The sequence below is a fragment of the Shewanella sp. 5_MG-2023 genome (genome assembly GCF_030547465.1).
Taxonomy (GTDB): domain Bacteria; phylum Pseudomonadota; class Gammaproteobacteria; order Enterobacterales; family Shewanellaceae; genus Shewanella.
This window is the reverse complement of sequence record NZ_JAUORC010000033.1, coordinates 1-53005: the sequence shown is the minus strand read 5'-3', so window position 1 is coordinate 53005 and position 53005 is coordinate 1. Positions and strand designations below refer to the sequence as shown.

The window sequence follows — 53005 nt, the reverse complement described above, 5'->3', positions numbered from 1 at the left end:
GTAAGCAATTTACTAAAGGAGCGGTAGTTCAGTTGGTTAGAATACCGGCCTGTCACGCCGGGGGTCGCGGGTTCGAGCCCCGTCCGCTCCGCCAACACAAAGACGAAAGCCTCTACAGCAATGTAGAGGCTTTTTTCGTTTTAGAAATGAATGAATTGTCAGCGAGAAAGCGAAAGCCCAGCTGTAGCTGTATGAACCAGATAATGTGGTTTTTATTAGAGACTGTCGACTCGTCACACGCTGAGATGCACTGGTTTAACTTTTGATAGGGTAAGTCAGCTCCGCCAACATAAAGAATAAAGCTCAAAGCCTCTACTGCAATTTTTAGTGCACCGTAGAGGCTTTTTTAGTTTTGGAGTTTAATTACAGCTAACAACCGTAACACTGTAAGCCAAATGTTAAATTGAGCTGATATTTATCTATATTTTATAAAATCATACAAATATTTAAGTGGTTTTTTATCAGTTAAATGATCTAGCTAGCAGATCCGCGGTTTACTGATTTATTAACTTTCTGTGTGGCTATATAATCAAATGTATATATAAGTGTAAAGTCCAATAAGTAGGTTCTTTTTAGCAATGCATACAACTCAAAATATCAAAGCTTATTGGCAAAAAACCTTAGATATAACGGCAAAAGCACTGAGTACTGATGTGTGTGCCTTTTTGTTAGATGCTCAGCAGATGATGCGTTATGTGGCATGTAATGAAGAAATCATCGATAGAGATTTACGCGAATTACAGCAAATTACCACTCCAGTCATCAATAATATTCCTTTATCGGAATTAGCCACTAATCAAGTCATATCAATAACCCATAAACAAAAACAATATAGTATCCATCTGCAACCTCTTGTTGATGATTACGGTAAACAACTGGGCTGCTTTTGTGCGATTTATTCTAAATTGTTATCTAAAGATTTTAACTTAGCTTTAATTAATCTCACTGTTGATAGCCTGGAACACTCTTTATCTATGCTTCACTCCCAACAGGAACAATATCAATCCATTAACTTACAGAATTTCATTGATGCTTTTAGTGAACATATTTGGGTAAAGGATCTTGACGGTAAGTATATTGTTTGTAATCAGAGTATAGAAAAAGCTTGGAATAAAAAGACGGGTCAAATAGTCGGTAAAATGGACCATGATCTATTTGATGTTGAAACAACAAAGCTTTTTATCGAGACCGATAACAGTGCGATTTTGGCAAGAAAACCGATTGTAGTGTCTGAGTGTGAAGGCACAGATCCAAACAATAACCGTCACTGGTTAGAAACGGTTAAAGCGCCATTAATCGATAATACAAATACTATCCAAGGCGTTATCGGTATTACCCGAAATATTGGTCGGCATAGACAAAATGAAAAACAATTGTTACTGGCCGAAAGTGTGGTTGAGAACACGATTGATGGTGTATTAGTTACCGACAGAGATGGCAATATAACTGAAGTTAATAGTGCATTTTCCAATATTACCGGCTTTGAACGTGAAGAGGTTATAGGTCAAAATCCACGTATTTTAAATTCCGGCAAACATGATACTGAGTTTTTTGCCAAAATGTGGAATACCTTGCTAGTAAAAGGTAAGTGGCGTGGCGAAATTTGGAATAAAAGAAAAAACGGTAACATATTCCTCCAAGGAGCTACCATTAATGCGGTTTATGGCCAAGATGATACTATTAATTTTTTCGTAGCTGTATTTTCAGATATATCAAAGCAGAAAATTAACGAAGAAAAGCTCGAGAATTTAGCTTATTACGACAACTTAACCCAATTACCTAATCGAATTTTATTACGGTCTAATTTACAAGTTCAAGTTGAGCATGCGGCAACTAAACAATCTCAACTTGCTGTTATCATGTTCGATATTGATTTTTTCAAACATATTAACGACAGTTTAGGTCACGAGGTGGGTGATAAACTATTAGTTGAAGTCGGCCGCAGACTATCTAATATCAGTCATGATTATTGTAATGTTGGCCGCCTAAGCAGTGACGAGTTTGTGCTTGTTTTAAATGATATTACTCAGGGCGATATGGTGGCATCCCGTGTAAATCATATTAAGTCTCTAATAGAGCAGCCATTTAGATTTGATGATAGTTCTTTAATTCGAATTACCGTGAGTATGGGCGTTTCAGTTTTCCCCCATGATTCTGTAAATAGCGAAAACTTATTACAAAATGCCGATACAGCATTACATATAGCAAAACAAAGTGGTCGTAATACCGTGACCTTCTACGATTCAGCTATGACAATGAACTCAGTAGCGCATTTGAAAATCCAAAATGCGTTACACGAAGCAATTCAAGAGCAGCATTTTTATTTAGTTTATCAGCCAAAATTATCATTGAGTAGTTGTCAATTGATGGGACTAGAGGCGTTGATCCGATGGGAGCATCGGGAGTATGGTTTTATTTCACCAGCTGAGTTTATTCCTATTGCTGAAAAAACCGGTTTAATTCACGAAATTGGTTTAGTAGTACTTCGAATGGCTTGTCTTCAAGGCAAGCAATGGCTTGATAATGGCTATCATTTTGGTCGGATTGCCGTTAACGTTGCCAGTATACAATTTCAGCGCAGTAATTTTATCGACAATGTCGCAATGATTTTGCAAGAAACTGGAATGCCTGCTAGTTGTCTTGAGTTAGAGATGACTGAAAGCTGCATGATGTATGAACCTGAAAAAGTGATCAGTGATTTAAAACGCTTGGGGGACATGGGAGTTCAATTATCTGTTGATGATTTTGGAACCGGTTATTCATCGTTAAGTTACCTTAAAAAGTTACCTATTAATGTGCTTAAAATCGATCAGTCTTTTGTCTGCGATATTCCATTTGATAGTCATAATACCGCAATAGCCAAAGCTATTATTGTGTTAGGTCATGCACTTAATCTCGACATCATTGCTGAAGGGGTAGAAACTAAAGAGCAAGCGGTTTTTTTATTGGAAAATGGCTGCGATCAAGCACAAGGTTATTATTTTAGTCGTCCGCAATTAGCATCAACACTCACGCCTCTCTTAACAAACAGTAAATAAAAGTCCTTAAATTTTGTTTATAGGCGATTATTTAAGGACTTTACTGTAATAGAAAAGTCCACTTTTAAACTGATTTATGCGTATATATCTATTGTGTTGCTGATATCATTTTCGGTTGAAGTGTTTGCTATTTCAGTTAACGTTGTTAGAAATACGTCTCCCATATCATCTTTTGATAAGGTTTCAGCCATAGGTTTTAGCTCATCTAACGCTAATTTCAAAGACTCATGCTGCTCTGGGGTTAATGCACTTAACATTGATGAAATATCAGCTTGTTGTTCTTCAGTTAAGGTCGATACTGCTTTTTCTAGTCCTGGTGGAGTGCTTCCAGGTGGCGGTGGACCTTGTGGTCTTTCAGGCTTGCTGCTTGATTGCATGTTTAGCTGACTTTGTTGTGCCGAGATGTTATTGCTCATTAAGACTTGCATATCAGGCTCCTATTTATTGACCACGTTTTTGTTTATGTTCTGGCGGTGTGTGGTTATTAGGTACAGCAACGAGTTCTTCATCGATTAAAATACAGGTGGCTTCGATTTCATCGCCTTTTGGCGTCGTGAAGCTAACTTGATCTTCAGCGTTTTTATTTTCACAGATTGCATAAGCTTCTTGTGGTGGTTTACGCATTTGACGGTTTTTTTCTTGTGCGATGATATTGGCTGACATCAATGTCAGTAAAGGAATAAGGGCAAGTAAAGAGGCTATTCTTTTCATTTTTAATCCATCCTAGTGATAACGATATGACTTTTTATTAAAGCCTTTGTTTGATTCATCATTAGGTTAGCAATTAAATATGCAGTAATTGTGCAGATTTCATGGAGATTACAGCCAAGTCATTGTTGTTGCTAGTTTGCAGCCTTGTAGGTCTATATACTTAGTTTATGAAAATATCAAAGAAATTATTTTTAGCCTTTGTGGGCTTAACTAGCATAGTGTTACTTGCGACGTTATCGTTAGCAAGGTGGAGCTTTGATCAAGGCTTTCTAAATTATATTAATACCCTAGAACAAGAACGTTTAGCTCGTTTATCAACTGCAGTGGCTGATTTGTATCAGCAGTCAGCTTTTAATTGGAGTAACATTAGCTCAGACCAATATAAGCAATTACTCAGACTACATTCACCAGGGCCGGCTCCAAGGCATTTGGGGCGAAATGATTCATTGTCGAATAGGCAAGGTATACCACACCCAGATCGAAGACCGCCACACTTATCTGAACATCGAAAACCCGCTAAAGGCTTTGAGCCAGAACACCGCCAACCGCCGCCTCATAAAAGACCCGACAGCAAAAGAAGGGATAGAGAGGTGAAGCCTCAGGTGCGCTTTGGACCTCCTACAGCAATTTACAACTTAGAGAATAAGTTACTTGCCGGCGTGGCTATCGATGACCGTAATAAGGCAACTTATGTTCCTGTTACCTATAAAGGAGAGCTTATTGCTAAGTTATATAGCTCACCAATCGTTAAGGTTAATAGTGAATCTGCAGCTATTTTTTCGCAACAACAGCTTTGGACCACACTCTGGATAGGTTTGGGCTGCTTGTTATTGGCAAGTATTATTTCATGGCTGTTAGCTCGATTTTTATTAGTACCTGTGAAAGAGGTGGTTAAAGGTATTTCCTTTCTTTCAAAGGGCAATTATAGCGAACGTTTTACTCAGCAACGTCAAGATGAATTAGGTCAATTGATGAATGACATTGACCATTTAGCGATGATTTTAGATAAAAACCGTACTGCAAAAAATAGATGGTTTGCCGATATATCACATGAGCTTCGAACCCCCTTAAGTATTTTGTGTGGTGAAATTGACGCCATCAAAGCGGGAATTCGTCAATTTGATCAACAACAACTTGAGTCACTAGAGCAAGAAGTCATGCGCATCAAACATCTAGTCGATGATTTGTATCAGCTGTCTTTATCTGATGTCGGTGGACTTAAATACAATATCCAACCGATGGATCTCACTGAGTGCATTTCAGAAACAATAGCCTCATTAGGCAATAAAATTTCTGCTAAAGGGTTAGGCTACCGTTTTAACCATATTGAGCCGGTATTAATCAATGCTGATAAAATGAGAATTCAGCAACTAATTTCTAATGTTTTATTAAATTCAGTCGCTTATACAGACTCTCCAGGTAGTATTGATGTCGATTTAATTCAGCAAAATACCAAGGTGCTGATATTAATTAATGATACTAAACCTTCAGTAGCGACAGACGATTGCGAGCTACTATTTGAGGCGCTTCATCGACAAGATAGCTCTCGGGTGCGCCGTAGTAATGGCGCAGGCCTTGGACTCACGATTTGCCGAAATATTGTAGAAGCCCATAAAGGGACAATTACCGCAAGGCCTTCTAATCTTGGCGGTTTATGTATTGAGATTGTATTGCCATTGGCCTAGCTACTTGGCTGTTGTTACAAGTAACGGAGTATTCATAGATCATGAATAATCATTATCAAAATAAACGCGTATTGATTGTAGAGGATGAGCCCAAAATAGCCCAAGTGCTTGTGGATTTTTTAACCCTTGAAGGCTTTGTCACTGCGGTTTTACACGATGGGCTTGATGCTGTCGCAAGGATCCAAAATGACGCTATTGATTTTGTCATTTTAGATTTAATGTTACCGCACAAAGATGGCTTGACTATCTGTAAAGAAGTGCGGTCATTTTCAAACGTGCCGATTTTGATGTTAACTGCGCGCGTTGAAGAGATTGATCGTTTAATTGGCTTAGAAATTGGCGCTGATGATTATGTCTGTAAACCTTTTTCAGCAAGGGAAGTGGTAGCAAGGGTTAAAGCAATTATTAGACGAATGGAGCCTAGCGCTCAACTTGCTGAAGATGAAATAGCCTATAAGCATCTAGTGATAAATCTTGAGCGTTTTAAATGCCACGCTGCTAGCGTAGAGGTCGATTTAACCCCCGTTGAGTTTAGGCTTTTGCATACTATGCTTAAAAGACCGGGCGTGGTGCATTCCCGTGATAGTTTAATGCAAGTTTGCTATGTCGATGACCGCGTTGTGAGCTCTCGCACCATTGACAGTCATATCAAAAACTTACGTTCAAAATTATTACTCAATAATAAACAAGCTGATTTACTGCACTCTATTTACGGTGTGGGTTATAAAATTGAGTAGTTTTCCTTTTACCCCTATTAATTGTGCTTATGAGTTTTTTACTATATTTGCTGATGTTTCTCGCGCCTTGGTCTGCTTTTGTTTAGAATAGCTTTAATTTTAGGATCCCCTTAGCCATCGCTATTTGGGACACTTTTAAACTGAGACGGACTGTTTTTCTGTCTAGGAGCTTGAATGCAACTGTTTGTAAAAGATTTAACCGTAATCGACTTTTCTTATTTATGTCCAATTCGGGGCATGGTGGGCGAAAGCTGGATTGTTGATGTATTGCTTGATGGTGGTTTAGATGAGCAAAATATGGTGCTCGATTTTTCTAAAGTCAAAAAGACCATCAAAAGCACCATTGATGATGTAGCAGATCACCGACTATTAATACCTACCGCATGCAGTGACGTTCGTTGGCAGCAGCAGGGCGACAGAGTATGGATGGATTTCACCAGTCAGCAAGGTGATATTCATCTGGCATGCCCATCACAAGCCTTTGCGCTTATACCTACTGAAGTTATCGATTTTGAAAGCGTTAATGCCTTTTTAATTAAAGCATTACGTCAGGCACTGCCTGATAATGTTCAAGGCATTAGCTTAACTTTGCGCACCGAAGTGCTTGAAAGCCCTTATTACCACTACACCCATGGTTTACGAAAGCATGACGGTAACTGCCAGCGTATTGCTCACGGTCACCGTAGCCCTATAACTGTGTTTGAAAACGGCATTGCTGCGCCTAAATGGGATAAATACTGGGCCGATCGCTGGCAAGATATTTACTTAGGCAGTGAAGAAGATGTTGTCTCTGTGCACGCCTTAGCATTATCACCGCAAACCCGTATCTCTGATGACAGCCATTTGGGCTTTCATTATCAAGCCCCACAAGGTGACTTTCAATTGGCAATGCCAAAAGCGAATTGTGACATCATTCCCCACGACACCACCGTTGAGTTGTTAGCACAATTTATTGCTGACACTATGGCTGCTAAATCTCCAGATTCTGTGTTCAAAGTCATTGCCTTTGAAGGTGTGGGTAAAGGCGCCATCGCCGTTAAGTAAACTTAGCATTTTGAGTGTGAGCTGAATTAGCAAGGATTAAGGTTATTTATATGTTTTTGAAGGGATTAAAACTATCTTCATTGGTTATGGTTACGCTGTTTTCTGTTGCCAGTTATGGCAGTATTAATTTACAAGGCAAGTTAGAGCAAGGCGCGTTAGTGCGTGGCACTGTTCCTGCTGGTAGCGCAGTCAAGCTTAATGGCGAAGTGGTAAAAGTGACTCCAAAAGGCCAATTTGCTATTGGTTTTGAGCGCAAAGCAAAAACAGAGCAGCTGCTAGAAGTGACTTATCCTGATGGGTTAACACAACTTAAACCACTGACAATTGCGAGCCGTGAATATAAAATTGATCGCTTAACCGGCATTAGTAAAAAAATCATGCAGCCAGATCCTGTGGCGCAAGCTAGAGCTGCAAAGGACTCAAAGCAAACTCGCGCCGCACGTAATGTTTTCAGTGAGCAAGATGCCTTTATGCAAGCGTTTATCTGGCCGGTAACTGGCAGGATTTCAGGGGTTTATGGTAGTCAGCGAGTTTACAATGGTAAGCCGGGTAACCCGCATTATGGTGTAGATGTTGCCCGTCCTACGGGAACGGTTGTCGTGTCTCCGGCTGATGGGGTTATTACCTTATCAGTGCCAGATATGTTCTATTCAGGTGGCACGTTAATCATTGACCATGGATATGGTATTAACTCGACTTTTTTACATCTGAGTAAGTTATATGCCAAAGAAGGTGATGTGGTCACTCAAGGCCAACCACTAGCTGAAATTGGTGCGACAGGGCGGGTGACTGGACCGCATCTCGATTGGCGTTTGAACTGGTTCCAAAAGCGTCTGGATCCCGTGTCAATTGTGCCGTCAATGGAGAGTGTGCTTGCGGCTGAAAACAAGGCTAAAACCGCAGAAAAGCAATAAGCCAATATTACGACAAATAACCCTTCTTAAACAGGGCTGGTACTTAAAGCCGTTATGTTAATAACGGCTTTTTTATGCCGTTTTAATTTAGCTCGCTCGCAATAATGGCTTCGATCCCTAATGGATGCACTTTGACGCAAATGCCCTCGGCTTTAAAGGCAATTGTGGGATTGGCTAAGCGTTCATTATCCCCTTTAGGCGAGCTTTGCTTAACTTTAATGGCTGTTTCACCAGCGATGATAGGGGCGAGTGTCGGTACTTTTTCAACTAACTCGGTAACTAATTGCTCGCAGGTTTGTGCAGTAGAAGGCATGACTAGCTCAACATGTTCCCAGCCTTCAACGGGATAGCTTTTATCTGATGGGTAGGGCAGCTCAACACAAGTAACGTTTTTATCTGCCAGTGTCAGTGGCTGGGTCAGTTTAATGATCAATATCGGTCGGCCGTTAATCATATTATTCGAAATCACTTCACCGTGCTCACTGAATTGCTCTGTGAGTAATTTTGCTTTATCTGCGTCATTGACTCTTAAAGCGCAGTGATCACATTCAAGAGACAGTTTATCTAAACCAAGTTGGCTAATGAAGGCCTCAATGCGTGCGCTAAATTCTGGCCAAATTTCTATTAAATAAGGGTAATTCATCGGTAGTATCCGTTTGTATAGGCTGGAGTATTAGTCGCACTCAACCGCTATCACGATATTGTTAATATTATTAAGCTGTGAAGGTTAAGGCCAAATTTCGATTGGGGTGCCTTCTTCGATGACTCGCCACAACTCATCCATTTCTTTATTAGTCACCGCAATACAGCCGTTAGTCCAATTGTATTGCTGAGCTTGTTCAGGGGGTAATTCTGAGTTGGGGTTTTGACCGTGGATCATAATCATGCCGCCAGGACTAACACCTAGGGCATTGGCACGTAATTTATCTTCTTCATTAGGGTAAGAAATATGAATTGATTTATAAAATGCACTGTCTGACTTTTTATAGTCTAAAACATAGCGGCCTTGGGGAGTGCGTTGATCGCCTTCTTTAAATTTATGGCCTTGTGGGGCATCGCCCATGGCAATTTGATAGGTTTTTAATACCTTGCCTTGCTGGTAGATAGACATTTTAGCTTCTGACTTGTTCACAACAACTAAATCAACTTTTGCTTGAGTTAATTTATCAACAGACGCAAGAACCGTACTAGACTGTAAAATGACGATAAAAATAAGGGATTTAACCAAGCGCATGCAGACTCCAAAAAAGCAGGATTTTCTAATTTGTTTTATGTTAATAATGTTAACATGAGTATCAGTTCAAAATATGCTTCGCATAAAAATGATTAGAGCAGATATCGTTAGTGATAATACCTTACTTTTTCCTTAGGGCGGTATTAAATTTCAGTGGATTGTAGAGTAACCCATGACGTTAGAAGATAAACACGATAACCATTATAAAAAGCAAATCCGAACCATTATATTTGGTACCGATACCCCTTTGGGTAAAGGCTTTGATATAACACTGATTATTTGTATTTTACTCAGTGTAACGCTGATTGTCTTAGACACGATAGATAGCGTTCATGCTCAGTATGGCCAAGCGATTTATTACGCTGAATGGGGGTTTACTTGGTTATTTACCTTTGAGTATTTGCTGAGAATATACGGCTCACTTAATCGCTGGTCCTATATGCGTAGCTTTTATGGCATTGTGGATTTAATGTCAATTCTGCCAAGCTTTTTAGCGCTGATTATCCCAGGAGCCAATATTTCATTGGCCTTTAGAGTATTACGGTTATTCAGAATTTTCAGAGTGTTAAAGTTATTACGCTATTTAAGTGAAGGCAATATTTTACTTAAGGCGATGATCCACGCTAGACGCAAAGTCTTCATCTTCTTCTTTTCAGTGAGTCTGATTATTATGGCGCTGAGTGTGGTGATGTATGTGGTTGAGGGGCCAAGTAACGGGTTTACTTCGATCCCTAAGTCCATGTATTGGACTATCGTTACCATAACCACGGTTGGATATGGTGATATCACTCCGCAAACCAATTTAGGCCAAGCCATTGCATCGCTGACCATGTTGATAGGTTATTCTATTATTGCGATACCAACGGGAATATTAACTGCTGAAATTTCCCATGAAATGGGCGCAGAAAGAGAACTGAATAAAGATTTAAGAAAATGCAGTAACTGCGGCGCTCGTGGTCATCAATTACATGCATTGTTTTGCCATCACTGTGGCAGTGAGTTAGAAATCAGCAACCTTGAAGGGGAGTCATGACCGAAGCTAAATTTGTTCAAGGGCCAATATTTCGTCATATATTGGTTATGAGCTCCACCGCCGCAGTGGGAATTTCTGCGCTGTTTGTGGTGGATTTATTAGATATCCTTTTCCTCAGTTTGCTCGGTGAGTTGGAATTAGCTGCCGCCGTGGGTTATGCCGGGGCGATTTCTTTTTTTACGACTTCAATTGGGATTGGTTTATCCATTGCGCTTGGGGCGCTTGTCTCCCGTGCTGTTGGCGCTAAAAATATGGTGCTAGCTAAAAGAATGTTGCTTAACAGCGCGTTGATCTCTCTGCTAACCAGTATTTTTGTTGCGATTGTGGTGTTTATATTTATTCCCGAGTTACTGGCTCTCATTGGCGCAACGGGGAAAACTGCGGTGTTGGCGCAAAGTTATCTGCAAATTTTGGTGCCTTCTTTACCTTTTATTTGTTTAGCTATGGCGTTAGGTGGCGCTTTAAGAGCCATTGGCGATGCGAAATTGTCCATGTTGTCTACCTTAGCGGGTGGCGGTGTAAATCTGGTACTAGATCCGATATTCATTTTTGCCTTAGGGATGGGCATTGAAGGCGCAGCAATTGCCTCAGTTATTGCCCGAATTGCGGTATTTGTGGTCTCTGCCAGAGGGGTCATTGTGAAGCATAAGATGTTAGGTCAGTTTAACCGTCAGCATTTTGTTGAAGATATTAGCATTGTTTATTCCATTGCTCTGCCTGCGATGATTACCAATGTGGCGACACCAATTGGTAACGCGGTGGTCACTAAAGCGGTTGCTGATTTTGGTGACAGTTATGTTGCTGGTTGGGCGGTGCTTGGTAGGTTAATCCCCGTAAGCTTTGGGATGATTTTTGCTTTAAGCGGCGCAGTAGGGCCTATTATCGGGCAAAACTATGGCGCGCAAGAATTTGAACGAGTAAAAGAAAGCTTAACTAAGGCGATTCAATTTTGTTTTGTTTACGTGTTAGTGGTGTCGTTATTGCTGTTTTTATCCAGAAATGTGATTGTGTCAGCCTTTGATATGAAAGGTGACGCGGCAGATATTATTTTGTTTTTCTGTAAATACATTGCAATATTTTTCGTGTTTTCAGGGGTGTTATTTGTCGCTAATGCCGCATTTAATAATCTTGGTAAACCCAAATACTCAACTTTTTTTAATGTAGGTAAAGCGACCTTAGGCACCATTCCTTTTGTTTATTTTGGCGCGCAAATGGGCGGCGTATACGGCGTATTAATTGGTCAAGCGATTGGGTCTATTTTATTTGGTGTTGGCGGAGTGTGGTTGGGTTATCGTTTGGTTGATAAGCTTCAAGCGGCTTCACAACGGCCTCAGCAGCTAATTAAGCCACAGACCATTGATGATGAGATTGAATTAGAAATGAGCCCGACCAGCTCACCTCAGTCGTCATCATATATTCAGTTAGCGCAATTAAACGAAGAGCCATTGTGTGAAGAGATTGTCCGTGATGGGGATTTAGATAACCCGCGAACGCCGAAAAGCTAGTGCATCACAGATTGACTCAAGTCGCTGTCTGAATGCTGCCTTGTAAAACTCAATGGGCAACAAGATGTAAAAAGCCCTCAACATAGTATGTTGAGGGCTTTTTTAATAATCTTTTTATAAAGGTCTTTTTATAAAAACCTTTGTGGCGATTAAGCTTGGGTATTTTCCTTGGCTTCAAGCACTTCAGCTGCAGAGTTGTTGTCTGCTGCTAACAATTGTTGCTCTTCTTCTAAAGCAATTCGCGCTCGCTCAGCTTTTGAAATATAGCCAACCTTTGGATTTTTTTGCGGATTATCCGGCGTAATTTTATTTTTTTTGGCTTTAGCCCGCTTGGCGGTCTTTTTTATCATTAGCTGTTTTCTGTTCATGATACTTGGTAACTCTTTTAAAAAGTGCCAGCAGGGCACGATTTGGAAAATAAAATTAGCTAGTGGTGCGCTAAGCTAAATGTCTTGAATAGCGCTAAGTTTAGCGCAATCTACTATGGGTATACAGTATAACTGCGTTATTTATTGATCTTGTGCTAATTAGCCAGTTTGAATGTTAATGGAATTAACATTTAGGCACCAAAGGTTAATACTTACGGCTAAATTTCTGAATGTCGGCTGCAGTTGCACCATCATTGCATTCGCCTCGAATCTCACCTCTGCCTTCACTGACATTGCGATGAAGTACAATATAGCCTTCTTTACAGTAGCCATTCATATCGAGGGTTTTCTCTAGACCTAAATCCACCTGAGCACTCCATAGCGCCAAAAAGTCGGCTCGACGCTCCTGTTCTCTTGCATAACTGCGGGCATCTTGCTTACGGCGATCAATACGCTGCTGATGTGGCAGTGGATCTTCTATACCGCGGTCTGTTGCATTAGCGACCTTAGCTTTATAAGTAAATAGTTTGATGCCTTCGCCTTTTATTGATGAGCTAAAGGTATCTCTATATTTACCTGCGAATAATTTGGGATCGGGTGCTTGGGTTGCACATGCACTGAGGAGTAATGTACTGGTAAGCGTAAATAAAAACTTGAACACTAAATTAATCCTTCTGGATTTTATCTGTAAAAAATAGCTGTCAGATATTGGCGATGGATGATTGGGGGCTTGAGGCTGCTTGTTATCAAGGGCGTAAAACAAATGTACTGGCTTAAATCAATTCAAGCCAGCAGTTATCTCAATAAAAGCGCTTAAGCGTATTGTTTCGATAAATAAGCAATAATGTCCTTAGACTCATACATCCACTGAGTTTGACCATCTTGTTGTATTTTTAAACATGGCACTTTTAAGTGACCGCCTTCATTAACCAGTTGCTGTTTATGAACGTCTTGTTTGGCATCAACTGTAGCAATATTAAGGCCTTGGCGGCGAATTGAACGGCGCACCTTAACGCAAAAAGGACAAGCGGCATATTGATAAAGGGCTAACGACTTTGTTTGCTCATCAATTTTAGCTTGTTCAATGATAGGTCGCTGACGCTTTTTAGGAGGGAAAACAAAGTTAAGTAATAAGATGATACGGCCAAGGATCCAACGAATGACAAACATACTGCTTCCTTAAATATTCAGTTTTAATAATTGATCTTGTTATTTTATGTAATGGATTAAACAGCTTTTGCGATAATCCATTTTTACCGCAATCCATTTTGCCACAGTTTACGTGATGTTTATCACAGAGAACAGCACTGTATCTATTACAGTGCTGTTCTAAAATGTTAGTGACGCTCTGTTTTGAATCGAATTTTACTTAGTTAGCATCCAGACTTAAGGTCGCTAAGGCCGCATTTTTGTCGGTATTGACTCTGCTTTCTAAAATAAACACTCGACTTGGGTCGATTTGAGCCTGCTCTACCAAAAAGGTTTTAACCGCGTTAGCACGTTGCTGAGCTAATTCGCCGAGTTCGTCTTCTGAGATATCTTGCTGATTAAGAGTAAAGTTATATAAAGCGATGTGCCAGCGAGTTTGAAGCTCGACACTGTCAATTTGTGGGTGCTCTTCACTAATGGCTTGTTTAATTAACTGCGGATCTAGTTGTAAATCTGATTGATATAAAGCTATTAATGCGTCAGTTAATGGCCCTTGCTGAGGGTATTGGCTAGCAGATAAATCCGCCGGTAATTCCTCTGCGGGTATTTGTGCTAATTGCGCCAGCTTTTGATGTAACTGCTGTACTTGCAAGGCTTGTTGGTCGTTAACTAAATCAACGTCACCTCTAACATTAAGCTTCAGTAGCGGTCTATCGTTAAGGGCCTTTGCCAGTGATGTTAATGTGCTTTGCTGCTTATCAGTAATATCAAATTGACCATAATCAAATGCAATTTTATCCATCTCGTCATCATCACCGCCAACTAAACCTGCCAACAGTGAAAACGGCGCTGTGATGGCTTTGGTAATGACGTTAGTGATAGCGGTCATCACAATGCCGCCAATACTGAAACTTGGCGAGTCTAAATCACCATCAACATCAACCCCGAGGTCTATCACACCATGTCGGTCTTGTAATAGGGCAATGGCTAAGGTGATAGGCAAAGAAGTGGCGAGGGAGCTATCCGTGGGTTTACCCAGTTGTAATTGATCAATAACCAAATGATTACTACCCACTAATTGATTATTTTCTAGCTGATAATTAAGCGCTAGCGACAATTGGCCCTTGTCGATGTAATAGCCCGCGTAGGTACCAGAATAGGGGTTAACTGAAGTGAGCTCCACCTTATTAAAGGCTAAGTTTAAATCAAGGTATGGGTTAGTTAATAGCGGGTTTACATCGCCTTTTAACGTCACAGGGGCATATTTATCGATTTTACCGGCTAAATCAACTGAAGCTCTAGTGTCTGGATTGGAAGATAATTGGGTGATCTCACCATTAAGTTGCTCAATTCCTGAGGCAAAGTTTGGTGTTAATGAATTATCGGCAAAGAAGGCGGAGCTATCTTTAAAAGCAACTCTATTAATCGATAAGTTAAATGCTGCTTCAGTGGTATCTGAGGTGGCGACTTGGGCGTTGATTTGCGCTTTTGCCTCATTGTTTGAAGATAATGCGGCCTCTGCAGGTGCTGCTTCGGTGACGATCGTACTATCAGCGGGCTGAACTTGGCTAACGACTAAATCGGCAATGTTAGTGCTTCTATCTTCAGCAATGATCAAACGGCTAAATAGGGTATCAAACAAGATTTCATCAATGGACAGGGATTTAGCGTGTTGATCAAACTTAAGCTCACTAACAGTCATCGCTTGCCAGTTTAGCAGTGGCTGTTTAAGCAAATTATCTTTTATCTTTAAATCAATGATTGAAGCTTGGCCTTGATAGATTAATTTATCCTTAGTATCGGCACTGATATGACCTTTGGTACTGAAAAAACCGGATTCAAGGGTGATGTTCATAAATGGCGATATATAGGGCTGTAACTTAGCTAAGCTGGCATTTTGATAATCAAGTTCGGCTTCTAAATTGATATTTTTAGCATCAAATTGGCCGCTAGAATCAATGCGGCTTTGATTATTGATATCAACGCCCAACTGGTAGCTTAGGGGTAATGATAGATCAGATTTAAATTGCTCTGTTGACAGTGATAAGCCACTAAACAGCCAATAATTTTCAAGCTCAGTGGCAACACTTTCAGTGACTTCAATTTTATAGTCACTTAGGTTCAGTTTATTTAACGTGACTAGCCATTGTGGTTCACTTTCAGTATTTGAGTTTGGCTCAATGACGTCAGTGTTAGCGTTTTTAGGTGCATTAATCGTTGAATTAGCTGCAGGCTCTGAGGTGCCTAAAATGTGCTCAAGCTGTTCAAGTTTTGGTGAGAATAAATTCACGAAATTGATATTCTCTGGCGCTGCAGTAAGCCAGAAGTCAGCATTGTTTGTTTGCAGCTCATTGATATCAATGCTGCGCTTGGCCGTTGAAACGGTTATCCCATTAAGAGCAAGTAAACCAATACTGGCGACGTTTCTGTTAGCATCTTTGGCGGTTAAATTTTTTAGGGCAAAATCAGTGTTTGTTAGTGAAACTTCTATTGGGGTGTCAGGGCTTTTTTGCGTGATTAAAAAGGTGCTATTGAGCTTGATATCAGCTGATGTCAGGCTAGCCTCAAATAAGCTATCGACCAAACGCCAATAAGGCGTTACTGACAGTGAATTGACATCCAATTGGCCATTAACTATCAGTGGGCTAAGTTGCACTTGGCCATTGAGGGTAATTTTACCGGTTTGATTATCATCAAGCTTCAATGAAAATTGATTGGCGTTAGTGCTGCTATCTAATAGCGCCGTGGTGCTAAATTGCTTTAGTAATATTGATATCTCGTTATAGCTTAAAGCTGAATCGGTAATGGCATCGGTAATCTTAATATTTGCATTGGCAAAAGTGAAATTGTTGATGTTGAAGGAGATAGGGTCACTGTCATTGGGCTCTGGTTTAACTTCTTCATCAATCGAATTGTTGGCTAAGGTGGTGACAATATCTGAAAAATTATATTGGTAAGCACTATTAGAACCGTTAGCGCTTGACGCAAATCTTGCTAAGGCGACATCAGTACCATCAATAGTCAGGTAGTCTAGTGATACATCTAAGTTAAAAAGAGACTTCCACACCATAATATTGGTGGCAATATGGTTAATGTGCATGAAGGTGTTAGCTGTGTCATCTTCTGCGATATTGATGTTATCGACACTCAATTCAAAGCTGAAAGGGTTAATCTTGATGGCTTCAATGCTGACATCTCTACCGAGTAAAGCTGATAGGCTTTTAGGCAGTTGTTTTGTTGCGATAAAAGGGATTAATAATCCTAATATCATGACAAAAATCAGATACAACATCGCAGTGTAAATGACGATTTTTTGGTAACGAGGGCGCTGTTTGAATGCTAATGTTAACGCTTTTAAAGATGACTTCATAAACATCGAGCCTATTGCTGAATAATGGCTATAGTTGAATTTAGACATTTTAACCAAATTAAGGTTCAGTTACTCGTCGGTTTTAAAACTTTTTTACAATTTATCTTCATTTGCTTTTTAAATAGACAATTGCGAGGTTACAAATTAAGCTTATGTATTAATGAATAATTTCTTCATTTAGATTTTTGGGCTGCTGTGGTATCAAATTACCTGTCTTGGTTAGCTATATAGATTAATCAATGCTTTATCTCGTGGTGTAATAGACAAGGGTAATTTCTTACTCAGATGTAGCAACTGTATGGTTTGATTCTCTTAAAAAAAGGATGCAAGGATGCAAATTAGACTCGCCTCTGAACTTGATCTCAATGTTCTAGTCACATTATTTGATGATTATAGGCAAAGTTTAGGCTTTAATGCTGAACCGCAAAAATGTCGCCACTTTGTTACCTCCCGTTTAGCTGAAAATGATTCGATGATATTCGTGGCGTTAGAAGATGAACAAGCATTAGGCTTTGTTCAGTTATACCCATCCTATTCTTCTTTATTATTAAAATCGGTTTGGTATTTTGATGATGTGTTCGTTGCTGAAGAGTTTCGAGGCAAGGGGATCGCGACTGCTCTGCTCGATAAAGCTAAAACGTTAGCACTAGGCACAGAGGTCCTTTTTGTAAAACGAACTCAGGTCAATAAAAATGAGCTAAGCTCAAGCTTGACGAATATGACTGAAGTTGAGGGAATGTACCTTTACCACAGTGAACCTTAGTTATAAATTTTATTATTGAGTCAGCCCCTAGTATAACCTTTGGAAATTGATAAAATACCAAAGGTTTTTTTATGTCCGAGGATTTTAGATTGAACAAGAGTTTAATAGTCAATGTCATCGCCGCTGCATTAGTTGTTGCGGGGCATTTTTTAGCTTTACCAGTGGTTTTTACTATTGGTTTATTTGCCTTGTCAGGCGCAGTGACAAACTGGCTGGCAGTGCATATGTTATTTGAAAAAGTACCAGGCTTATATGGCTCAGGTGTGATCCCATCTCGCTTTGAAGAGTTTAAAGGTGGCATTAAGCATCTGATGATGGAGCAGTTTTTTACTCAAGAAAATATTGATAGATTACTGACGGAAAATAATGCTTCAGCAATAGACTTAACACCCGTTATTGAAAAGGTGGATTTAGAGCCATCATTTGATGCGTTAATCACTACTGTAGAGCAATCATCATTTGGTGGAATGCTAGCAATGTTTGGCGGTACAGAAGCTTTAATACCGTTAAAAGAGCCTTTTATCGAAAAAATGAAGCTATCGCTGACTGACCTTGCTCAAAGTGAAGCGTTTAATCAAATCCTTATAAACGAGTTAGAACAGCCCAACGTGATGGCGGACTTACAAGCGAAAGTCGCAAATATTGTTGAGCAACGTTTAAATGAATTAACCCCAGAAATGGTTAAAGATATTATTCAAGAAATGATCCGTAAACATTTAGGCTGGCTGGTTGTTTGGGGCGGCGTATTTGGCGGTATCATTGGTGCTGTAGCGGCGTTAGTACAAGCGTAAGTTTTCTTGCTTTGCTCGATTATAATCGACAATAGTCCTAATCTCCACTACTTTTAAGCGAGTGAGTTTAAATTGAAGGAGTGTCAATGTCCCAGCATCATAAGATTAACTATATCGAATTACCGGTTAAAGACTTGATCAAGACAAAGGCATTCTTTACCGAAGCATTTGGTTGGCAATTTAAAGATTACGGCCCTGAATACAGCTGCTTTTTAGATGTAGGTATTGAAGGCGGCTTTTATGTTGCTGATGAAAACTTCAAGGTGAGCTGTGGTAGCCCACTTATCGTGTTATACAGCCAATGTTTAGAAACTAGCCAGCGGAACATTATTGCTGCTGGTGGCAGTATTGTTAAAGCGATATTTAACTTTCCTGGCGGAAAACGATTTCATTTTGACGATGTTAACGGCAATGAATATGCCGTTTGGTCAGAATAATGATCGCCTCCAGTGGCCCGAATGGCCCACGTAATCCTTGTATGGCAAATTGCTGCTTAGATGAAGCTGATATTTGTCTTGGTTGCCACCGAAGCTATGATGAAATTCTTGCTTGGCATACTATGAATGATGCTGAAAAATTGGCTTTAGTTGATAGTTTAAAAATTAGGGCAGAGCAAAGAAAGCCCTATTAATCGAGCGATTAAATTTATGCAGATTAAAAAGCGCTGCTAAACGACATGTTTAGCAGCGCTTTTTGGATAATGGGGCTTTTAAATCATCATGGGTTTAGAGTTATTATTCGATCTCAGTTTTGAACAGTTTGAAGCCGCGAGCTTGATAATTGAGTAAGGCACTAGGATGATCTAAAGAGCAGGTATGAACCCAGACGCGTTGGGTGCCTGAAAGTGCCCATGCATTCTCAATGGCTTGGCTTAGTAAATAACCGCCCATTCCTTGGCCGATAAAACGATTGCCTAAACCAAAATACATGATTTCAACGTTACCCTGTGCTTGTTGTTGCAGCTCAAAGTAGCCCGCTGGTGAGCCTTGAAAATAAGCCACATACAGATGCAAGTTGTCAGCCTCGCTGTAAGCTTGCCATTGCTCATCAGTCCAAGACAACTTGTCGGTCCATTGCCAAGCACTCCCCACAAACTGATATAAAAATTTATTAAATTCAAATTGTTGTTTTTCAGCTTTGATGACGGTGAGATCTTTAGCATCTAATTTGGGATTGAATTGTTCAAGGCAAAGCATTTCAAGATGAAAAATGGAAACGGCAGTCATAGTGGCTTTTTATATGGTGGAAGTTGTAGCTGCAGTTTAACTGGAAACGAATAAAGTTTGAATTGAATCATTAATGAAAATTGGTGAACAGTAACTAAAACAGCCACCTATAATTTAGATGGCTGTTAAATGACTTATGACACTAGATTATGCTTAATAAGCACTGTCATGCACATTTTTAACGGCACGGCCTGATGGGTCGTTAATGCCTTGTAAGCTTGCATCCCAAAGTAAGGCTTCAGGGGTTGAGCAGGCTACCGTTTTGCCTCCTGGCACTGTTTCGGCTGCGGTTTCTAGGGGGAAGAACTCTTCAAAGAAACAGCGGTAGTAATAAGCTTCTTTAGATTCTGGGGTGTTGTATGGGAATCTAAATTTAGCATTTGCGAGCTGCAAGTCATCAACTTGTTCTGCGGCAATATCTTTTAGGCCGTCAATCCATGAATAACCAACACCATCACTAAATTGCTCTTTTTGACGCCATACCACTTCATGGGGAAGAGCGTGTTCAAAGGCTTCACGTAGAATGTTCTTTTCAATGCGGCCATCTTTAGACATCTTGGCTTCAGGGTTAATACGCATTGCCACATCCATAAACTCTTTGTCTAAGAATGGTACACGGGCTTCTAGTCCCCAAGCTGCCATGGCTTTGTTAGCACGCAAGCAATCAAATAAATGTAATTTATCCAGCTTTCTGACTAATTCTTCATGGAATGCCTGTGCATTTGGCGCTTTATGGAAATACAAGTAACCGCCAAATAACTCATCCGCACCTTCACCTGAAAGTACCATCTTAATGCCCATAGCTTTGATTTTTCGGGCCATTAAGTACATTGGCGTGGCTGCACGAATGGTGGTGACATCATAAGTTTCTAAGTGGTAAATCACCTCTTTAATCGCATCTAAACCTTCCTGGAAGGTGAAATGAATTTCATGGTGAATAGTGCCAATTGAATCAGCAACTTTTTTGGCAGCGATTAAATCTGGTGCGCCTTCAAGTCCCACTGCAAATGAATGCAGTTGCGGCCACCAAGCATCGGTTTCACCGTCGTTTTCGATACGATGCTTAGCATAAGTTTGAGTAATCGCTGAAATTACCGATGAATCTAGGCCGCCAGATAACAATACCCCATAAGGGACATCAGACATTAATTGACGTTTTACAGCGGCTTCTAGCGCATCACGTAATTCTTCTTTGCTGGCTGGGTTATCTTTTACTGCGTCATAATCACGCCAGTCACGGTGATAATACTGGGTTAAATTGCCATCTTTTGAGAAATGGTAATGGCCGGGTTTAAATTCTTCAACGGTTTTACATACTGGCATTAGAGCTTTCATTTCTGATGCAATATAGTAGTTACCTAAGCTATCGCGGCCTGAATACAATGGAATAATCCCCATGTGATCACGGCCAATTAAGAAGGCATCTTGAGTTTTATCGTAAAGCACAAACGCAAAAATACCGTTTAATTTATCTAAAAAATCGACACCGTATTCTTGGTATAAGGCCAAGATAACTTCACAATCAGAGTTGGTTTTGTAGCGGTATTTGTCGCCTAACTCAGCTTTCAGTTGTTTGTGGTTATAAATTTCACCGTTAACCGCCAGCACAATGGTTTCGTCTTCACTGATTAATGGCTGAGCGCCATGATCGACATCGACAATGGCAAGTCTTTCATGGGCAAGAATGACTTTATCATCGGCATAGACACCAGACCAGTCTGGTCCACGGTGACGCAATAGCTTAGACATTTCTAAAGCCACTTGACGCAATTCTTTAGCGTCTGATTGGATATCTAAAATCGAAAAAATTGAACACATAATGTGGCTCCAGCAAATATCAGGTTAAATCTAATTTAAAAGGTCACTTAAAATTGATGATTACAAACTTAAGGATCTGTATCTGAAATCTACTTTGACAGCATTTTTATCAGTGCACAAACTCTTTTGTTGAATTATTCTTGTTAAATTAGCCTTTTGGTGCGGCAAAATCTAACTTTGAAGCTATCAATTTTGAGGATCGTTTAAATATAGTGAGTTTTTGTTGAGGTATCTATATTTAACGGTGTGGATATAGACTCAGATTTTATGATTATGGAATCAAAATTAATAAATAAAAAACCAATAAAAACATTGTTATTTTGGGTGTTATTTGTACAAAAATGCCGCTTTATGATTAACACAAAACGGCATTGCTGATTTTATCTTTTTATTGGCATGCTCAAATTAAGCGCCAAGTTCACGAAAATTAATTTGGCCCTAGTTGGTTATTGACTCAGTTTTCGCTGGTCGAAGGCGATTAAACTCAGAAGCTTCATAGTAACCAGGCCAATCTTGGCTGTTGGCTAATGTTTCTGCCGCTTGGTAGTACACGCTAATATCTTGCAGCGCGCCTGATAAGTCCCACTCTTCACGGTAATGATCACAGACGTTGTGGTAGCAGCCTTTCATTAACTTTTGCATTTGCTGTTTGTATTGGGCAGTTTGCTCATCTAACGGCACACTACCACCACCGGCAAATACAGCTGGGACACCGAGTTTTGCAAAACTGAAATGATCTGAGCGGAAAAAGCCACCTGATGCAGGATTGCGTTCACGGGTGACCGTTCTATTTTGCGATGTCGCTATCTCTGTTAAATAGCGTTCAAGTTCAGATTGGCCTTTACCCACTATGGTGTAATCTTGGGTTTTACCATAAACATTGGTGCTGTCTAAATTAAATACCGCCACCGATTTATCAATAGGATAGATAGGGTTCGCGGCATAATAGCGTGAACCTAATAAGCCTTGCTCTTCACCTGTGGTGGCAATAAAGGTAACTGAACGTTGTAAGGGGTTTCCTGCTTTTGCCTGTTTGGCAAACTGGCGGGCAATTTCCATAATACCCGCGGTGCCAGTGGCATTATCAAGTGCGCCATTGTAAATATTGTCGCCGTCTTTAGTTGGGTCAACCCCAAGGTGATCCCAGTGAGCTGTAAATAACACATGTTCATCTGCGGCATCGCTACCTGGTAAGGTGGCCACAACATTGTAACTGTCGGCATACTCTGCCTTGCTGCTAAAGGCGATATCTGCGCTTTGCTTAAGATCGATGTTTATGGCGCTGTTAGCGGCTCTGGCCATTAAAGTATCAAGCTCAAAGCCTGATTTTTTGAATAAGGCAGTAGCGCTGTCCATGGTTATCCAACCTTCAACCGCAATGCGCTCATCTTGTACCGCTTTACTGAATACCAAGTCTTGCTGTGGACCTGTCCAGCTATTTTCAACAACTGACCATGGATATGCCGCAGGTGCAGTATCGTGAATGATGATAGCGCCTAAGGCGCCTTGGCGGCTGGCTTCTTCGTACTTGTATGTCCAGCGACCGTAGTAGGTCATTGCTTTACCGTTAAACTTTTTCGATTCTGGGTTAGCAAAGCCTGGATCATTAACTAATATAACGGCAATTTTACCCGTCATATCAAGACCGTCATAATCATTCCATTGGTATTCTGGAGCGTTAATACCGTAGCCAACAAACACTAATGGGGCATTGCTAATATTGACTCCGCCTTTATCATGGCGGGTGCTTAGGACGATGTCTTTGCGATATTTAAGCTCAATGCCGGCTAAACTGACCGCTTGTTGCTCACTGGCGGTGTAACTGACCATGGGCACTGGTTGTAGATAACTGCCTTGATAAGCCCCTTGTAAGCCCATTTCTTCAAAAGCTGCTGTTAGGTAATCTAAGGTTAATTTTTCGCCGTGAGTTGTTGGCGCTCGGCCTTCAAATTCATCTGAGGATAAGGTTTTAATATCTTGTCTAAAACGCGCTTCATCAAAAGTGATGGTGCTGGTTTCTGCTGCTAATTGCTGACTTTGTAAACTTTGATTGGTATCAGTACTTTGTTGGCTGCAGGCGCTTAAAAGGGTAAGTGCGCATAAGGGGAGTATTTTCTTCATAGGTCTTATTCCTATTGTTATCGTTTTTATGTGTTATTGCAGGTTTACAGGCTATATTTGTAGACGATATTTCAGACAAAACTACAGCGGCATAAAGGCAATAAAGATTATTGTAGCCGCATAATGAATCAAGCCTATGCATCACACAAGAGCATAGGCTTGAAATTATGTTACCTAATGTTAATCAACAGGAAATAATGGCTTAAACCACATCAATATCGCCTGCGCATTTGAACACATGGTTAGGTCTAAATGGCTCTTTATCAATGTCGGTAAATTGACTAACGCCACTGGTAACCAAGATGGTTTCTAGTCCCGCTTGAAATCCAGCTAAAATATCCGTGCGCATGTTATCGCCAATAATGATGGTGTTATCTGAATGACCTTTTATGTGATTAAGTGCTGAGCGAATAATCCACGAACTGGGTTTGCCCACATAAAAAGGCATTTTGCCAGTGATACGCTCAATGGGTGAGCATAATGCGCCGCATGCAGGACTATAAGCTGGCCCGTGAGTATCAGGATTGGTGGCAATAAAACGCGCTCCTGCAGCTATAAATTTTGATGCTTTATGGATCATGTCCCAGTTAAATGAACGGGTTTCACCGACAATTACAAAATCAGGATTAATATCTGTGATGGTAAAGCCTGCATTGTAAAGTTCATGGGTGAGGGCGCCTTCACCAATCACATAGGCTTTACTGCCTTGTTGATGCTTTAAAAAGTCAGCGGTGGCCATGGCTGAGGTATAAAAACAGGTTTCAGGAACGTTAATGCCTGCAGCGCCAAGGCGATTTTGTAAGTCTTTTCCGGTTTGCACAGGGTAATTGGTGAGAATAACCAGTGGGTTGCCTTGTTCAAGTACCCGATGAATAAACTTGTCACTTCCTGGTATGAGCTTGTTGTCGTGCAGTAAAACGCCATCAATGTCGCAGATAATATTTTTCATTCACTCGCCTCGAGTCTTAATCTTTAATGCTATCCATAAAAGGTTTTTTGCCCATTCATACAAACATAATTTGCGCGATAAATCATCTAAATCAATCGAGGAGGTCGTTTTAATTGGCACAAAAAAAAAGCACTGAATTGATAATATCAACTTCAGTGCTTTTTATACTTGCTTAGCTTAAATGCCTAGCGAGTACATTCTTCCAGTAGGTATGCTAAATGGCGATACGAAATGCCACTGTGCTGGGTCAAGCCCACTTCACAGGTTCTGTTAGCGTAGTAACCTTCTTTGGTTTCAGCTGGGATCAGCTTTTTAATATTACGCAGGGCGCTGGCATTAATTTCTGGTTTATAAAGTCCTTTTTCACCGGCATAACCACAACAAGCAATACCATCTGGCAATACCACTGTTTCAGAACAGGCATCAGCAATGGCTTGAAGTTTTGGCTCAAGTTTCATCTTGCGGGCACTACAACCTTGGTGCAGGGTCACGCTAGATTTCTTGGTGATACTTGGTTTAATGTTCGGCAAAATATTGTCGTGCATGAACTCAACTAAATCTGTAATCGCTACTTTAGGATTACCGGTTAGAGTGCGATAAGTACAAGACAATGCGTCAACAAGCACAGGGACTTTACCGTTTTCGCTTAGCTCACTCAGGGTATCAATCAGTTCATCACGCTTAGCATCCGCATTTTTGAAATCACCTTTTGACTCCCACAATTGGCCACAACACAGCTCACGAGTATTGTCTGGGGTGATCACGTTGTAGCCTGCACGTTCTAGCAAAGTCACAACTACTTCTGGCAGCGTTACCTTGTTAGGGTCTTTTGGTGTCGGGCCAAAAGTACGACCGCCACATGCAGGGAAGTACAATACCGTCTGCTGACCAGGAATATGAGCCGATGGTTTAGCGACTTTGCCGCCCTTAGGAAAGTCAGGATTCCAATATGGCACTTCTTTAGTGATCATACGGCCGACATTCATAATTGAGTTGGTGACACCATCACCAGTGATTTTATGAATAACACCTAAGGCGTCAAAGCCTGTACTGATCGCTTGGTTAACTAAACCAAAGTGATTAGCTTGAAAGTCGAGTACTTTTTGTTCTGTCGTAGTAATGTGCGGAGTACGCAATTTACGCACCAAATTACCCATGCTGTTGTCAACTGGACAAGCAATAGTACAAAGCTGACAAGCTGCACAAGTATCAATCACGTCATACTTTGAGCTGACGCGCATTGCTTCGGCGGCTTCTTTTTCACCCGATTGCTCTAAACGCTCAATTTCACGCAAGGTTGCGATACGTTGACGAGGGGAAAAGTTTAGCGCTGAAGTTGGGCAGGTTTTTTCACAAAAACCACACTCAATACAACGATCGACAAAGTCATCCACAACTGGGCAAGGTTTAATATTTTTAACATGAACTTCGGCGTCATCGTTTAATAACACACCTGGGTTCAATAACGTGGTTGGGTCGAAAATATGCTTAATTTGTTTCATTAACGTATAAGCATCAGCACCCCATTCCATTTCTACAAATGGCGCGACAGCACGGCCGGTACCATGCTCAGCTTTCATTGAGCCATCGTACTTATTAATCACCATTTCAGCCACATCTTCCATAAACGCATGGAAGCGCTTGATATCAGCGTCGCTGGCAAAAGTTGGGGTGATAATAAAGTGGAAGTTACCTGCCAATGCATGGCCGTAAATAACCCCTTCAGGGTAGCCGTGCTTATGGAATAGTGCGGTTAAATCAGCCGCAGCTTGTGCAAGGTGTGGTAATTCAAATGCCACATCTTCAATGATAACTGAAGTACCTTTTGGGCGCGCGCCGCCAATAATTGGGAATAACCCCGAGCGCATTGCCCAGTATTTACTAAATACCGCAGGGTCGGCACTGAAGGTAATTGGGCGCTCAGTTTTAATATGAGCTATTTTAGCGGTTACTGTTTCAGTGTATTGCGCTAAGGTTTCTGAGTCATTTGCGCGACATTCGATAAGTAAAATCGCCGAACCTTCAGGCAAATGTGACAACCACTCTGGCATGCCAGGTTTACCAGTTACGGCTTTAATCGATGCCCAGTCAAGTAATTCTACTGCTGCTACTGCATCAATGTTTAATGGTGGTACGGCGCTAGCGGCATCTTCCATACTGAAAAATACTGCCATGGCAGAAGCTTTAAATTTCGCTTCTTCCACAGTGTGGTAGGTCACTTCATTAACGAAAGCCAGTGTGCCTTCTGAGCCCACAATCAAGTGGTTAATGATGTCAAATGGGTCGCTATAGTCAATTAACGCATTGATACTGTAACCCGTGGTATTTTTGATAGAGAACTTTTTCTTAATTCGCGCCGCAAGGGTAGGGTTATTTTGCGTCATTTCTGCTAAGTCCATTAACGACTGCAGTAACTCACCATGTGTTGCTTTAAATGCGGCTTTAGACTGATCACAGCCAGTATCAAGTTCAGTACCATCGGCAAAGATTAACTTAGCTGATGCAATGGTCTGATAAGAGTTTTGCGCAGTACCACAGCACATACCCGAGGCATTGTTAGCGACAATACCGCCAATTTTGGCAGAGGTTAAGGTTGCTGGATCTGGACCGATTTTCTTGTTTAATGGCTTTAAGGCTGCGTTAGCATCAGAGCCGATAACTGCTGAGCCTAAAGTGATTTTTTGGCTGTCTTCAGTGATTTCAATTTTTCTGAAGCCATCATGACCTAAGATAAGCAAAATACCTTCACCAATGGCTTGGCCTGATAAACTGGTACCAGCAGCGCGATAAGTCACAGGGACTTGATGTTTATTGGCAATTTCTAGCGTGGCTTTAACTTGCTCGACGTCATCTGCATGAACAACAATTTCAGGGACAATTCTGAAATAACTTGCATCTGTTGACCAAGCGAAACGACGTACAGGGTCGTTACTAACGGCATCTTTGCCTAACTTAACCAATAACTCATCCATGACTGTTTGATAATTAATAGTCATATTTTGTACTCATATTTTGTTATCTACAATGAGAGCAAGCAACCTGATGATTGCTTGCTATTAATTCAATCTTAGAAACCGCCCCAAGCGACTGCGATAGTACCAGCAACAAAGGCATAAACTAGTGCGATAGGCATGGTCTTACGAATGATTTCTGATTCGCGACCTGCCATGCCAACAACAGTAGCAGCAGCAACAACATTCATGACACACATCATGTTACCTGCGTTAGCGCCAATACCTTGGAGTGCTAAAACTAGCGCATGGTTCATTCCAATGTTGTCTGCAACAGAATATTGTAGTCCAGAGAACATCATATTAGAGAAAGTGGCAGAGCCAGATAAGAACGAACCGAAGATACCGACAACCGGTGCTGTCCATGCCCATACCGCGCCCATAGTGTTAGCCAGTAAGTCAGCTAGTGCTACAGGCATTGATGCTAAGTTTGCGCTGTTTTCACCTGAGTTAAGGAAAATTTTCACCATAGGTACTGAAGCACCTAAAGAAATAATCGTAGGCAGCATTGAAGAACAAGATGTGGTGAATGATTGCTTAATAGATTTGCTATTCATTTTGAATAATACAAAACCAATTAAACATACCACGATAAAGAAAATACCAGGGGCATAGAAGGTCGCAAAACCTGCTTTTAATTCAGTACCGAGTAAGCCAGTCCAGCTGATATTGAAGCTGTTTAAGAAGGCTTTGAATGGTTCAACAACACGTGACAAGACCAATAACGCAGCCATGATGAGGTAAGGAGACCATGCTGCCATTTGGCTGAATTTAGCAGGGGTAGCAGACTGCTCTGTTACCGCGGCATTATCAAAGTCAGATTCAGCAAAATCATGCCAAGGTGTTGATGGCAGTAACCAACCTTTTTTAGCTACAGGAATAACCACAGCCATGCCGACTAATGCACCAATCACTGATGGGAATTCAGGACCTGCAAAATAGTTAATTAACCAAGCGGGTACAGTGAATGCTAGGCCGGCAAAAATAGCGAACTTCCAAACTTGAAGACCTTCAAGGAAAGACTTGTTTCTACCAAAGAACCCGGTTAGTACGCACACCATGACCAAAGGCAATAAACTACCAGTGATTAAGTCAATGGTGATCATGTGCATTGCAATATACTGAGCGTAGTCAGCAAAATTACCGCCATGTTGGCCGATTTGAACAGCAGCCATGTTCACGCCGCCTTCAGTTAATCCTTGCTCGATACCAAATAGCACAGGCAAACCAATAGCACCAAATGACACAGAGGTTGAGTCAGCGATCAATGCCACAACGGCAGATGCAATCGGCGGAACACCCAGTAACACTAATAGTGGCGCACCAATCGCTGCAGGGGTACCAAAACCAGCTGAGCCTTCAATGAATGAGCCAAACAACCAACAGATAATAATGACCTGAACACGAGCATCAGCACTAATATTGGTAAAACCAGCGCGGATAGTATCCATTGCACCAGAATATTTAAGGGTGTTAAGTAAAAATACAGCACCAAAAATGATGGTGAGAGGAGTGAGTGCGGATAACAGTCCCTCTACCACTGAGGCGGCGATTAAAGTGGTATCCATTTGCCAAATAAATAAAGCAGCTAAGCCGGTAGCTACCATAGATATCGGCATCGCTTTCGATGCGGGCATACGTAATAAAACTAAAAACACCATGACACTGATGATTGGTGTCAGACTTGCGAGCAGTTGTAATATGGTCATGCGTACCTCTATTGGAGTGCATATTATAATATTTTAGATTTTTACTAGTTTAAGTGACTTTGTTAACGAAAGCGTAAACCCATTATTCGCTTTTGCTAAAGTGGCTACAATAGACTGCATTTAGGGATGTTGCTTTTTGATCGAGATCATCTAGATGAACATTGTTTAATACTCTAGCTCAAAGTGTGAGCTGTAATTGTAGCGGGTATTACTTATAGTGATGAAGATCTCATTTTTTAGCATGGTTACAATGCGATTATTCTGTATTTTTGTGTTAAAGAAGTTAAATTGTCTGTTGTGATTGTTTGCTGCTCAAGTATTTTATGGCTTTTGATAAGCCCCCCAAGGCTCTTTTTACTGCCTAACTGACGTCATCAATATCTAAGAACTCAATTTTTGAGTTAGCCCCAAAGAGGTATAATTCAAGGTGATTATTTAACGTTAGCTATTTTATCTCTTCAGAATCCGCCTTGTGGTCAAATCCGCTGACACCTTTATTTTATCGCGACTACCCGCTTTACATTTCTTTAACTTGTCTTGACGTAGTTTGGCTAGCTTTTCATATATGATGATTTAAAAACAATGTGTTGATTAAAAAATCATTATAAAAGTGCGCAAGGTCACATTTTGATAGCGACCTAAACAGCCTCGAGATATCCAAATTAACAATAACAACTTCAGCAATAGGGAATACTGATGGATTACAATAAATCGCGACCAAACTTATTCACACTTCTCGTAACAATAACACTGGCGCTGCAAGCTTGCGGCGGTTCAGATGATAGTACTGGCTTACCCACAGACGAGATAGTCAATCCACCAACCAGCACACCGCCGCAGACCACTCCCACTGAACCCAGTTTAGGCGACTTTGTAGCATTTGGCCCAAGTGAGGTTGTTCGTATTGCCGAAGGTGAGTCTGGTTTTTTAGCAGATTTGGACAGTGGCGATCGTTTTGGCCGCGATCATGACAATGCCGGTGATATTAATGGTGATGGTATTGATGATTTGGTCGTCGGTGCTCGCTCGGATGATGACGGCGCAACGGATGCCGGTGCTGTGTATATTTTATTTATGAATCAAGACGGTACCGTCAAGGCAAATCAAAAAATCTCCATGGTGCAAGGCCTGTTTTCAGATAGCCTAGATGAGGGCGATTTTTTTGGTTATGGCGTTGCTGGCATTGGTGATTACAACGGCGATACTATTCCCGATATTGCCGTATCGGCGCCCGCAGCCAGTATACCGGCTGTGTACATTCTGCACCTTAATCGCGATGGCACAGTCAAATCCATGGTTAAAAATGGCGGTATTGTGGCTCAAGGTCTGAGCGCTATTGGGGATATAAATGAAGACGGTAAAATCGATTTAGTGGCCGCCCAACCCAGTAGTGTTGATGGTGGCAGCATTCAACTGTTATTTTTTGATGAAAATGCAGAGGTTATTGATGATGATATCGTCACCATAGGCAGCAATAAGGGTGGCTTTGGTGATGGGTTAACTGCCAATGATAGTTTTGGCGGTCGAGAGTCAGCGTTGCTTGGGGATCTTGATAATAATGGTACTCAAGAGCTCGCAGTCGGTGCATTTGAGTCAGACAGTGGTATGGGTGCTATTTGGGTTTTGTCGCTTGATAGTGACACTTATGAGGTTGTTGATAAGCTGAAAATTGCCCCAGGTCTAGCAGGCTTTGATGAAACCATTCCCTTAGATTCAAACCCTAATGGCACTGCTGGTGGTCACTTTGGCCATGCCTTAGTGGCAGCAGGTGATTTAAATGGTGATGGCGTGGCCGATTTAATCACTGGCGCGAATCAATATGGCGCAGGGGTAGGCTATGTATTGTATTTAAACCCCGATAAAAGCGTTAAATCTTATAGCCGCATTAATGAAACCGAGGGCGGCTTTGATTTATCTTTAGCTTCAGAGGAACGTTTTAGCCGCTCAATGTCATTGGTTGATACTAATAGAGAGCAGGGCACTATTACTGTCAACATGGGCGGCGGCGCAGGTGTGACAGGGGCAATATATGCCTTAAGGTTTCAAGCATGTGATTTTAGCATTGAAGCTGAAAATACTTTTTGGAGTGAAGGTAATACACTGTTTTCTAACTGGGATCATGGTAGTCAAACCGTAACCGATGCATTAAATTTTGAGCAATGTAGCGTTAAAGCCTTTGAATATAATGGCACCAATATAACGGCCAAAGTAGAGGATGGTCGCTGTATTATCAAAGATGCTAGTGCAGTATTGAGTATCAGCGATGAAGGCAGTCAAGCCTATCGCCGCCAATGCCTATGAAGCGTTTTAACTGTTTATTGAAAGCGTTTGGAAAACTAAGGTATAAATAAGGCTTAAGTAGCTAAAGTCTAATTAATAATGACTTAATTAAAGCAATGATTTATTACGGGCATGATTAACACTGTTTGTGTTCATCTTGCCCTTATTAATTAGTCATCCTGCCCTTATTGATTAGGGCTAAATCGACCGGACGAGTCATCATAGTATATGAGTGACTACGGTCATCAATCCTGAGCATGTTACTGCACAAAAACAAAACGCAGTACTAATACTCAGTACTAATACTCAGTACTAAAATTAAGTACTATAGCTCAGTGACATGTTCGCCAAAATACCACACCTTTCGAAAAGGGCCTTTATTATCTTTGGCTAAGGCTTTGACATTGTTAACTAATACATCATCGGTAAGTAAGGTTCTGCCGACATTATAAATCAGTAAATCAATGGGCTCTGATACCGAGTAGCGTTTATTGATCTTCTTTTTATAGGTTTCAGAGGTGTAATCTTTAATGTCAGTGTCGCTAGGGTAATTAGTTGTACTGCTTGATGTGGCAGTGCTTTTGTCTGTGCTTTTTTCTGCGCTTAAGTCATTGCAATTAATGCTTTTAGGGTGCGAGATGGCTTTGGCCACATCTTCAGAGCAAGCCTCAGTTAATTCAAAGTAAATAACCTTGCCATCGGTCATGCATTTTAAATCAGGCTTTCCTTCTTCAGGGGACTGTTTTTCAACCGATTGAAAATTTAGCCCTGCAGCTGCTGCAAAGCGAACAAAAATGCTTTTTTCGATCTTACCTTTTTCATATTCAGAGCCCATAGGGTGTACTCAGCTTAAATTCAAATAACCTAATAAGTATAGCTGGCGAATTTAAGCTGCAAAGTTAACCTTACTTAGCGTCATGACCCTTATTAGTGCGATGATTTACAGAGCAAGTTAACTATCTTCTTTATAAGATGGTTTTGCTTGAGCAATAAAAGCCGCGGCCGCAGCGGTTAAGGGTAAATTTTTACGCCAAATAAAGGCTAACTCCCAAGCGACCTGTTCAGCTAAGGGAATAAAAATTAATTTTTTTGAGGTAACTCGCTTACAAATCGGTGCCGGTAAGATGGCAAAAGCCATTTTGGCCTTGGCCATTGCCGCCATAAATTCCCACTGCCCAGTTTGAGATACCACATTGAGCTTGAAACCGGCATCTTGGCAACTTTGACTGATCACTTTACCGATAGAGAATTGGTCGTTGTATTGCACAAAAGGCAGTCCGGTGAGATCTTGCCAATGAATACAGCTGTGATTTGCCAGTTCATGCTCAACATGCACGCATACATTGAGTGGGTAACTTTGCAGCTGTAAGATATTAAATTCGTCAGTGTTACTGCATGGCAAAGCGGTTACGCCAATATCTAAACTGTCATTGAGTAGGGCTTTTTCGACCGCAACGCCGCCAACCTCCAACACATTGACATCAATGCCGGGATAAGTGCGAGTAAAAGATGCCAGCATATTAATAAACATCCCGCCAGTCATAGGGCTTAAACCTAAGCGCAGACGACCAATTCTTAAACCGGTTAATGCATTCATATCTTCATACATTCGATTCCACTGACCAACGATTTGCTGAGCGCTTTTAGCCAGCAATAAACCCGCTTCAGTGACTTCCACTTTTTGGTTGTTACGGATCAACAATGTCTGATCAAGGGTTTGTTCCATTTTTTTAATGGTTTTACTCAAGGTCGGCTGCGTCATATAAAGTTGCTCAGCGGCGAGGGTAAAGTGACCAACCTCAATCACAGTTAAAAAACATTGTAAGTTTTTAATTGATATGTTCATGCCAATATGGAATCCAGTAGGTAATTTTTTGTCATTTTACTTATTTATAGCCTAAGAATATAGTCTATTCCATAGAAACCAGTTAACCGTTTAAATTGAAGGAATATGACATGACAGCATTCAAAAATTTATTTGCTAGTGCACTTTTTCTTGCTGCACTTCCTGAAGTAGCTGAAGCTGAAGCTAAAGAAATGCCAGCTGACGCTAAAGAAGCGTAATCAATTTGAGTTGTTAGCCTCCCCACTAATGGCTTACAAATTGATTGAAGATATTGATTCATTACATTTACTGCCCGCATCAGTTGTGTAAAATCAATAGCTTGCCAGATAGTGAAATATGAATGGCATTTATATTAAATATCATCACGTTTCACAAACAAAAAGTCCGTTGGCTAACCACCAACGGACTTTTTGTTTTTGGATTATTTATGATGATGTGAACTAACACCCCTTGTTAACGTTCATGTTCGGCTGTGACTTTTTTGACGGCAATAATGGTTTGAAATCCGCCGTTTTCACTTGATTCTTGTAATTCAAAACCAATGTTCAAAAGCTCGGCTTCAACCCATGGGACTGATAACCTCAATTTACGATAACAGCTTTTATTAAGCGTCCATGTGCCATTGGTTTTTAGGTGTACCAGATCATGGATTTTAACAGTTTCAGCTTCATACTCTAAAAAGCAGGTGAATATGATGTTTTCATCACTTCTTAATGGAATAAACCTGTCGGTGTCTTTGAGTTCATTGGATAAATCTCGAAAACTTAAAATCAAGCTGCCGTTATCTTCAAGTGAATTAAATGCATGTTGCAGTAAGGCTAAAACATCAGATTTTGATTTTAGATGAGTCATAGTGTCTGTCATGCAGACAATTAATTCACAGGGTTCACTCAGATGATGTGGGAAATTTAAAATATCATCCTTGATTGTTTTAACGTCAACGGATTTGGCGTTAGATGTTAGCTGATTTAATAATTTTCGGCTGAGGTCGATGGCGGTGACATTAAAGCCTAATTCGGCTAACGGGATTGATTGAAACCCCGATCCAGCACCGAGATCTACTGCAATTCCTGAACCTGTAGGTTTAATATTTCGATGGCTAAAAAAGGCGATATTTTGTTGTTTTGCTTGAGCAAAGCCGCCCATTAGCCATGTGTATACGTCAGATAATAATGTTTCATAATGGTCTTCGACACTGAGCATGATACTTCCTTATATGTGATGCTACTGGCGAGTTAAACTGTAAGTTTTATTAAAAGCTGTCAACGAATTAATTATAAATTGGACTTTATGGTTTTTATCCAATAAAAATATGTCTTAATCCTTTTAGCTTGTGTTTGGCAGGGATACTTACGAGATAAGGCTGAAAATATCATTAAAAAAGAGGCTTTGCAGCCTCTTTTTAATTCGAGTAATTAATCCATCAGCAAGTTAATTACTTTACTAAGATCTTGTGCTTACCCTGAGCAGTGAGCATTATTAGCTTAATAATAAGCGCTTAACATTCAACAATGTTGACTGCTAAACCACCTTTGGCGGTTTCTTTGTATTTGCTGCGCATATCTTTACCGGTATCCATCATAGTTTTGATGACTTTGTCTAGGGTGACTTTATGGTTGCCATCGCCGCGCAATGCCATACGTGAAGCGTTGATGGCTTTTACTGCGCCCATGGCATTACGTTCAATACAAGGCACTTGTACTAAGCCGCCAACAGGGTCGCAAGTTAAACCTAAGTTATGTTCCATACCAATTTCAGCAGCATTCTCCACATGTTCGACAGTGCCGCCCATTATTTCAGTGAGTGCACCTGCTGCCATTGAGCAAGCCACGCCCACTTCACCCTGACAGCCTACTTCAGCTCCCGAGATAGAGGCGTTCTTCTTATACAAAATACCAATAGCGGCCGCGGTTAATAAGAAGCGGCAACAGACTTCCTCATCAACTTCTTGAACGAAGGTGTGGTAGTAGCATAATACTGCCGGAATAATGCCAGCAGCGCCATTGGTTGGTGCAGTGACGACCCGGTCGCCAGCGGCGTTTTGCTCATTGACAGATAATGCGAATAAATCAACCCAGTCCATGGCGGTTAATGGGTCATTGTTATTACGGCCTTCTGCTTGCAAGCGGCGATATAAAGCTGGCGCGCGGCGGCGCAGCTTTAAACCTCCGGGTAACATGCCTTCTTTTTGGTAACCACGTTCAATACAGGTTTTCATGGTTTGCCAGATATTCCACAAGCCTTGTTTAACGTCCTCTTCGCTGGCAATACTTAGCTCATTTGACATCATGAGTGAAGAAATACTTAAACCATTTTCACAACACAAATCCAGTAACTGCGCGGCAGAATTAAAATCATAAGGGGCGGATTTTATCGGGGTCGCAGGCGAGGCATCACGCTGGGTAATTTCATCTTCATCTAGAATAAATCCGCCGCCGACTGAGTAATATGTGCGCTCATAAATGCATTCACCTTTGCTAAACGCATATAGGGTCATGGCGTTGGCATGGGCAGGCAGGCTTTTACGGCGATGATAGGTAATACCGTTGTCTCGAGTGAACTTGACTAGGCGGCCATCGGCAATTTTAAGGGTTTGTTCGGCTGAAACTTTTTCCAGTATGGCATCAATCGCATCGGTATCTACGGTATCAGGATCTTCACCCATTAAGCCCAAAATGACCGCTTTACCAGTTCCATGGCCTTTACCTGTTTGGCCTAAGGAGCCAAACAGTTGCGATTGTAGTTCGTCAGTTTGTGCCAGCAAGCCTTGATCGCTTAAGTGCTGCATAAATAATTTACCCGCTTTCATCGGGCCAACAGTATGGGAGCTTGAAGGCCCAATACCGATTTTGAACATATCAAATACACTAATCATTGTTATTAACCTTTAATCAGTTTTTATTATTTTAGTCGTTTAAATTTTTTGGCGTTTTATTCTAGCGCTCGCAGTGAGTAAAAATTGTGCGGCAATGTTAGTTATCTCCCTGTAACGGGTCATTTTATTGGGAATTTCCTTAGGGAAATTAAAATTTAGCGGCATAATGGCGTTAATTTGGCAGACTAAGTTTGCAATTAACTGCGATTATACCAAGCAATATAGCCTAAGTAGCTGGTATTTTTATCTAGAGCAATGGCGCCATTTAACTGCAGTATCCCATACTTTTTACGAGATACTTCATTAGATTTTCTTATGCATAGTGGTTCAGATTAGGTGAGTTTATTGCAGCGTCAGTTATCAAGGTGTTGTTTTTAAATTTATCAACAATGACAGTGGTAATTAACATTTAACAGGATATTTTAGGAGTAAGCGTGAGTTATCTAATGATGGATTTGGCTGGCGTTACGGTCAGCGAAGAAGAAGCCGAGCTATTAAGCCACGATAAAGTGGGCGGCATTATATTATTTACACGCAATTTTTCTAATAAAGCACAATTACAGGCTTTGATTAAATCTGTTCGACATATTCGCCGTGATTTATTGATTGCGGTTGATCATGAAGGTGGCAGGGTACAACGCTTTCGTGAAGAGTTTACTCTGCTACCAGCCATGGGGGATATTTTGCCTGCCGCCAAGGGCGATATGGCGCTTGCGAAACGTTGGAGCCAAGAGTTAGGCTTTTTAATGGCGATTGAGCTTTTAGCTTGTGATATCGACTTAAGCTTTGCGCCAGTATTAGATGTTAATGGTATCAGTGATGTTATTGGCACTCGCAGCTTTAGCGCCGAACCTGAGCAAGTGACCAGTTTAGCTCACAGCTTTATTCAAGGCATGACTCAAGCGGGTATGGCGACAGTGGGTAAACACTTTCCCGGTCACGGCAGTGTAAAAGCTGATACCCATGTGGCGATGGCTGTAGATACGCGCACTAAAGAGACTATTTTTAATCATGATATGCAGCCTTTTAAGCAGTTAATAGGCCAACAGCAGCTAAATGGCGTTATGCCTGCCCATGTGGTTTATTCGCAAGTAGATCCAAATCCGGCAGGTTTTTCAAACTATTGGCTGCAACAGGTGCTGCGTAAAGAGCTTAAATTTGACGGGGTGATTTTCTCAGATGATTTAGGCATGAAAGGCGCAAGTTTTGCTGGCGATTATATTGGCAGAGCCCAAGCAGCATTATCAGCAGGTTGTAATATGATTTTGGTTTGTAATGATCCTGAAGGGGTTAAAACCTTATTAACCGAGTTTACTTGGCCTGAGCAATTGTCTGAATTTAAATCTGCACTCGCATTAAGAGCGAATGCTAAGCAGGTGATTAATGCCCTTGAACAGTCTGAGCGCTGGCAACATGCGCAGCAATTGGCAAAGCAAATATTAGCGGCAAAAAAATAATAGAAATTGAGCCTTAGATGATTTTTGAGCGGTTAAGTTTGGCTTGCTGTTAAACGACAGAGTTTGTTTGCAGTTGCACGATAAATTATGGCTGGTTAATTAACGGCCAGTCACACGTGAGACAATAGTAAAACCGCAGCGCCTATGTTACATATTGATACAGTGAGTTTGGCATGCGACCCAAGCTCACTGTCGTATTATTTTAAAAACTTTATTTCTAGGGCTTTTTTAAGTTTTACTAGAGACTTGTGATAACAGCTAATCCTATGATTAGCTGTTTTTTTTCTAGAGGTTTATAGTGGTTTGAGTTAAAAGCTTTTCAGCGTCCGCTCTTCAGTTGCGACTGCGTTTTCAACCATGGATTCAGGGCCGCTTTCTGCCTCAGTATCAACAATAGCATCAACAATAGCATCAAGATTGGTATCAGTAACCGCGGTATTTACCTCAGTGTCATCAAGCAATAACGCCACAGGACGAGTTTCCGTCGGTTGTTCCATTTTACGGATTTGCATCACAATGCCGAGCCTTGGATGATCAAAATAATGGATTTCACCACTTCTCACGCGGCGGTTTTGCACCATAGGAATCGATTGTAAAAATGGACTCATTACCTTGTCTATATCAGCTTGCTCAGTGTATTGAAAGTATTCACTGGACGCTGTTTGCTTTTGGATTGGCTGGCGCAGTGCTAAGTTGGTTTCAATAAACAAATAATGACTTAGGTAAATATTAATATTACCGTCTAATTCCCACACTGGAGTGGTTTGAGGCTCTGGCGCTAAACTGGCAAAACTTGAATTAAAATCAAAGCCTGAAAATTCATCCTCTACTTGCTCAGAAATAGCATTGCCAGAATATTCAAAGTCTTCAGAGTAATCTTTACCTGCAAAAATACGTATCGGTTTGGCACGATTACGAGATTGCATATCTTGTTGCCAAGTCAGGTGAAGTAAACTGCGCACGTTTGACTCGCGGCGTACCGCTTGGATGATTTCACCAAATTCACTTTGAGACTCAGCCAGTAATACAGGACCATCACCTAAATAGGCTTGCTGCTCACTCGCAGCAGCAATAGAAAATGGCACTTGGCTTGGAAAGGCGGTTTTGTTGGCGCTCACTAACGGATCTTGGCAGTCGATTTCGCTGCTACTCCAGTCAGTTGAGGTGCAGCCGTTTAAACCTAGTGCAACCCCGGTAATATCGTTACTGATCATTGGGGTGATCAAATCGATATTCTTTCGGTTTGGCGCCGCTGCATTATCGTCTTGCCACTTTTCGACACTGTTGGTTTGTCTTTCAAACACATATACTTCAACCTCAAACCATGTTTTAGCTTGGGCTTGCATTGGTGTCGATAGTGCCGATATAGCGGCAATAGAAAAAGCAATGTTACGCAGCACTATTTAGTTTCTCCAGTACGATGTTTATCAAGTTGCTCGAGCAAGGTCTTAATTAAGTCTAGTCGTTGCTTGCTGGTTTCAGCAGGCAAGGTGAACTTTAACTTATTTGGGCCTTCCATTCGATAAATTTGTGGCTGACTTTGTAATAAGCCAATGATAAACATTGGGTCAATTTTATGGTCGTCACTAAATTCAATGCTGCCACCTTTGGCATGCATTTCAATCTTTGTTGCACCTAAAGCTGTTGCCTGATGCTTATATAAGGTTAATTCCATTAAGTTTTTAGTCGGTTCTGGCAACATGCCAAAACGGTCAATAAACTCAACTTTTAACTCATCAAGCATGCGTTCAGTTTCGCAGTTAGCAATGCGTTTATAAAGCGATAAGCGCATATTAACATCAGAAACATAATCATCAGGCAGTAGCGCTGGAATGCGTAATTCAACTTCACACTGGGATTTAAGCATATAATCTAGTGAAGGCTCTTTACCTTCTTTTAATGCTTTTACTGCTGATTCAAGCATTTCCATGTACAAGCTAAAACCAATTTTAGAAATATGGCCGCTTTGTTCATCACCGAGTAATTCACCGGCGCCGCGAATTTCTAAATCTTGAGTGGCGAGCATAAAGCCTGCACCTAAGTCTTCTAAGGCATCAATGGCGGTTAATCGCTTACGGGCATCTGCGCTCATTAATTTAGGGTGCGGCGTCATCAAATAAGCATATGCTTGGTGATGTGAACGGCCCACACGACCACGTAATTGATGCAATTGTGCTAAACCAAACTTATCCGCTCTGTCGATAATAATGGTGTTAGCACTGGGAACATCAATTCCGGTTTCAATAATGGTGGTACACACCAGCACATTAAAACGTTGGTGATAAAATTCTGACATGACTTTTTCAAGTTCACGTTCGCGCATTTGGCCGTGGGCGGTAACCACTCGAGCTTCAGGCAGTAATTGGCGAATGTTTTCAGCGCATTTTTCAATGGTTTCGACATTATTGTGTAAGAAATAAACTTGCCCACCACGCAAAATTTCACGCAAAATAGCTTCTCTTACCGTGGCTATATCGTACTCACGTACAAAGGTTTTTACTGCTAAGCGCTTAGCCGGTGGGGTGGCAATAATGGATAAATCACGCATACCCGACATGGCCATATTTAGGGTACGTGGAATCGGCGTGGCAGTAAGGGTTAAGATATCGACATTAGCCCGCAGGGCTTTTATCTTTTCTTTTTGGCGCACCCCAAAGCGGTGTTCTTCATCAATAACCAATAAGCCTAAGTTTTCAAAGTTTGCTTCAGCCTGCAGTAACTTATGGGTACCAATGACAATGTCGACTTTGCCATCTGATAATGACTGCAGCACTTGAGTTTGCTCTTTAGCTGAGCGAAACCGCGACATCACTTCAATTACCATTGGCCAATCGGCAAAACGATCTTTAAAGTTTTCATAGTGTTGCTGTGCAAGTAGGGTAGTTGGCACTAACACCACCACCTGTTTACCGGCATTGACCGCCACAAATGCTGCGCGCATCGCAACTTCGGTTTTACCAAAACCAACGTCACCACACACAAGGCGGTCCATGGCCATTGGGGTTTGCATATCGCTTAGTACGGCTTCAATTGCAGTTTCTTGATCGACGGTTTCTTCAAAGGGGAAACCTTGTGAAAATTGGGCATATTCTTCTGCATCAATTTTTAGCGCATCACCCGGGCGAGCTTGGCGTCTAGCGTAAACATCCAGTAATTCAGCCGCCACATCGCGGATTTTTTCAATGGCTTTTTTCTTGGCTTTTGACCAGGTTTCATTACCCAGTTTATTTAATGTCGGCTTTTCATCGGCGCCAATGCTGTAACGGCTAATAAGGTGCAGCGATGATACTGGGACATACAGCTTATCGCCTGCGGTATATTCAAGTTGCAGGTACTCGGCCACTAAGCCGCCCGTATCTAAGGTGACAAGCCCCTGATAAAGCGCAACACCATGCTCTAAATGCACAATAGGCTCGCCGACTTTAAGCTCTGCTAAGTTTTTTACCAGTACATCTGAGCTAACTTGTTTTTGCTTTTCACGGCGACGACGCTGAGAAATTCGTTGGCCAAATAACTCTGTTTCACAAATTACGCTGATATCACCTTTAGGGGTGTCAAGTAACATGCAACCTTGTGATAACGGCGAGACGATTAAACCTATGTTGTCTTTAGCGGTTATAAAGGCATTTAAATGGCTAAATAACTTAGGTTTGATGTCAATTTTGCCAAGCAATTCAATTAAGGCTTCACGTCGCCCTTCAGATTCAGCGCTGAATAATAATTGTCCTTTAGTCTGACCTTGGGCCTTGGTGTACGCTTGCAGGTTAATTAACGGCTGTTTGAGCTTATGGTTGGCATTAACATCAGGCAGCCTGGCTACATTTGCCTGCTTGGCTTTTACAATAAGCTCAAGCTCGCCCTCGGCATTTTTGTTAGGCGTGCTAATTTGCGAGCGGGTGTATTTTTTAAAGGCTGCAAATAACTCATCGATGAGTATGTATAGCTCTTGGGGCGCCAGTAACGGTCTTAACGGGTCAACGCGGCGATCTTCATAGCGAGTTTTAATTTCAGTTAAATGATGCTCACTGGCTTGTTCAATATCCCCAAGGGTGATCAATTGAGTATCCTGAGGAAAATAGTCAAATAAAGTGGCGCACTCTTCAAAAAATAGCGGTAAATAGTTTTCAATACCCGCGGGCATTAAATTACGGCTCACTTGCTGATAAACCGATTCCGCTTCTTTTGAAATCACTTCAAAGCGGCGACGGTAACGTTGTCTAAAGCCTTCAATACCCGCTGTATCGGTAGGGAACTCTTTTGCGGGCAACATGCGTATTGAATCAATTTCTTCTTTTGAGCGCTGAGAGTCCACATCAAAATAGCGGATGGTTTCTACTTCATCGTCAAATAATTCAATGCGCAAAGGCTGGGAAGATCCCGTAGGGAAAATATCTAAAATCGAGCCACGGATCGCAAACTCACCATGCTCATATACTTGATCAACCAAGTAGTAGCCGGTGTCGGTTAGGTGCTGCCTAACCTGCTGTAAGCCGTAAATGTCACCTTTTTTAAGTAGCATGACATTGGAGGTTAAAAACGATTTTGGCGGTAACTTCACCATCAAGGTGTTCACCGGTACGATTATCACATTGTGATGTGACTGGCTCATTTTTGCCAAGGTTTCTAAGCGCTGTGAAATCAAGTCTTGATGGGGCGAGAAGCTGTCGTAAGGCAGGGTTTCTCTATCTGGGAATAAACACACATTGATGTCAGATTCTGCCAGAAGGTAACCCAGTTCAACCTCAAGCTGTAATGCGCTTGGGGTGTCATTGGTAACAACCAGACTAGTACCCGAATGCTGGGAAATTAGGCTAGAAAGCGTAATAGCTTGTGAGACCCCCCCCAGTGTTGTTAAGGTTTGAAACTGTTGGCCTTTTTTTACACTTGGCGGTGTTAGAACGCTAAAATTCTTCATTGAATATCTAACTAACTTCTTTTATAAAAGTGATAAATTTAGCCCGCAGATTGTGATCATCAAAACCAATCAGGCTTGGCTAAATTTGTATTGGCGATAGTTGATTAGCACCAGATTATGATAGCTATTATAAGCAAGCTTAAAACAATATGCAGGCAATATGTGTTATTTGGCTGCTTGTTGGCGAATTTGTTTGCGCTGCTGAAGCATTTTTTGCTGCACTGTTAAGCTGGCTTTAACCAGTTGCTCTACATCGGCATCTAAAATCTGACTAAAATCTAAGCTGACGGCATATTGTGGCTGATTTCTTTTATTATTTTGCTCTGCGTCATCATCAAAGTTAATGAGCTTGCATTGGCTCACCTGACAAAGACACAAAATGGCCACTAACTCGCTACTGATATAAATCGAGGTTTTAAAATACTCACCAATGGTCAGTGGCTTAGGGGTAATTAAACTGATGCCGCTACCACCAAAATGGCTGCCTTGGAATTTTTCACCGCTTTGGACTTCTTTTTCTAGCACATGATGCAGCACTAAATCTACTTTACGTGATTGCAGTTTAAGAAAGTCGACCACAGCTTTAGCATCGTTATCAATACTTCTTAATTGCAGTAAACAGCTTGCTTCTAACTCTTTGACTTCTGACAGTAATTTAAGCCCAACCGATTGCATCGAGCGTAAGTCTTGTTCAGACGGAATGCCTTGAGAACCTGACCAGTTTTCAAGATAAACAGCAAAGTCATGGGGCACGGTAAAATATGCATTGGATTCAGTTAACAAGGTTTGTCTCTTTATTTATCAGACTAATACCCCTATTATCATGCCCATCTTAATGATTTAGCAAGTTTTAGCCTTTGTGTTAAATTAAACTGCTGTTTTTTATTCCAATAAACACCAAGGATGCACTTTTCTTTATGAACTTTCGGTTTTCATTATTCATGGGCTACCGCTATTGGCGGACGCGTAAAGCCAATGCTTTTGCATCTTTCATTACTTTTTTTGCGGTATCGGGCATTTTTTTAGGGGTAGCCGCGCTGATCATTGTCAGCTCAGTGATGAACGGTCTAGAAGGTCAGCTTAAACAGCGAATTTTAGGCGCAGTGCCACAACTAACCCTCATTAATGATGCAGGCTTTAGTGATTGGCAAACCCAAGCTAAGTCGTTAACAACATTGCCGCAAGTACAAGGGCTCGCACCCACGGTGACCACTCAAGCTATGGTGCAATCAAGTAAAAATATCAGCGCAGTACAAGTGTATGGTGTGTTCCCTGAGTATGAGCAAAACCTTTCAGCCATCGTTGCCAATACCTATTCCAGCGCCTTTGAGCAGCTCACTCCAGGTAGTTACAACGTGGTGCTAGGCAGCGACCTTGCCAGAAAATTATCCATCAATGTTGGTGACAAAATCCGCATTTTAAGTGGCGATGGGGTGGTGTACTCACCATTAGGCCCCGTGCCAAGCCAGCGTAAATTTACCGTGGCAGGTTTATTTGAAATGGGCTCGCAAGTGGATGGAGTATTAGCCTATGTGCATTATCAAGATGCAAGACGGTTAATGCGTGTAAGCCCCAGTGAAATTAATGAATTACGGGTTTACTTAACCGATCCCTTCATCGCCCCTGAAATGGGCGTTACATTGACAGATAAATTAGCTCAGCAAGGCATAGCTATTGAAACCCGCGATTGGCGCGATGATTTTGGCCATTTATTTGCTGCGGTAAAAATGGAAAAAAACATGATGTCATTGATGCTCAGTTTAATCGTTGCCGTGGCGGCGTTTAATATTGTGTCGGCATTAGTGATGATGGTAATAGATAAAACCACCGATGTAGCAGTGCTAAAAACCCAAGGCTTAACGACGCAATCGGTGATGAACATCTTTATTGTTCAGGGCTCACTGAATGCCATTATTGGTTTGGCATTAGGCACCTTAGCTGGGGTCACAATTACTTTAAATTTAAATAGTATGCTTAATGTCTTGGGTATATCAGTACTTGGAGTAGGGCAAAATTTACCGGTGATCATAGCAAGTCAACAAATTATGGTCATTGTTGTTGGCACTCTTATCATGACATTACTTGCCACCATTTATCCCGCATTAACGGCTGCGCGAGTGCAACCTGCAACAGCCTTGAGATATGAATAATGAATAAACAACCAGTAGTTTTAGAAGTTAACAAGGTCACTAAGCAATTTCATGACGGTGAAACCACCACCAAGGTGCTTTCGAGCGTTGATTTAACGGTTTATCAAGGTGAGCAATTGGCCATTGTCGGCACCTCTGGCTCAGGTAAAAGTACCTTACTGCATATTATGGGCACCTTAGATATCCCAACATCTGGCACCGTGAAGCTAGATGGTGAAGACCTTTATCAGCTAAGCGCAGCTAGACAAGCTGAAGTCAGAAATAAAGACTTAGGCTTTATTTATCAATTCCATCACCTATTACCTGAGTTTTCTGCGCTTGAAAATGTCGCCATGCCAGCGTTTATTCAAGGTCGAGATAAAAAGCAATCGTTAGCTGAAGCTACAGCCTTATTAGAGAGAGTTGGACTAGGGCATCGTTTAGAGCATATTCCTGCGCAGCTTTCAGGCGGCGAGCGCCAACGTGTCGCCATTGCACGGGCGCTGATTAATAAACCCAAGTTAGTATTGGCCGATGAGCCAACCGGTAACTTAGATGCCAGCAGCGGCGATAGTGTGTACGAACTGATTCGTGAGCTTGCTCAGCAACTGGGCACAGCCTTTGTAGTGGTAACCCATGATTATAAATTAGCAGCGAAAATGGATCGTCAATTAACCATGAAAGACGGCGTTTTACAGCAAGTAGCGGAAGAGAAATAATGAAGTCATTACTGCCACTGGTTATCGGTTGGCGTTTTTATCGCGCAAGACAATCTAACGGCTTTATTGGCTTTATTTCATTTGCCTCCACCGCAGGTATTGCGCTGGGTGTGGCAGTGTTAATTTTAGTGTTATCAGCCATGAATGGCTTTGAACGTGAATTAGAGCAGAGGTTATTAGGCGTTGTTGCACATGGTGAACTGCTGAGCGTTAACGAGCCATTACATGACTGGCAAGGCATTGCAGAAACGGCTAAAAGCATGCCAGAAATTGTTGCTACCGCGCCATTTATTAAAATGCAGGGCTTGGTACAAAAGCCGGGCGGCTTTCAAGGGCTAGAGCTTAATGGTATTGAGCCAGAACTTGAAAAAGAGGTTTCAACCATTGATGAATTTATGCCAGCACAGGCGTGGGCCTCTTTAAGTACTCACTCCAACAACATTGTCGTTGGTCGCAGCTTATTAGACAAACTTGGTTTAAAGGTCGGTGACACCTTATCAATGTACACCCCAGATATGGGGCAAACCAATAAGTTAACTGCGGCGAAAAGTCATCGCTTTGTGGTTGCTGGTGTGTATGACTTGGGTGGAGAAATAGAATCAACTCAAGCCTATGTGTCTTTGCCGTATCTTGCTGAAGTACTGAAACTGCCTGTGGGCTCAGTGACAGGCCTGCGCATTACGGTTAATAAAGTTTTCAGTGCGCCGCGCATTACTCGCGATTTGGGTTATGCACAAAATCAGTATTTGCATTTAAATAACTGGACTCGTTCACAAGGGCATTTATATCAAGATATTCAGCTGGTTAGAATGGTGATGTATTTGGTACTTGCACTGGTGATTGCCGTGGCTTGTTTTAATATTGTTTCTACTTTGGTGATGGCAGTGCGAGATAAAAGCGCCGAAATCGCTATTTTGATGACAATGGGATTAAAGCGTGCCCAAGTGATGGCGATATTTATTATGCAAGGTGCACTCAATGGTGCTTTAGGTTGCACTATTGGCGCTGCTATAGGCGTGACATTGGCACTTAATCTGAGTGCGTTTGCCAATGCTGTTGAGCAATTTTTTGGGATTAAATTACTAGAATCTGATATTTACTTTATCGACTTCTTGCCGTCACAGCTACAGCAACAAGATGTGTTAGTGGTTGTCGGTATGGGCTTTGTGATGAGTTTACTGGCGACTATTTATCCGGCCTATAAAGCAACCAAAATAGCGCCAGCAACGGCATTAGCAGGGCGATGAATTGACTAGGTGTTAGGTGTTGAATCACTGCCTTGAAAAGCAGAGATAAAAACGCGCTCTAGCGCGTTTTTTATTGGTTAAAATTTATTTTCAATTGCGTAACTAGGCGCTTACAACAAGCACTGACAATTGGCTATGAGAATAGGCTATGACAATCGCTATTGATAACATCAATTAAAACAGCGTTCCAAACTCAGTCTAAACACATCAGTTAAACAAGCTTTTAAAGTAATGCCAAATCCCTAACGAGGTATCAGGAAACAAGTCGATACCTAAGGCAGACTTTAATAAATACAGAGCTAACAAACCAAATAACATGCTGAAAAGTATAAAACCGGTGACAGTGGTAATCATCATCACTAGCGATATTCGTTTTTCGCGGCGAGTATAGGCGCGTTTGTTTTTACCTAATAATAAGACGTAATAAAAACGCCATTTAATAAAAGGAAACTTAAAGGTGCCACGGCTATCAAGAAAGTGACCACCCCAAGTCGATGGACCCAAGGCTTGCTTAATCGCATTGAGCTGCGCATCAGTAAAACTATCAGCAATATCTGACGGCGAACGCTTAAGCATTTTTGCAATGAGAGGATCTTGCCTAATAGACTTAGGCGAAGCCGCTGTCACTTTAGGTTGAACTTCATTGTTAATGTCAGTTTTAGCGGTTTTTTTAGCTACATCCGTATTGCTTTGTGGCATATATTTTCCATAATTATCAAACAAAATAGCAGTCATTGTATTTTGGTATCAGCCAGTTATTAGCGTAAGGTCGGCTTTATTATGACTAAGATAAACCTGATTTTAATCTAGCATAGAATAAACCCTAGAATACGCCCCAAAAATTTATTTTTACCACGAGGAGTTTGAATGGATGAGGTAAAGCAGGTTATTAACTTTTGGTTTACTGAAATTGAGCCTGCCCAATGGTTTAAAAAAGATGTTAGCTTTGATGAATTAATTCGCACAGGCTTTGGTAAGTTACATACTCAAGCCATAGCGGGGGAATTATGGTTATGGCGTCAGCATCTGCAAGGGCGCTTAGCTGAAATTATCATATTGGATCAGTTCTCCCGCAATATTTACCGTGATGATGCTCGAGCATTTAGCGCTGATCCCATGGCATTAGCCTTAGCCCAAGAGGCCATTTTACAGGGGCTTGATCAACAATTAACCGCAATCGAGCGAACTTTTTTGTATATGCCCTATATGCACAGTGAGTCGTTAAAAGTGCATCAACAAGGGTTAGCGCTATTTAAAAGTAATGGGCTTGAATCTAATTATCAATTTGAATTAAAACACTTAAAAATTATTGAACGTTTTGGCCGTTACCCCCATCGAAATGAGTTGCTTGGTCGAACATCAACCATAGAAGAATTAGCTTTTTTAGCACAGCCTGGTTCGTCTTTTTAGTTTTATGGCGTATCGACGAGTGCGAAGGTTTGTTTAAAAGACTTTAGTCACGCAGCACAAACCATAAAATTTTTTTAATAATTTTTTAGAGGATTTTCTTTTCATTATTTGTACTACCTAATCTAAATTTTAAGTTTTTGGGAATCATATCTTTGCCCCTAATTTGTTGAACAAGTGTGCTGGTTGAAGATACAGGGCGGATTATTCGAGAAGATAAACGCGGCGTCATTAGCGCGAGTAGTCAGAATATCCTCAATAGGCTGAACATTCCCGCAGAGAATAGGCTTAAAATCACCACTGAGTTTGGCGCTTTATTCAAAGGTGCAGTAGGGGCGTTACCTGCATTAACTGACTATTGTGAGCATTTAGACCGTAAACGACGACAAGGTGCAGCTAACTGTCAGCGCTGGTTGTGCGCTTAATAAATCATTTCTTAATCTCAAATAACAGCATTTTCCACTTGATAGATATCAAGCTTTTTTGCTGTGTTGAATTTAGTTTATGAGTTAATTTTGGCGATTAATGATGAAATATTCAGTCCTTTGACAGGGATCGTCCATCAGTAAATGAATGTAGGTGTTGGCAACTCAAAACGAAAGGCGATATGTTATAACTTCTAAATGATGGGTGGCTTTTTAATTCTCTGCAACAGCGGCTGCAATTGGGCTAAAACTAAAGCAAGCAGCAATAAGCATTGCTGCTCCCAATGTCTTTTTCATGGTATATCCTTTTAGATTAATTGCTCTCAAATTACCTATAAGTAATCTGAGTTTTTACTTGTAAACTTTTGTAATTTTTTACTGTATTTGTATTGTTAATGGCATCCATCAATACATTGGCATTTTGGATCACTTTAGGGCATAACCACCTGAATAAATTATCTTTTCGACCAAAGTGAAATGCCCCAAACTGGCTCGGCAGATGTTGACAATTAAGCACATACAAAAAGTCAGTAATATGGATGAAAAAACAAAAAAAAGATGCAACCAATCATAACACTGGTTGGTTGCATCTTAGTTGCTCTTAGCGGTTTTTACTGTGGATTCAAACCTAAAATTTTCAATACCTTAATGAAGTTATCACGACGCTCTTCAACGTTGTGTACATCACCAGTATCACAGGTTAAATCAGGACAACCTCGGTTAACGATGCCTGATACGTCATCAATAAATTGAGTACCCTGCATACCACCATCAACATACTTTTTAAGTTCATTGTGGTAATTCCAGTTTTGATACAAGCCGCTTTCATCAGGATAAGCTTGTACTGAGGTTACCCAATAAAATAGACCTGCTATCCATTTTATTTCTCGGTTTTCTTCAGAGCTACAGATCAACCCTGGATTTGAACAGAGATCTAATTCGGCATACAACGGGTTTTCTGGTGGAGCTTCTACAACTACGCCATCAATCGTTGTACCAATGGTATCGGGGTCTACATGCGAACGGCCCATGTAGTGGTTCAGCGTACCGAAGTTTTGACGACCCGTAGTTTGAATCACACCACGGCCCCACCAGCCACAGCCTTGAACACTTTCTTGGCTACTGCCGTCCCAGATAAATTTACCGGCTTTTTGGCCTTCGTAAACTTTACACTCTTCACGTTCCCATACTTGCTTCGAACCATCGATAGTTTCTGGCACTTCATTACAATGGCCATTGTTACTCCAACGACCAACAGCGCCATTGACTAGTAGGCCACGCTCTTCCAGTACAGCATCAGGTGTTGCAAATACTGGAGCTGGAGCGCCATACCACTGAGCATGAGTGAAAGCGCTCACTTCCATCTTGTTGTCACGTGGACAAGAATAAGCATGATCTAAACCAGAGATCGGGTTCACACCGTAATCGGCATATTGCTGACCTAGCTGACCACAACTTGCTGACATCGGGTAGTCCGCAGGAGCCCCCCACTTTGTTTCAGACCAGTTGTTTTCATCACAAGCATTGTAGCGAATCGTTTCTTGCATACTTTGTGCTAAGAATGCGGCGATGGCGATTTTCGCATATTTGATATTCGTCTCGTCATCAGCATTCTCATCAATCAGCCAGAACTTATTGCCAGCAACACCGATGTTATGCATTGCACTTAACCCATCAAGGAAGTCTTCCCATTTATATACTGTCGATGGGATCCACTGTGATTGTGGAGTTTGAAATAAGAAGGCTTCATTGTTCATCGCATCTTTAGCCGCCAAGAGTTGGCGATTCAACTCTTCGATTGCGGTTAATGGCCCTTCATGAGAGTCATCACCAGCATAATAAAGCGGAACTTGCGCATGTTGGTAGTCTTCGATTTTGCTGGTTAGCTCAGAACTATCTTGGTCAAACTTGATAGCAAAAACGTTACTAAAGGCAGCTTTACGCAGTTGACGTTCTGCTGTTGTTTGACCCATAAAGTACTGCGCAGCTTGGGCTGTTGGGATATCAGCTAACATTACTGGCGCTTTAACGTAGTCACTGACTTGCTTAACGTACTCAAGAGCGTTATGCCATTGGTCACTATCTAGCGCTGGGGTTGCACTCGATTTAGTGTAAACAATGAAATCCGCCTTATTGCTTGATTCTGGCTCGTAAAGTTCGAAATCTTTTAGCATATCTGCAGAGTATTGCGATGCAGAATCCCAAACAGACTGACGACCAGAATGTTTGTTATAAGCGAAGTCACCAATACTTACTGTCCAACCGAATGTCGCTTGTGGCGCAAGGGTTGAGATCACTAAGTTATATGCTTGAGCCCAGCCTTTTGCATCATTTGTCAGTGCATTAACGTCATCGATGTCAAGATCAGCACCAGTGAAATCAATCGCTTGAATTAAGGCTTGTTTTACTGCAATAGAACCTAGGCCTTTTCCTTTGTCCATTGTGGCTTTATCAAGCACATCACCTTTGATAATAATCGATGATGTTTCAGCATTTTCACTTGCTTCAATCAAAGCGATAAAGCTGCTAGTTAATTGAGTAAGATCGGCAATCTCATCACTCGTTACCGTTTTAATAACTATTGAGCTAGGTGCTGATGTTGATGGACTTGCTACAACTAAATGATTTGGCCAACCAGCCACTTCCAAGTTAATCGGATCTAATGGATTCGGTAATGAAAGCAGCGGAGCTGTTCCTGGTGCAGTGCCATCACAGTTTAAATGATGGCCCCATGAACTATCGCTACCTGGTGTTGATTGAGTCCAATAAATCGCTTCATACGCGATGTTATTGTTTACCATGATGTCACCACCACCAGCATGATCGCCACGGGTCCAGTCTGGGTAAACATTAAAATCATCACATAACTCACCAACAGGTGGCGTTATCGGCTCTCCTGGTATTCCTGGCTCCAATGGCGAATCAGGTTCTTGTGGCTGCGTAGTAGGATCTTCAGGCTCGCTTGGTTCAAGGATTGGGGTCCCCTCGCTCGGCGGTAATACAATAGGTCCACCTGGTATACCTGGCTCCAGTGGGGAATCAGGATCTTGTGGCTGCGTAGTAGGATCTTCAGGCTCGCTTGGTGCAAGGATTGGGGTCCCCTCGCTCGGCGGTAATACAATTGGTCCACCTGGTATTCCTGGCTCCAATGGCGAATCAGGATCTTGTGGTTTGGCAGGGGTACCTACTGACTCATCTGGCGGAAGAATAGGATTGCCTTCGCTAGGTGGTAATACGATAGGTGGATTACCATCATCTGGACAATCGGTTAAATCCCAGAACCATGTACTATTTGCAGACGGTGTTTCCCAAACGCCAGGATTATTTTTAGCGATAAAACACTCACCTTTATATGAGACCATATCACCATTATTTACTTTGGTTTGTCCCGGAATAAATGGCGTCACGTCGCCTGGCTCTGGGCTAGGCCCTGGTCCTGGCGTTGGATCTGTATCACCAATGAGTTTCCATGGTGAATCCCATTCATTGGGGTAGTCAGCTGCTGGACTCTGACCAGGATTGGCCCACCACTTAGCTTCATACAATTTATCGTTTACAGTGACCTGAGAACCACCAGAATATGACTTACTGCTGTCATAAGGCTCTGCGGCGTAGAGGTAACTGCTAAATAGCACACTGGCTAATACCCCGGCTAATTTACTTCTTTTAAACATATACTTAAACCTATTAATTATTATGGATTTATCTTGTTGAATAACGTTGGCGAATATGAAGATTCGACGTTCAAACAGCACCTCAATTTGCAATTATTTAGTTGTGATAATTCATCACAACGAATTATTACATTTGCTCTTGATTAGCCCTCAAGTCGTTCAGCATTGCTTACCTGATGATTTATGTACCTCCTAGATAACTCTTTATGGTTGTAAACCCCTTCTGCCGTACATCGGCAATAATGCGGGGGCGTTTGTTACCTCCAATGCATACCACCTTCGCTGCGCGAGTGTACTTTTGATGGCTTTAATTAGTGTAAATCCATAAATATAAAGGATTTATTTTATTGATATAACAAAAGTCAAATACCGGTTCAATGACTTAATGGGACATGCCGCTATTTCGAGGCATTGATTTAACCTTTTCTGCATATTTCTTGTGGAAACACACAAAGCAACCAACACCAAACCCAAAGCTTTTAACTAACAATTCAATATGTTGCGATCAAAATGTGACCACGTTTGGTTTACATGGTTGTTGTGATTTGATAGGGGAGACCAAGAGTAAATCAGGCTGAACGACAGCGAGCTTGGCATCCTCGCCAAGCTCTCGGAATAAAGAATTAACATAATTAATATGGCCACCCATTCTAGTTAGAATTAACAAGGCCATCCATTCTCGTTGGCTAAATGTTAAACACCCTACTAGGCTTTAGTTATTGCTCATTACTTAGAATTAACATGGCCACCCATTCTAGTTGGCTAAATGTTAAACACCCTACTAGGCTTTAGTTATTACTTAATTTTCGGTAATTAATGATGGCCAGACCTAGAAAAACACTCGTGAGTTTAGAA

The 53005-nt window shown here is 41.4% G+C and carries 40 protein-coding genes, 1 tRNA gene and 1 pseudogene; 19 read left to right on the top strand and 23 right to left on the bottom strand.

Annotated features, from left to right (window positions below; all coding sequences use genetic code 11):
- Positions 1-17 precede the first annotated feature (17 nt).
- Together Q4557_RS17330 and Q4557_RS17325 are read left to right on the top strand one after the other, a co-directional pair.
- Positions 18-94, top strand: a tRNA-Asp gene (locus Q4557_RS17330).
- 484 nt (positions 95-578) lie between these two features.
- Positions 579-3038 carry an EAL domain-containing protein gene (locus Q4557_RS17325; RefSeq protein ID WP_303414260.1) on the top strand — a complete coding sequence of 820 codons (2460 nt, stop codon included), beginning with the start codon at positions 579-581 and terminating at the stop codon, positions 3036-3038.
- 74 nt (positions 3039-3112) lie between these two features.
- Here Q4557_RS17325 and Q4557_RS17320 read toward each other — a convergent pair whose 3' ends face one another.
- Both Q4557_RS17320 and Q4557_RS17315 read right to left on the bottom strand, forming a co-directional pair.
- On the bottom strand, positions 3113-3466 hold the full coding sequence (locus Q4557_RS17320) for a hypothetical protein (protein ID WP_303414258.1): 354 nt from the start codon (positions 3464-3466) through the stop codon (positions 3113-3115).
- Positions 3467-3479: 13 nt separating this feature from the next.
- Positions 3480-3749 carry a hypothetical protein gene (locus Q4557_RS17315; protein WP_102436803.1) on the bottom strand — a complete coding sequence of 90 codons (270 nt, stop codon included), beginning with the start codon at positions 3747-3749 and terminating at the stop codon, positions 3480-3482.
- Positions 3750-3916: 167 nt separating this feature from the next.
- Between Q4557_RS17315 and Q4557_RS17310 the strand changes: the two genes are divergently transcribed.
- The 4 genes from Q4557_RS17310 (at position 3917) to Q4557_RS17295 (ending at position 8129) form a co-directional block, all read left to right on the top strand.
- Entirely contained in the window at positions 3917-5434 is a 1518-nt protein-coding gene (locus tag Q4557_RS17310; protein ID WP_102436805.1) for an ATP-binding protein, read from the top strand.
- A gap of 41 nt (positions 5435-5475) precedes the next feature.
- Positions 5476-6171 (top strand): response regulator, encoded by a 696-nt coding sequence (locus tag Q4557_RS17305; RefSeq protein WP_102519626.1) that lies wholly within the window; start codon positions 5476-5478, stop codon positions 6169-6171.
- Between the two features lie 174 nt (positions 6172-6345).
- Complete coding sequence (locus tag Q4557_RS17300) at positions 6346-7215, top strand: 6-carboxytetrahydropterin synthase (protein ID WP_102436809.1); 870 nt, start codon at positions 6346-6348, stop codon at positions 7213-7215.
- Between the two features lie 50 nt (positions 7216-7265).
- A complete protein-coding gene (locus Q4557_RS17295) occupies positions 7266-8129 on the top strand; it encodes a M23 family metallopeptidase (protein WP_303414254.1) in 864 nt (287 codons plus the stop codon).
- A gap of 82 nt (positions 8130-8211) precedes the next feature.
- Here Q4557_RS17295 and Q4557_RS17290 read toward each other — a convergent pair whose 3' ends face one another.
- Positions 8212-8772 carry a VOC family protein gene (locus tag Q4557_RS17290; protein WP_303414252.1) on the bottom strand — a complete coding sequence of 187 codons (561 nt, stop codon included), beginning with the start codon at positions 8770-8772 and terminating at the stop codon, positions 8212-8214.
- Between the two features lie 84 nt (positions 8773-8856).
- Positions 8857-9363, bottom strand: a complete 507-nt coding sequence (locus tag Q4557_RS17285; protein ID WP_102436814.1) for a murein L,D-transpeptidase family protein — start codon at positions 9361-9363, stop codon at positions 8857-8859.
- 172 nt (positions 9364-9535) lie between these two features.
- Here Q4557_RS17285 and Q4557_RS17280 point away from each other — a divergent pair, with 172 nt between their 5' ends.
- Complete coding sequence (locus tag Q4557_RS17280) at positions 9536-10396, top strand: ion transporter (RefSeq protein WP_102436816.1); 861 nt, start codon at positions 9536-9538, stop codon at positions 10394-10396.
- The gene (locus Q4557_RS17275; protein WP_303414247.1) at positions 10393-11901 is read left to right on the top strand and encodes an MATE family efflux transporter; all 1509 of its coding nucleotides are present in this window, start codon (positions 10393-10395) and stop codon (positions 11899-11901) included. The genes Q4557_RS17280 and Q4557_RS17275 overlap by 4 nt, the downstream gene beginning before the upstream one ends.
- A 149-nt stretch (positions 11902-12050) precedes the next feature.
- Here the strand turns inward: Q4557_RS17275 and Q4557_RS17270 are convergent, their stop codons facing one another.
- From Q4557_RS17270 to Q4557_RS17255, 4 genes are all read right to left on the bottom strand, one after another.
- Positions 12051-12269: a DUF2986 domain-containing protein gene (locus Q4557_RS17270; RefSeq protein WP_102436820.1), complete on the bottom strand. Its 219-nt coding sequence runs from the start codon at positions 12267-12269 to the stop codon at positions 12051-12053.
- A gap of 205 nt (positions 12270-12474) precedes the next feature.
- Entirely contained in the window at positions 12475-12930 is a 456-nt protein-coding gene (locus tag Q4557_RS17265) for a hypothetical protein (protein WP_303414246.1), read from the bottom strand.
- A 152-nt stretch (positions 12931-13082) separates the two neighbouring features.
- The gene (locus Q4557_RS17260; protein WP_102436824.1) at positions 13083-13439 is read right to left on the bottom strand and encodes a glutathione S-transferase N-terminal domain-containing protein; all 357 of its coding nucleotides are present in this window, start codon (positions 13437-13439) and stop codon (positions 13083-13085) included.
- Between the two features lie 199 nt (positions 13440-13638).
- A complete protein-coding gene (locus tag Q4557_RS17255; RefSeq protein WP_303414245.1) occupies positions 13639-16788 on the bottom strand; it encodes a DUF748 domain-containing protein in 3150 nt (1049 codons plus the stop codon).
- A gap of 331 nt (positions 16789-17119) precedes the next feature.
- On the opposite strand from Q4557_RS17255, the gene Q4557_RS17250 reads away from it, so the two are divergent.
- From Q4557_RS17250 to Q4557_RS17235, 4 genes are all read left to right on the top strand, one after another.
- Complete coding sequence (locus Q4557_RS17250) at positions 17120-17551, top strand: GNAT family N-acetyltransferase (protein WP_102436828.1); 432 nt, start codon at positions 17120-17122, stop codon at positions 17549-17551.
- Between the two features lie 89 nt (positions 17552-17640).
- The gene (locus Q4557_RS17245) at positions 17641-18342 is read left to right on the top strand and encodes a DUF445 family protein (RefSeq protein WP_102436830.1); all 702 of its coding nucleotides are present in this window, start codon (positions 17641-17643) and stop codon (positions 18340-18342) included.
- A gap of 86 nt (positions 18343-18428) precedes the next feature.
- A complete protein-coding gene (locus tag Q4557_RS17240; protein ID WP_102530802.1) occupies positions 18429-18779 on the top strand; it encodes a VOC family protein in 351 nt (116 codons plus the stop codon).
- Entirely contained in the window at positions 18779-18973 is a 195-nt protein-coding gene (locus Q4557_RS17235; protein ID WP_102436834.1) for a DUF1289 domain-containing protein, read from the top strand. The genes Q4557_RS17240 and Q4557_RS17235 overlap by 1 nt, the downstream gene beginning before the upstream one ends.
- A gap of 103 nt (positions 18974-19076) precedes the next feature.
- Here Q4557_RS17235 and Q4557_RS17230 read toward each other — a convergent pair whose 3' ends face one another.
- The 6 genes from Q4557_RS17230 to Q4557_RS17205 form a co-directional block, all read right to left on the bottom strand.
- Positions 19077-19568, bottom strand: a complete 492-nt coding sequence (locus Q4557_RS17230) for a GNAT family N-acetyltransferase (protein ID WP_303414242.1) — start codon at positions 19566-19568, stop codon at positions 19077-19079.
- A gap of 153 nt (positions 19569-19721) precedes the next feature.
- Complete coding sequence (asnB, locus tag Q4557_RS17225) at positions 19722-21386, bottom strand: asparagine synthase B (RefSeq protein WP_102436838.1); 1665 nt, start codon at positions 21384-21386, stop codon at positions 19722-19724.
- Between the two features lie 438 nt (positions 21387-21824).
- Positions 21825-23507 carry a M28 family metallopeptidase gene (locus Q4557_RS17220; protein WP_102436840.1) on the bottom strand — a complete coding sequence of 561 codons (1683 nt, stop codon included), beginning with the start codon at positions 23505-23507 and terminating at the stop codon, positions 21825-21827.
- A gap of 202 nt (positions 23508-23709) precedes the next feature.
- Positions 23710-24456: an HAD-IIA family hydrolase gene (locus Q4557_RS17215; protein WP_102436842.1), complete on the bottom strand. Its 747-nt coding sequence runs from the start codon at positions 24454-24456 to the stop codon at positions 23710-23712.
- A 185-nt stretch (positions 24457-24641) separates the two neighbouring features.
- Positions 24642-27452, bottom strand: a complete 2811-nt coding sequence (locus Q4557_RS17210; RefSeq protein ID WP_102476605.1) for an FAD-binding and (Fe-S)-binding domain-containing protein — start codon at positions 27450-27452, stop codon at positions 24642-24644.
- A gap of 71 nt (positions 27453-27523) precedes the next feature.
- Positions 27524-29176, bottom strand: coding sequence for an L-lactate permease (locus Q4557_RS17205; RefSeq protein ID WP_303414237.1), 1653 nt, complete (start codon positions 29174-29176; stop codon positions 27524-27526).
- Positions 29177-29872: 696 nt separating this feature from the next.
- Between Q4557_RS17205 and Q4557_RS17200 the strand changes: the two genes are divergently transcribed.
- Positions 29873-31477, top strand: a complete 1605-nt coding sequence (locus Q4557_RS17200; protein ID WP_303414235.1) for an FG-GAP-like repeat-containing protein — start codon at positions 29873-29875, stop codon at positions 31475-31477.
- Between the two features lie 304 nt (positions 31478-31781).
- Here the strand turns inward: Q4557_RS17200 and Q4557_RS17195 are convergent, their stop codons facing one another.
- The 4 genes from Q4557_RS17195 to Q4557_RS17180 all read right to left on the bottom strand — a co-directional run bounded on the left by Q4557_RS17195 (position 31782) and on the right by Q4557_RS17180 (position 36177).
- On the bottom strand, positions 31782-32291 hold the full coding sequence (locus Q4557_RS17195) for a hypothetical protein (protein WP_102436849.1): 510 nt from the start codon (positions 32289-32291) through the stop codon (positions 31782-31784).
- Between the two features lie 117 nt (positions 32292-32408).
- Entirely contained in the window at positions 32409-33302 is an 894-nt protein-coding gene (locus tag Q4557_RS17190; RefSeq protein WP_102436851.1) for a LysR family transcriptional regulator, read from the bottom strand.
- 453 nt (positions 33303-33755) lie between these two features.
- Positions 33756-34505 carry a class I SAM-dependent methyltransferase gene (locus Q4557_RS17185; RefSeq protein ID WP_303414232.1) on the bottom strand — a complete coding sequence of 250 codons (750 nt, stop codon included), beginning with the start codon at positions 34503-34505 and terminating at the stop codon, positions 33756-33758.
- 295 nt (positions 34506-34800) lie between these two features.
- On the bottom strand, positions 34801-36177 hold the full coding sequence (locus Q4557_RS17180) for an L-serine ammonia-lyase (RefSeq protein WP_102477137.1): 1377 nt from the start codon (positions 36175-36177) through the stop codon (positions 34801-34803).
- Between the two features lie 434 nt (positions 36178-36611).
- Here Q4557_RS17180 and nagZ point away from each other — a divergent pair, with 434 nt between their 5' ends.
- Complete coding sequence (gene nagZ / locus Q4557_RS17175; RefSeq protein WP_102436857.1) at positions 36612-37634, top strand: beta-N-acetylhexosaminidase; 1023 nt, start codon at positions 36612-36614, stop codon at positions 37632-37634.
- Positions 37635-37942: 308 nt separating this feature from the next.
- On the opposite strand, the gene Q4557_RS17170 is transcribed toward nagZ, so the two are convergent.
- The 3 genes from Q4557_RS17170 to Q4557_RS17160 all read right to left on the bottom strand — a co-directional run bounded on the left by Q4557_RS17170 (position 37943) and on the right by Q4557_RS17160 (position 43332).
- Positions 37943-39034, bottom strand: coding sequence for a peptidoglycan binding protein CsiV (locus tag Q4557_RS17170; protein ID WP_102477136.1), 1092 nt, complete (start codon positions 39032-39034; stop codon positions 37943-37945).
- Positions 39034-42549: a transcription-repair coupling factor gene (gene mfd / locus Q4557_RS17165; RefSeq protein ID WP_303414229.1), complete on the bottom strand. Its 3516-nt coding sequence runs from the start codon at positions 42547-42549 to the stop codon at positions 39034-39036. The genes Q4557_RS17170 and mfd overlap by 1 nt, the downstream gene beginning before the upstream one ends.
- A gap of 165 nt (positions 42550-42714) precedes the next feature.
- Positions 42715-43332 carry a hypothetical protein gene (locus Q4557_RS17160; RefSeq protein WP_102436862.1) on the bottom strand — a complete coding sequence of 206 codons (618 nt, stop codon included), beginning with the start codon at positions 43330-43332 and terminating at the stop codon, positions 42715-42717.
- A gap of 134 nt (positions 43333-43466) precedes the next feature.
- On the opposite strand from Q4557_RS17160, the gene Q4557_RS17155 reads away from it, so the two are divergent.
- From Q4557_RS17155 to lolE, 3 genes are read left to right on the top strand one after another with little or no spacing between them, the layout of a single operon-like run.
- On the top strand, positions 43467-44699 hold the full coding sequence (locus Q4557_RS17155; protein ID WP_102519639.1) for a lipoprotein-releasing ABC transporter permease subunit: 1233 nt from the start codon (positions 43467-43469) through the stop codon (positions 44697-44699).
- Positions 44699-45397 carry a lipoprotein-releasing ABC transporter ATP-binding protein LolD gene (gene lolD, locus Q4557_RS17150; protein WP_102436866.1) on the top strand — a complete coding sequence of 233 codons (699 nt, stop codon included), beginning with the start codon at positions 44699-44701 and terminating at the stop codon, positions 45395-45397. Before Q4557_RS17155 ends, lolD begins: the two co-directional genes overlap by 1 nt.
- On the top strand, positions 45397-46644 hold the full coding sequence (gene lolE / locus Q4557_RS17145; protein WP_303414224.1) for a lipoprotein-releasing ABC transporter permease subunit LolE: 1248 nt from the start codon (positions 45397-45399) through the stop codon (positions 46642-46644). The genes lolD and lolE overlap by 1 nt, the downstream gene beginning before the upstream one ends.
- 207 nt (positions 46645-46851) lie before the next feature.
- On the opposite strand, the gene Q4557_RS17140 is transcribed toward lolE, so the two are convergent.
- Positions 46852-47343: a hypothetical protein gene (locus Q4557_RS17140; RefSeq protein ID WP_241900997.1), complete on the bottom strand. Its 492-nt coding sequence runs from the start codon at positions 47341-47343 to the stop codon at positions 46852-46854.
- Positions 47344-47511: 168 nt separating this feature from the next.
- Here Q4557_RS17140 and Q4557_RS17135 point away from each other — a divergent pair, with 168 nt between their 5' ends.
- Positions 47512-48054 (top strand): DUF924 family protein, encoded by a 543-nt coding sequence (locus Q4557_RS17135; RefSeq protein ID WP_303414222.1) that lies wholly within the window; start codon positions 47512-47514, stop codon positions 48052-48054.
- Between the two features lie 179 nt (positions 48055-48233).
- Positions 48234-48476 (top strand): annotated as a pseudogene (locus Q4557_RS17130) (transposase); the annotation flags it as partial.
- 611 nt (positions 48477-49087) lie between these two features.
- Here Q4557_RS17130 and Q4557_RS17125 read toward each other — a convergent pair.
- Positions 49088-52150 (bottom strand): cellulose-binding domain-containing protein, encoded by a 3063-nt coding sequence (locus Q4557_RS17125; protein ID WP_303414220.1) that lies wholly within the window; start codon positions 52148-52150, stop codon positions 49088-49090.
- Positions 52151-53005 lie beyond the last annotated feature (855 nt).

Coding starts and splice junctions, on each gene's coding strand:
- Q4557_RS17295 (WP_303414254.1), top strand. CDS start 7,266: ATGTTTTTGAAGGGATTAAAACTATCTTCATTGGTTATGGTTACGCTG.
- Q4557_RS17190 (WP_102436851.1), bottom strand. CDS start 33,302: ATGAACATATCAATTAAAAACTTACAATGTTTTTTAACTGTGATTGAG.
- Q4557_RS17205 (WP_303414237.1), bottom strand. CDS start 29,176: ATGACCATATTACAACTGCTCGCAAGTCTGACACCAATCATCAGTGTC.
- lolE (WP_303414224.1), top strand. CDS start 45,397: ATGAAGTCATTACTGCCACTGGTTATCGGTTGGCGTTTTTATCGCGCA.
- Q4557_RS17215 (WP_102436842.1), bottom strand. CDS start 24,456: ATGAAAAATATTATCTGCGACATTGATGGCGTTTTACTGCACGACAAC.
- asnB (WP_102436838.1), bottom strand. CDS start 21,386: ATGTGTTCAATTTTTTCGATTTTAGATATCCAATCAGACGCTAAAGAA.
- Q4557_RS17300 (WP_102436809.1), top strand. CDS start 6,346: ATGCAACTGTTTGTAAAAGATTTAACCGTAATCGACTTTTCTTATTTA.
- Q4557_RS17285 (WP_102436814.1), bottom strand. CDS start 9,363: ATGCGCTTGGTTAAATCCCTTATTTTTATCGTCATTTTACAGTCTAGT.
- Q4557_RS17305 (WP_102519626.1), top strand. CDS start 5,476: ATGAATAATCATTATCAAAATAAACGCGTATTGATTGTAGAGGATGAG.
- mfd (WP_303414229.1), bottom strand. CDS start 42,549: ATGAAGAATTTTAGCGTTCTAACACCGCCAAGTGTAAAAAAAGGCCAA.
- Q4557_RS17195 (WP_102436849.1), bottom strand. CDS start 32,291: ATGGGCTCTGAATATGAAAAAGGTAAGATCGAAAAAAGCATTTTTGTT.
- Q4557_RS17260 (WP_102436824.1), bottom strand. CDS start 13,439: ATGTTTGTCATTCGTTGGATCCTTGGCCGTATCATCTTATTACTTAAC.
- Q4557_RS17125 (WP_303414220.1), bottom strand. CDS start 52,150: ATGTTTAAAAGAAGTAAATTAGCCGGGGTATTAGCCAGTGTGCTATTT.
- Q4557_RS17140 (WP_241900997.1), bottom strand. CDS start 47,343: ATGCCACAAAGCAATACGGATGTAGCTAAAAAAACCGCTAAAACTGAC.
- Q4557_RS17210 (WP_102476605.1), bottom strand. CDS start 27,452: ATGACTATTAATTATCAAACAGTCATGGATGAGTTATTGGTTAAGTTA.
- lolD (WP_102436866.1), top strand. CDS start 44,699: ATGAATAAACAACCAGTAGTTTTAGAAGTTAACAAGGTCACTAAGCAA.
- Q4557_RS17220 (WP_102436840.1), bottom strand. CDS start 23,507: ATGAAGAAAATACTCCCCTTATGCGCACTTACCCTTTTAAGCGCCTGC.
- Q4557_RS17200 (WP_303414235.1), top strand. CDS start 29,873: ATGGATTACAATAAATCGCGACCAAACTTATTCACACTTCTCGTAACA.
- Q4557_RS17270 (WP_102436820.1), bottom strand. CDS start 12,269: ATGAACAGAAAACAGCTAATGATAAAAAAGACCGCCAAGCGGGCTAAA.
- Q4557_RS17325 (WP_303414260.1), top strand. CDS start 579: ATGCATACAACTCAAAATATCAAAGCTTATTGGCAAAAAACCTTAGAT.
- Q4557_RS17155 (WP_102519639.1), top strand. CDS start 43,467: ATGAACTTTCGGTTTTCATTATTCATGGGCTACCGCTATTGGCGGACG.
- Q4557_RS17280 (WP_102436816.1), top strand. CDS start 9,536: ATGACGTTAGAAGATAAACACGATAACCATTATAAAAAGCAAATCCGA.
- Q4557_RS17320 (WP_303414258.1), bottom strand. CDS start 3,466: ATGCAAGTCTTAATGAGCAATAACATCTCGGCACAACAAAGTCAGCTA.
- Q4557_RS17235 (WP_102436834.1), top strand. CDS start 18,779: ATGATCGCCTCCAGTGGCCCGAATGGCCCACGTAATCCTTGTATGGCA.
- Q4557_RS17250 (WP_102436828.1), top strand. CDS start 17,120: ATGCAAATTAGACTCGCCTCTGAACTTGATCTCAATGTTCTAGTCACA.
- Q4557_RS17255 (WP_303414245.1), bottom strand. CDS start 16,788: ATGAAGTCATCTTTAAAAGCGTTAACATTAGCATTCAAACAGCGCCCT.
- Q4557_RS17135 (WP_303414222.1), top strand. CDS start 47,512: ATGGATGAGGTAAAGCAGGTTATTAACTTTTGGTTTACTGAAATTGAG.
- Q4557_RS17185 (WP_303414232.1), bottom strand. CDS start 34,505: ATGCTCAGTGTCGAAGACCATTATGAAACATTATTATCTGACGTATAC.
- Q4557_RS17315 (WP_102436803.1), bottom strand. CDS start 3,749: ATGAAAAGAATAGCCTCTTTACTTGCCCTTATTCCTTTACTGACATTG.
- Q4557_RS17275 (WP_303414247.1), top strand. CDS start 10,393: ATGACCGAAGCTAAATTTGTTCAAGGGCCAATATTTCGTCATATATTG.
- Q4557_RS17290 (WP_303414252.1), bottom strand. CDS start 8,772: ATGAATTACCCTTATTTAATAGAAATTTGGCCAGAATTTAGCGCACGC.
- Q4557_RS17240 (WP_102530802.1), top strand. CDS start 18,429: ATGTCCCAGCATCATAAGATTAACTATATCGAATTACCGGTTAAAGAC.
- Q4557_RS17180 (WP_102477137.1), bottom strand. CDS start 36,177: ATGATTAGTGTATTTGATATGTTCAAAATCGGTATTGGGCCTTCAAGC.
- Q4557_RS17230 (WP_303414242.1), bottom strand. CDS start 19,568: ATGACTGCCGTTTCCATTTTTCATCTTGAAATGCTTTGCCTTGAACAA.
- Q4557_RS17310 (WP_102436805.1), top strand. CDS start 3,917: ATGAAAATATCAAAGAAATTATTTTTAGCCTTTGTGGGCTTAACTAGC.